Annotated in this window: 54 protein-coding genes, 1 tRNA gene and 1 pseudogene (2 of these 56 cut by a window edge); 32 read left to right on the top strand and 24 right to left on the bottom strand. The window is 62.1% G+C overall.

What is annotated here, in order from left to right:
• Positions 1-307, bottom strand: the beginning of a protein-coding gene (locus ACSSV3_RS11590) for a dihydroorotase (protein ID WP_354325579.1). Its footprint begins 929 nt before the window's first position; only the first 307 of its 1,236 coding nucleotides appear in the window; it begins with the start codon at positions 305-307; the stop codon falls past the left edge of the window.
• Positions 304-1,323, bottom strand: a complete 1,020-nt coding sequence (locus ACSSV3_RS11585; RefSeq protein WP_354325578.1) for an aspartate carbamoyltransferase catalytic subunit — start codon at positions 1,321-1,323, stop codon at positions 304-306. The genes ACSSV3_RS11590 and ACSSV3_RS11585 overlap by 4 nt, the downstream gene beginning before the upstream one ends.
• A gap of 122 nt (positions 1,324-1,445) precedes the next feature.
• On the opposite strand from ACSSV3_RS11585, the gene sppA reads away from it, so the two are divergent.
• The 4 genes from sppA (at position 1,446) to ACSSV3_RS11565 (ending at position 5,741) form a co-directional block, all read left to right on the top strand.
• Positions 1,446-3,350, top strand: coding sequence for a signal peptide peptidase SppA (gene sppA, locus ACSSV3_RS11580; protein WP_354325576.1), 1,905 nt, complete (start codon positions 1,446-1,448; stop codon positions 3,348-3,350).
• A 101-nt stretch (positions 3,351-3,451) separates the two neighbouring features.
• A tRNA-Val gene (locus ACSSV3_RS11575) sits at positions 3,452-3,526 on the top strand.
• Positions 3,527-3,732: 206 nt separating this feature from the next.
• Complete coding sequence (locus ACSSV3_RS11570) at positions 3,733-4,905, top strand: acyltransferase family protein (RefSeq protein WP_354325575.1); 1,173 nt, start codon at positions 3,733-3,735, stop codon at positions 4,903-4,905.
• The gene (locus ACSSV3_RS11565; RefSeq protein ID WP_354325573.1) at positions 4,902-5,741 is read left to right on the top strand and encodes a sterol desaturase family protein; all 840 of its coding nucleotides are present in this window, start codon (positions 4,902-4,904) and stop codon (positions 5,739-5,741) included. The genes ACSSV3_RS11570 and ACSSV3_RS11565 overlap by 4 nt, the downstream gene beginning before the upstream one ends.
• 487 nt (positions 5,742-6,228) lie before the next feature.
• On the opposite strand, the gene ACSSV3_RS11560 is transcribed toward ACSSV3_RS11565, so the two are convergent.
• Together ACSSV3_RS11560 and ACSSV3_RS11555 are read right to left on the bottom strand one after the other, a co-directional pair.
• Complete coding sequence (locus ACSSV3_RS11560) at positions 6,229-6,906, bottom strand: Fe2+-dependent dioxygenase (RefSeq protein ID WP_354325572.1); 678 nt, start codon at positions 6,904-6,906, stop codon at positions 6,229-6,231.
• A gap of 62 nt (positions 6,907-6,968) precedes the next feature.
• Entirely contained in the window at positions 6,969-7,583 is a 615-nt protein-coding gene (locus ACSSV3_RS11555; protein ID WP_354325571.1) for a TetR/AcrR family transcriptional regulator, read from the bottom strand.
• Between the two features lie 177 nt (positions 7,584-7,760).
• Between ACSSV3_RS11555 and ACSSV3_RS11550 the strand changes: the two genes are divergently transcribed.
• Positions 7,761-10,082: a TonB-dependent receptor gene (locus ACSSV3_RS11550; RefSeq protein WP_354325569.1), complete on the top strand. Its 2,322-nt coding sequence runs from the start codon at positions 7,761-7,763 to the stop codon at positions 10,080-10,082.
• Positions 10,083-10,130: 48 nt separating this feature from the next.
• Here ACSSV3_RS11550 and ACSSV3_RS11545 read toward each other — a convergent pair whose 3' ends face one another.
• Entirely contained in the window at positions 10,131-10,352 is a 222-nt protein-coding gene (locus tag ACSSV3_RS11545) for a hypothetical protein (RefSeq protein ID WP_354325568.1), read from the bottom strand.
• Between the two features lie 99 nt (positions 10,353-10,451).
• Between ACSSV3_RS11545 and serS the strand changes: the two genes are divergently transcribed.
• The 3 genes from serS to ACSSV3_RS11530 all read left to right on the top strand — a co-directional run bounded on the left by serS (position 10,452) and on the right by ACSSV3_RS11530 (position 13,866).
• Entirely contained in the window at positions 10,452-11,888 is a 1,437-nt protein-coding gene (serS, locus tag ACSSV3_RS11540) for a serine--tRNA ligase (RefSeq protein WP_354325567.1), read from the top strand.
• A 114-nt stretch (positions 11,889-12,002) separates the two neighbouring features.
• Entirely contained in the window at positions 12,003-12,767 is a 765-nt protein-coding gene (gene surE, locus ACSSV3_RS11535; RefSeq protein WP_354325566.1) for a 5'/3'-nucleotidase SurE, read from the top strand.
• Between the two features lie 16 nt (positions 12,768-12,783).
• Entirely contained in the window at positions 12,784-13,866 is a 1,083-nt protein-coding gene (locus tag ACSSV3_RS11530; protein WP_354325564.1) for a potassium channel family protein, read from the top strand.
• Between the two features lie 63 nt (positions 13,867-13,929).
• On the opposite strand, the gene ACSSV3_RS11525 is transcribed toward ACSSV3_RS11530, so the two are convergent.
• Positions 13,930-14,169 carry a DUF6356 family protein gene (locus ACSSV3_RS11525; RefSeq protein WP_354325562.1) on the bottom strand — a complete coding sequence of 80 codons (240 nt, stop codon included), beginning with the start codon at positions 14,167-14,169 and terminating at the stop codon, positions 13,930-13,932.
• Between the two features lie 127 nt (positions 14,170-14,296).
• On the opposite strand from ACSSV3_RS11525, the gene rimO reads away from it, so the two are divergent.
• From rimO to ACSSV3_RS11510, 3 genes are all read left to right on the top strand, one after another.
• Complete coding sequence (gene rimO / locus ACSSV3_RS11520; RefSeq protein WP_354325561.1) at positions 14,297-15,688, top strand: 30S ribosomal protein S12 methylthiotransferase RimO; 1,392 nt, start codon at positions 14,297-14,299, stop codon at positions 15,686-15,688.
• Between the two features lie 187 nt (positions 15,689-15,875).
• Positions 15,876-16,232 (top strand): hypothetical protein, encoded by a 357-nt coding sequence (locus tag ACSSV3_RS11515; protein ID WP_354325560.1) that lies wholly within the window; start codon positions 15,876-15,878, stop codon positions 16,230-16,232.
• A 170-nt stretch (positions 16,233-16,402) separates the two neighbouring features.
• Entirely contained in the window at positions 16,403-17,137 is a 735-nt protein-coding gene (locus ACSSV3_RS11510) for a L,D-transpeptidase family protein (protein WP_354325558.1), read from the top strand.
• Between the two features lie 31 nt (positions 17,138-17,168).
• Here ACSSV3_RS11510 and tilS read toward each other — a convergent pair whose 3' ends face one another.
• The 5 genes from tilS to ACSSV3_RS11485 all read right to left on the bottom strand — a co-directional run bounded on the left by tilS (position 17,169) and on the right by ACSSV3_RS11485 (position 22,971).
• The gene (tilS, locus tag ACSSV3_RS11505; RefSeq protein ID WP_354325557.1) at positions 17,169-18,185 is read right to left on the bottom strand and encodes a tRNA lysidine(34) synthetase TilS; all 1,017 of its coding nucleotides are present in this window, start codon (positions 18,183-18,185) and stop codon (positions 17,169-17,171) included.
• Positions 18,176-19,168: a tetratricopeptide repeat protein gene (locus ACSSV3_RS11500; protein ID WP_354325555.1), complete on the bottom strand. Its 993-nt coding sequence runs from the start codon at positions 19,166-19,168 to the stop codon at positions 18,176-18,178. The genes tilS and ACSSV3_RS11500 overlap by 10 nt, the downstream gene beginning before the upstream one ends.
• Before the next feature lie 142 nt (positions 19,169-19,310).
• Positions 19,311-20,306, bottom strand: coding sequence for a helix-turn-helix domain-containing protein (locus ACSSV3_RS11495; protein WP_354325554.1), 996 nt, complete (start codon positions 20,304-20,306; stop codon positions 19,311-19,313).
• A gap of 145 nt (positions 20,307-20,451) precedes the next feature.
• Positions 20,452-22,722 (bottom strand): phosphoenolpyruvate--protein phosphotransferase, encoded by a 2,271-nt coding sequence (ptsP, locus tag ACSSV3_RS11490; RefSeq protein WP_354325552.1) that lies wholly within the window; start codon positions 22,720-22,722, stop codon positions 20,452-20,454.
• A gap of 81 nt (positions 22,723-22,803) precedes the next feature.
• Positions 22,804-22,971, bottom strand: coding sequence for a YdcH family protein (locus ACSSV3_RS11485; protein ID WP_354325550.1), 168 nt, complete (start codon positions 22,969-22,971; stop codon positions 22,804-22,806).
• A gap of 294 nt (positions 22,972-23,265) precedes the next feature.
• On the opposite strand from ACSSV3_RS11485, the gene ACSSV3_RS11480 reads away from it, so the two are divergent.
• Both ACSSV3_RS11480 and ACSSV3_RS11475 read left to right on the top strand, forming a co-directional pair.
• Positions 23,266-23,475, top strand: a complete 210-nt coding sequence (locus ACSSV3_RS11480; RefSeq protein WP_354325548.1) for a DUF465 domain-containing protein — start codon at positions 23,266-23,268, stop codon at positions 23,473-23,475.
• 131 nt (positions 23,476-23,606) lie between these two features.
• Complete coding sequence (locus tag ACSSV3_RS11475; protein WP_354325546.1) at positions 23,607-24,071, top strand: DUF1465 family protein; 465 nt, start codon at positions 23,607-23,609, stop codon at positions 24,069-24,071.
• A 5-nt stretch (positions 24,072-24,076) separates the two neighbouring features.
• On the opposite strand, the gene glpK is transcribed toward ACSSV3_RS11475, so the two are convergent.
• A complete protein-coding gene (gene glpK / locus ACSSV3_RS11470; protein ID WP_354325544.1) occupies positions 24,077-25,549 on the bottom strand; it encodes a glycerol kinase GlpK in 1,473 nt (490 codons plus the stop codon).
• Between the two features lie 55 nt (positions 25,550-25,604).
• Here glpK and ACSSV3_RS11465 point away from each other — a divergent pair, with 55 nt between their 5' ends.
• From ACSSV3_RS11465 to ACSSV3_RS11455, 3 genes are read left to right on the top strand one after another with little or no spacing between them, the layout of a single operon-like run.
• Positions 25,605-26,483, top strand: a complete 879-nt coding sequence (locus tag ACSSV3_RS11465; protein WP_354325542.1) for an MBL fold metallo-hydrolase — start codon at positions 25,605-25,607, stop codon at positions 26,481-26,483.
• Positions 26,484-26,536: 53 nt separating this feature from the next.
• Entirely contained in the window at positions 26,537-27,538 is a 1,002-nt protein-coding gene (nadA, locus tag ACSSV3_RS11460) for a quinolinate synthase NadA (protein ID WP_354325541.1), read from the top strand.
• 1 nt (position 27,539) lies between these two features.
• The gene (locus ACSSV3_RS11455) at positions 27,540-27,800 is read left to right on the top strand and encodes a hypothetical protein (RefSeq protein WP_354325539.1); all 261 of its coding nucleotides are present in this window, start codon (positions 27,540-27,542) and stop codon (positions 27,798-27,800) included.
• Between the two features lie 193 nt (positions 27,801-27,993).
• On the opposite strand, the gene ACSSV3_RS11450 is transcribed toward ACSSV3_RS11455, so the two are convergent.
• Both ACSSV3_RS11450 and ACSSV3_RS11445 read right to left on the bottom strand, forming a co-directional pair.
• A complete protein-coding gene (locus tag ACSSV3_RS11450; protein WP_354325538.1) occupies positions 27,994-28,287 on the bottom strand; it encodes a GIY-YIG nuclease family protein in 294 nt (97 codons plus the stop codon).
• 55 nt (positions 28,288-28,342) lie between these two features.
• On the bottom strand, positions 28,343-29,254 hold the full coding sequence (locus ACSSV3_RS11445) for a DMT family transporter (RefSeq protein WP_354325536.1): 912 nt from the start codon (positions 29,252-29,254) through the stop codon (positions 28,343-28,345).
• 70 nt (positions 29,255-29,324) lie between these two features.
• Here ACSSV3_RS11445 and ACSSV3_RS11440 point away from each other — a divergent pair, with 70 nt between their 5' ends.
• The gene (locus ACSSV3_RS11440) at positions 29,325-30,437 is read left to right on the top strand and encodes an alkene reductase (protein WP_354325534.1); all 1,113 of its coding nucleotides are present in this window, start codon (positions 29,325-29,327) and stop codon (positions 30,435-30,437) included.
• A gap of 166 nt (positions 30,438-30,603) precedes the next feature.
• Here ACSSV3_RS11440 and ACSSV3_RS11435 read toward each other — a convergent pair whose 3' ends face one another.
• The 4 genes from ACSSV3_RS11435 to lipB form a co-directional block, all read right to left on the bottom strand.
• Positions 30,604-31,968, bottom strand: a complete 1,365-nt coding sequence (locus tag ACSSV3_RS11435; protein WP_354325533.1) for a pyridoxal phosphate-dependent decarboxylase family protein — start codon at positions 31,966-31,968, stop codon at positions 30,604-30,606.
• Positions 31,968-32,267, bottom strand: coding sequence for an ArsR/SmtB family transcription factor (locus ACSSV3_RS11430; RefSeq protein WP_354325531.1), 300 nt, complete (start codon positions 32,265-32,267; stop codon positions 31,968-31,970). Before ACSSV3_RS11430 ends, ACSSV3_RS11435 begins: the two co-directional genes overlap by 1 nt.
• Before the next feature lie 168 nt (positions 32,268-32,435).
• Positions 32,436-32,729 carry a hypothetical protein gene (locus tag ACSSV3_RS11425; RefSeq protein WP_354325529.1) on the bottom strand — a complete coding sequence of 98 codons (294 nt, stop codon included), beginning with the start codon at positions 32,727-32,729 and terminating at the stop codon, positions 32,436-32,438.
• A complete protein-coding gene (lipB, locus tag ACSSV3_RS11420) occupies positions 32,726-33,415 on the bottom strand; it encodes a lipoyl(octanoyl) transferase LipB (protein WP_454184810.1) in 690 nt (229 codons plus the stop codon). The genes ACSSV3_RS11425 and lipB overlap by 4 nt, the downstream gene beginning before the upstream one ends.
• An 82-nt stretch (positions 33,416-33,497) precedes the next feature.
• Between lipB and ACSSV3_RS11415 the strand changes: the two genes are divergently transcribed.
• Genes ACSSV3_RS11415 through ACSSV3_RS11405 form a run of 3 tightly spaced genes read left to right on the top strand, consistent with a single transcriptional unit; the run spans position 33,498 to position 35,803 of the window.
• A complete protein-coding gene (locus tag ACSSV3_RS11415; RefSeq protein WP_354325527.1) occupies positions 33,498-33,713 on the top strand; it encodes a hypothetical protein in 216 nt (71 codons plus the stop codon).
• The gene (locus ACSSV3_RS11410; protein WP_454184809.1) at positions 33,689-34,408 is read left to right on the top strand and encodes a lipoyltransferase; all 720 of its coding nucleotides are present in this window, start codon (positions 33,689-33,691) and stop codon (positions 34,406-34,408) included. Before ACSSV3_RS11415 ends, ACSSV3_RS11410 begins: the two co-directional genes overlap by 25 nt.
• An 18-nt stretch (positions 34,409-34,426) precedes the next feature.
• Positions 34,427-35,803, top strand: a complete 1,377-nt coding sequence (locus tag ACSSV3_RS11405) for an MFS transporter (protein WP_354325524.1) — start codon at positions 34,427-34,429, stop codon at positions 35,801-35,803.
• Positions 35,804-35,821: 18 nt separating this feature from the next.
• Here ACSSV3_RS11405 and ACSSV3_RS11400 read toward each other — a convergent pair whose 3' ends face one another.
• Positions 35,822-36,166 carry an arsenate reductase family protein gene (locus ACSSV3_RS11400; protein ID WP_354325522.1) on the bottom strand — a complete coding sequence of 115 codons (345 nt, stop codon included), beginning with the start codon at positions 36,164-36,166 and terminating at the stop codon, positions 35,822-35,824.
• A gap of 152 nt (positions 36,167-36,318) precedes the next feature.
• Here ACSSV3_RS11400 and ACSSV3_RS11395 point away from each other — a divergent pair, with 152 nt between their 5' ends.
• A complete protein-coding gene (locus tag ACSSV3_RS11395; protein ID WP_354325520.1) occupies positions 36,319-38,469 on the top strand; it encodes a TonB-dependent receptor in 2,151 nt (716 codons plus the stop codon).
• A gap of 3 nt (positions 38,470-38,472) precedes the next feature.
• Here the strand turns inward: ACSSV3_RS11395 and ACSSV3_RS11390 are convergent, their stop codons facing one another.
• Entirely contained in the window at positions 38,473-39,030 is a 558-nt protein-coding gene (locus ACSSV3_RS11390; RefSeq protein ID WP_354325519.1) for a (2Fe-2S)-binding protein, read from the bottom strand.
• Positions 39,031-39,051: 21 nt separating this feature from the next.
• Positions 39,052-39,816 carry a class II aldolase/adducin family protein gene (locus tag ACSSV3_RS11385; RefSeq protein ID WP_354325517.1) on the bottom strand — a complete coding sequence of 255 codons (765 nt, stop codon included), beginning with the start codon at positions 39,814-39,816 and terminating at the stop codon, positions 39,052-39,054.
• Positions 39,817-39,908: 92 nt separating this feature from the next.
• Here ACSSV3_RS11385 and ACSSV3_RS11380 point away from each other — a divergent pair, with 92 nt between their 5' ends.
• The 10 genes from ACSSV3_RS11380 to asd all read left to right on the top strand — a co-directional run bounded on the left by ACSSV3_RS11380 (position 39,909) and on the right by asd (position 53,118).
• Complete coding sequence (locus tag ACSSV3_RS11380) at positions 39,909-41,276, top strand: MATE family efflux transporter (RefSeq protein ID WP_354325515.1); 1,368 nt, start codon at positions 39,909-39,911, stop codon at positions 41,274-41,276.
• Positions 41,277-41,335: 59 nt separating this feature from the next.
• Entirely contained in the window at positions 41,336-43,801 is a 2,466-nt protein-coding gene (locus tag ACSSV3_RS11375; protein WP_354325513.1) for a chemotaxis protein CheA, read from the top strand.
• On the top strand, positions 43,798-44,250 hold the full coding sequence (locus tag ACSSV3_RS11370) for a chemotaxis protein CheW (protein ID WP_354325511.1): 453 nt from the start codon (positions 43,798-43,800) through the stop codon (positions 44,248-44,250). Before ACSSV3_RS11375 ends, ACSSV3_RS11370 begins: the two co-directional genes overlap by 4 nt.
• 101 nt (positions 44,251-44,351) lie before the next feature.
• Positions 44,352-44,717 (top strand): response regulator, encoded by a 366-nt coding sequence (locus tag ACSSV3_RS11365; protein ID WP_354325509.1) that lies wholly within the window; start codon positions 44,352-44,354, stop codon positions 44,715-44,717.
• Entirely contained in the window at positions 44,714-45,868 is a 1,155-nt protein-coding gene (gene cheB / locus ACSSV3_RS11360) for a chemotaxis-specific protein-glutamate methyltransferase CheB (protein WP_354325507.1), read from the top strand. The genes ACSSV3_RS11365 and cheB overlap by 4 nt, the downstream gene beginning before the upstream one ends.
• Before the next feature lie 9 nt (positions 45,869-45,877).
• Positions 45,878-46,747 carry a CheR family methyltransferase gene (locus ACSSV3_RS11355; protein ID WP_354325506.1) on the top strand — a complete coding sequence of 290 codons (870 nt, stop codon included), beginning with the start codon at positions 45,878-45,880 and terminating at the stop codon, positions 46,745-46,747.
• Positions 46,748-46,859: 112 nt separating this feature from the next.
• Positions 46,860-48,362, top strand: coding sequence for a putative bifunctional diguanylate cyclase/phosphodiesterase (locus ACSSV3_RS11350; protein ID WP_354325504.1), 1,503 nt, complete (start codon positions 46,860-46,862; stop codon positions 48,360-48,362).
• Complete coding sequence (locus tag ACSSV3_RS11345; RefSeq protein WP_354325502.1) at positions 48,359-50,185, top strand: methyl-accepting chemotaxis protein; 1,827 nt, start codon at positions 48,359-48,361, stop codon at positions 50,183-50,185. The genes ACSSV3_RS11350 and ACSSV3_RS11345 overlap by 4 nt, the downstream gene beginning before the upstream one ends.
• Before the next feature lie 120 nt (positions 50,186-50,305).
• On the top strand, positions 50,306-52,168 hold the full coding sequence (locus tag ACSSV3_RS11340) for a methyl-accepting chemotaxis protein (protein WP_354325500.1): 1,863 nt from the start codon (positions 50,306-50,308) through the stop codon (positions 52,166-52,168).
• An 83-nt stretch (positions 52,169-52,251) separates the two neighbouring features.
• Positions 52,252-53,118: an archaetidylserine decarboxylase gene (gene asd, locus ACSSV3_RS11335; RefSeq protein ID WP_354325498.1), complete on the top strand. Its 867-nt coding sequence runs from the start codon at positions 52,252-52,254 to the stop codon at positions 53,116-53,118.
• A gap of 72 nt (positions 53,119-53,190) precedes the next feature.
• Here the strand turns inward: asd and ACSSV3_RS11330 are convergent.
• From ACSSV3_RS11330 to ACSSV3_RS11320, 3 genes and pseudogenes are all read right to left on the bottom strand, one after another.
• Positions 53,191-53,361: pseudogene (locus ACSSV3_RS11330) on the bottom strand (IS256 family transposase); the annotation flags it as partial.
• Positions 53,354-54,220 (bottom strand): S-methyl-5'-thioadenosine phosphorylase, encoded by an 867-nt coding sequence (gene mtnP, locus ACSSV3_RS11325; protein ID WP_354325496.1) that lies wholly within the window; start codon positions 54,218-54,220, stop codon positions 53,354-53,356. The pseudogene ACSSV3_RS11330 and the gene mtnP, both read right to left, overlap by 8 nt.
• A gap of 36 nt (positions 54,221-54,256) precedes the next feature.
• On the bottom strand, positions 54,257-54,961 hold the full coding sequence (locus ACSSV3_RS11320; protein WP_354325494.1) for a glutathione S-transferase family protein: 705 nt from the start codon (positions 54,959-54,961) through the stop codon (positions 54,257-54,259).
• 187 nt (positions 54,962-55,148) lie between these two features.
• On the opposite strand from ACSSV3_RS11320, the gene ACSSV3_RS11315 reads away from it, so the two are divergent.
• On the top strand, positions 55,149-56,367 hold the 5' portion of the coding sequence (locus ACSSV3_RS11315; RefSeq protein ID WP_354325492.1) for an aldehyde dehydrogenase family protein. It continues 209 nt past the right edge of the window; only the first 1,219 of its 1,428 coding nucleotides appear in the window; its start codon is at positions 55,149-55,151; its stop codon lies off the right edge, out of view.

The following is a 56,367-nucleotide window of genomic DNA, read 5'->3' as shown; positions in this document are numbered from 1 at the left end:
CGCTTTTGGCGATGAAGTTGACCCGGCTCGGCAGATCGAGCGGCGGGGATTGATCGGGCATCAACGCCGCGCGGGTGATCCCGCCAAAATGAAACGCGGGCTTGTCGACCGCGAACACGCCCAGATCAACCAGACCGGGGGTGACAAGCCGTCCGCGCGCATCGATCACCTCGTCGCTATCTTGCGCACTCACATCCGCATCGACCGCCATAATCACGCCATCAGCGCAGCGGATCGCGCCGTGCACCAAACCGTCGGGGGTGACCATCTGCGCGTTGGTGATCGTGAAAGGCCGCGCCTGCTTCATGCCCTCCAGCCCTCCAGCCCGCGCGCTTCCCGCGTGAGGATGTCGAGGCACGCCATGCGGATCGCGACGCCCATTTCCACCTGCCGGGTGATCAGCGACCGCCCTGCCATGTCGGCGACTTCGCTATCGATCTCCACCCCGCGGTTCATCGGGCCGGGGTGCATCACCAGCGTACCGGGCGCAGCGCGCTCCAGCCGCTCGGCTGTCAGCCCGTAGAGATGGCGATATTCGCGCGCCGAGGGGACGAATTGCCCGCTCATCCGTTCGGATTGCAGGCGCAGCATCATCACCACCTCTGCGCCTTCAAGCGCGGCGTCGAAGTGGTGGAATACTTCCACCCCCATCGCTTCAATCCCGGCGGGCATCAGCGCAGGCGGCGCACACACCCGGACATTGGCACCAAGAGCGGTCAGGCACAGGATGTTCGATCGCGCCACCCGGCTATGCAGGATGTCGCCGCAGATGACGATTGTCAGCCCGGTGAAGTCCTCCGCCCCATCGCCCCGTTCGCGCAGGGCATGGCGCAATGTCAGCGCATCGAGCAGCGCCTGCGTGGGGTGTTCGTGGCTGCCATCGCCCGCGTTCAGAACCGGGCAATCGACCTTGTCAGCAATCAGCCCGGTTGCGCCCGACGATCCGTGGCGAATGACAATCGCATCGGCGCGCATCGCATTAAGCGTGATCGCGGTATCGATCAGCGTCTCACCCTTCTTCACGCTTGATGTGGCGGCGTGCATATTGACCACGTCCGCCCCCAGCCGCTTTCCCGCGATCTCGAACGACAACAGCGTGCGGGTGGAGTTTTCAAAGAAGGCGTTGATGATGGTCAGGCCGCTCAGCAGATCGGTGTGCTTGGCGCTCTGCCGGTTCAGCGCGACCCATTGATCGGCCTCATGCAGCAGATAGAGAATTTCGTGGCGCTGCAATTGGCCGATGGCGGTCAGATCACGATGCGGAAACGCCAGCCTCCCCGCTGGAAAGCGGCCCGTGGCGGGGGAATGATCGCGCGCATCCATCGTGAACCAAGCCCCTAGTCGAGCGTCGTGCGCTGCTCAACCCATTCCTGCGGCGCTTTCCCGTGGAAGTTGCCAGCATCAGCGCCTAGATAGCAGCCTAGCGTGAAAAAAGGGACGATTGAATGAGCTTTGTCGGCAAAGTGTGGAAGGTTCTCGTCGGGATCAAGGACGCTCTCGTTCTCATGTTCATGCTGCTGTTCTTTGTCGCGCTGTTTGGCATCCTCTCGGCCCGTCCCAGCCCCGGCCAGGTTCGCGATGGCGCGCTGTTGATCGAGCTTAGCGGGGTGGTGGTTGAGGAAAAATCGGCAATTGACCCCATCGCCGCGCTGCTTTCCGGCAGTGCCCCGATCGAAGAATACCGCGCCCGTGATCTCGTCCGCGCGCTCGACGCGGCGGCGAGCGACGATCGGATCAAGGCGGTAGTGTTTGATCTCACTACGTTTCTAGGCGGCGGTCAGGTGCACCTCACCGAAATCGGTGAAGCGATGGACCGGGTGCGCAAGACGAAAAAGCCGGTGCTGACCTACGCGCTTGGCTATGCCGATGATCACCTGCTGCTGGCCGCCCATGCCAGCGAGGTGTGGCTCGATCCGCAGGGGCTGGCGGTAATTTCCGGGCCGGGCGGCAGCAATCTCTATTACGCCGGACTGCTCGAAAAACTCAGCGTCAACGCCCGGGTTTACCGTGCGGGCGATTTCAAATCGGCGGTGGAGCCCTATTCGCGCAGCTCGATGTCGGATGAAGCGCGCGCGAATGTTGGCGGCGTTTACAGCGCGTTGTGGGAAGAATGGCAGGCCAATGTGAAAAAGGCCCGCCCCAAGCTGGCGCTGGCCCGCGTGACCAGCGACCCGGTCGGCTGGATCGACAGTGCAGGCGGCGATCTGGCCAAGGCGGCGCTGTCCGCCGGGCTGGTCGACAAGCTGGGCGACCGCGCCGCATTCGGCGCACGGGTTGCCGAAATCGCGGGCAAGGACACCTGGAGCAAAAAGCCGGGCAGCTTCGCCGCAAGCGACCTTGGTGCATTCCTCGCCGCTGTCGGCGCTGACACTGCGGGCAAAGCGATCGGCGTCGTCACGATCGCAGGCGATATCGTCGATGGTGAGGCCGGGCCGGGCGTTGCCGGGGGTACCCGCATCGCTGACATTCTTGACGAAGCGCTCGACGATGATCTGGCCGCGCTGGTGGTGCGGGTCGATTCGCCGGGCGGATCGGTGACCGCTTCGGAAGAAATCCGCCGAGCAATTCAGCGCCACCGCGACCGCAAGATCCCGGTCGCCGTCTCTTTCGCCAACATCGCGGCAAGCGGCGGTTACTGGGTATCGATGTCGAGCGACCGCATCTTTGCCCAGCCGGAAACCATCACCGGTTCAATCGGGGTGTTCGCGGTTGTGCCGACCTTTGAACAAAGCGCCGCACGCCTTGGGGTCACGGCGGACGGTGTCCGCACCACGCCGCTGTCCGGCCAACCCGATTTCATCGCGGGTTTCTCGCCAGAAATGGATGCGATCCTGCAAGCCTCGATCGGAGGAAGCTACACGGATTTCCTCAATCTGGTGTCAAAGGCGCGCAAGATGCCAGTCGACAAGGTCGATGCCATCGCGGGCGGGCGCGTATGGGATGGCGGCACCGCGCGCCAGCTTGGCTTGGTCGATGAGTTTGGCGGGCTACAAGATGCGCTGGCATGGGCCGCTGCCAAGGCAGGGGCGAAAGAGGGCGAATGGCACCCGGTTTTCCTTGGCGACAAGGCCGAGAATTACGATTCGCTGATCCGCCAGTTGGTGACAAGCAACGCGGCAAAAGCACCGGTGACACAGGGCGGTGATATGTTCGCCCTTACCGCACGGCGAAATGGCGACCTCGCCGCCCGTCTGACGCGCGATGCACAGCGGTTGCTCGGCACAGGCGGCATTCAGGCCTATTGCCTTGAATGCCCAGAGAGCGTCAGCGCGCCATCCCGGCGTGAGAAAACCAGCCGCGAGTATCAAAGCACGTTGTTCAATTTGCTGGCATGGATGGCAGCGCCATAAGGTCCATTAGAAATTCCAAGCGAAGCCAGCGGCAACGCTTGCCAAGCGCGTGGGCGCTCAGTAAAGGCGCTCCCCTGTCCGGGCTGTTCGGCCCCGAGGACGGGCGCGTAGCTCAGCGGTAGAGCACACCCTTCACACGGGTGGGGTCACAGGTTCAATCCCTGTCGCGCCCACCATCTTTTCAGACACCTATATGGAAAGATGATGCCACTAACCCCGCGAGGTGTAGCGGCAGGGGTATTTAACGCCTCGGCCCCGATCAGAAAATGTTCAACGGAGAATCTAAGAAGCGACTTAGAGCGGGACACAGCGCCTCTGCGACAATTACCTACGTTGACAAAATTCGATTCCCTCGGGATTAGGGAGCCTAGGGAAAATCCCTTTGCGGGGAATCATGCGATATACGGGGGCCAAATATTTCTCTTTCGCGAAGCAAGATCGTCACAATCCGTGGCTCGATCTGCTGCGATCACTTGCGATATTTCTGGTCTTGCTTAGGCATGGCTCGCGCATTGAAGGCCAGGCCCCATCGGGTGACTTTCTTTCCAATGTTTTTGCCAATGGCTGGATTGGCGTCGACCTGTTCTTTGTCCTTTCGGGATATCTGATCGCCAGCGCACTGATCCGGCGATTTGAAGTGCGGAAAACCCTTTGGCCCACGGCGTATTTCAGAGACCGCATTTTACGCATTGTGCCGGCCTACTACGTCGTGCTGCTGCTCTGCATGCTGGGCTTCTTCCCGGGCTTCTCGATTAGCAGCTCCGCCCCCGGCGAAAGCTTTATCGCGCACCTTCTGTTCCTACAGGATTACACCGGGTCCGACATCAACGTCGTCTTCTGGTCGCTTGGTGTCGAGGAGAAGTTCTACATTCTCGCGCCGTTTGTGATTCTACTCATGGTTAGGGCAAGGACGATCACCCAATGCGCATTATTGGGTTCGTCGCTGCTGCTGATCTCTCCCATTTGTCGGGGATTGGCTTTGGCCGCCGTCGATCAGCCGATTAGCTATGAGGAGTTCTTCTACCTTTTACGAAGCCCTTTCCACATGTCGCTAGAAGGGTTTGTCGTGGGCATCATGGCGGCGCTCATCCTTTCAAAGGGCTGGTCGATCTCGAAGGCGAACGCCGGCATCGGACTGGCCGCAAGCGGCGGCGCCCTACTGCTCGTCCTCGGCTCGCATGATTTCTATGCCAGCATCACCGGATACGATGCATGGTTGCAACCAACGATATTCGCGTTGCTGTTCGGCATCATGCTGCTTTGCGCCGCATCGCTGGACGGCGAGAAACTAAAGTTAGAACCTTTCTTTAGAACGAACGCGCGTCTGAGCTATGCGCTCTATCTCGTCCATTTTCCGCTAATCCCGATGGCAACCTATTTGAGCCAGCAGCAGCATCCGCTCGTGTTTTGGGCGATTTATCTGCTGCTGGCCTATACCGCAGCAATTCTTCTACATTTCGGCATAGAAAAGCCGTTCCTGATCATTAAGAACCGCGCGAACAAAAGGGTTCGGACCTCCGGCGGTTTCGAAGCAAAGGAAGCGGTTGCACCATGACCTTCCTCGACAATTATGCAGACCATATCCTGTTTCTGCTCAGTGCGGCGATGATTTTCTTGCCGCTTGAGCACATCCTACCGCGCGTGAAGCGTGAGAAGTTCATTCGCGAAAACCTCAGCCTTGATCTGCTTTATATGCTTCTGGGCGCGCTGATGATCATGCTCCTAGCAGGTCTGTACATCAGCCTCGTGGTGGGCCTCTTAGGGAACCTCATTCCCGAATCAGCGCAGGCTTTCGTTCGGTCGCAACCTCTCTGGGCGCGCGTGATACTGCTGATCATCGCAGCGGATTTTTATTATTACTGGGCGCACCGCCTGTTCCATACATTCCCGGTTCTCTGGAAATTCCACTCCATCCATCATTCGATCCGGCAGATGGACTGGATCGCTGCGCATAGGACGCATCCTATCGATACCGCCATCACCAATTCCGGAGCCATTATCCTAGCTATCCTATTTGATTTCGGCGCTGCTGCGGTGCTCCTCTTCAGCGCGCAATTCTCATGGCATTCGCTGCTAAAGCACTCGAACATCAAGGTTAGCTGGGGACCGTTTCGCTGGCTATATCTGACTCCCACCTTCCATCATTGGCATCACGCGAATGTGGCGGAGGCCTATGACAAGAACTTCACCGGCCAATTGCCAGTTTGGGACCTACTTTTCGGCACCGCAATAATGGAAGAGAAAACAAGTCCACCAAAATATGGAGTGGACGATCCAGTGCCGACCACATTCCTAGCTTCACTTGCCTATCCGTTCATACCATTAAAAGCGTCAAAAACCGTCAATGCTGGCACTTTGAAGCCTTCGGCTGAACAACCCGCGCAAGATTGACTGCTGAAGAGAAAAGCGGACTATCGCCATCATACCGCATAGGGGCTCACGTCGCTATTCGCGCACCCGTAGCACAAGCGATGGTGCGGCCCCTCGCTCTCGATGGGCCTACGGTAGCGGAGACACGGCCGCGTCACCGTCTCCACCGAATCGTCGAATACATCCCGGCGCTTGCGGTAGTTTCGCGGCCGCTCGCTCAATCGGTCGCCAGCAACATAAAGCCGAAGGCACCGTGCTGCTCTTTCGTCATTAGGTGCTTGGCGTCGTGGGTCCCCGGCGCGTTGCGGAACACGTCCACCCAGAGCTCCTTCCCTCGTTCGATGCGGCACATCTGCCCAAACCGAACCCAGTGCTCGGCAATCGGCACCTCGAAGAGGAGCAGCGAACCTGCGGATCATCGGCACGGGCATGCCGAGCGCGCTTTGTGATTATGCCGTTGCGATCCGCATCGCCAGCGACTGCCTCGCACACCTCTTCGCCCAAACGCTCAGGCGCGCGCCCACATTCGCAACAGGTTGGCGATCGTCTTGTCGAGCGTCAGCAGTTCGGCCGATTGCAGGGGCAGCGTCTGGCGCAGCACAGTGCGCAGGTTTTCAAGATCGAACAGCATGTCGCGTTGCGCCTGATCGGCGATCACGCTTTCGATCCACCCGACGCACACGGTCCTTGTGCCGCGTGTGACAGGCTTTACCTCGTGAATGCTGGCCGACGGATACAGCACCAGATGGCCGGCCTCACCCTTCACTTCCTGGGTCATGCCCGCCGCATGGATCACCAGCTCGCCGCCATCATATTCGCTGGGCGGGGTGAGAAACAATGTAAACGACAGGTCTGTGCGCAGGCGCGCGGAGCCTTTGCCCATCAGCGCATTATCGACATGCGCGCCATATTGCCCGCCAACCTCGGTCTTGCTGATAATCAGCGGGGAGAACCGCCGGGGCTGGGCTGCGGCTTTGATCACAGTGTTTTCGGCGATGATCGGCAGCAATTCATCCTGCACCCGGCGCCCGGCGGTGGTGCCCATCGCGGCTTGCAGGTTGCGCTTCACCTGACGCGCAACCCCGCCCGCCGTCTCACGCCCGTCGCGCCATTCGAGCAGGTCGATGCGCGCGCGCAAGGCGGCAAGGTGTTCAACATTGCTGAGCGCATTGATGACAAGGATCATGAGAAGCAGGCCTAGCGCCAGACGCGCGGCATGAAAAGCGCACGGTGAGTGCTGCCATGGCTTCAGCGGCGCCGAATGCCCTCAGCGAGCAAGCGATTGATCCCCGCCGCGACGTCTTCTGGCGGCAGTTCGGACTCACCCCATACGACATAGCGCAGGCCCGCAAACACGTTCATTCCCATCACCGCCCAAGCCTCAAGCTCTCCCAGCCCCTCGCGCAATTCACCGCTGGCCGTTCCGGCGCGCAAGCGATCGGCGATGCGATCGGCGATGGTTTCGTAGTGCTGACGGTAGCTGGCGGGATCGACGAATTCCGCTTCGTCGATGATGCGGTAGATTTCCTTGTGTTCCGCTGCGAACCGCAAGAATGCGGCGAGCGCCGCCCGCTCAATCTCCAGCGCGCCCATGTCGTCAGAAAGTGCTGAACGCGCGCTGGTGCGCACTTTCTCGCTCATGTCGGCGACCAGCGCGCGGAACAATGCGTCCTTGCTGTCAAAATAGGTGTAGAAGCTGCCCAGCGCGACGCCTGCACGGCGGGTGATCGAACTGACCGAGGCTTCGTGAAAGCCTTTCTCGCCAAACTCCTCCGCCGCCGCATCAAGCAGCTTGCGTAGCGTCCGTCGTCCGCGATCGGTGCGCGGGGTTTTGGCATCGGGCACAGCGCCTTTGGTCAGCATTCGGTCGCTCTCCTTGTATCTGCAACCTGTGTCCTGCTCGCATGACTGTTGCCCATTGGCACCTCCCTCGAACCATTCGCTACGCTTGCATCACATGGCACACAAGTCCTAACTTGAAACATGGTTCAACTTTCAATATCAAGTTGGCGATTGAGGGTGAGGAGAGGAACAAAACCCATGACCAATATGCTTTGCCACCGTGCGCTGCTGCTTGCCGGATGCGCCGGAATTGCCACTTTTGCCGCCCCTGCTCATGCTCAGGAGGTCGCCGACACTGCCACCAGCGTCAGCGAACGGGCCGAAGACGGCGTGATCATCGTCACCGCGCGCCGGCGCGAGGAACGCATGATTGACGTGCCGCTGTCGATCACCGCGCTGACCGGGGAAGCGCTGGAAAAGCAGGGCATTCAGGATATCACCCAGATCGGCCAGCAGGTGCCCAACATCACTCTGGAGGTCAGCCGCGGCACCAACACCACGCTTTCTGCCTTTATCCGCGGCGTGGGTCAGCAGGATCCTGTCGCCGGGTTCGAAGCGGGCGTCGGCCTGTATGTCGATGACGTATATCTTAACCGTCCGCAGGCTGCCGTGCTTGATGTCTATGATGTGGACCGCATCGAAGTGCTGCGCGGGCCGCAGGGCACGCTCTATGGCCGCAACACCATAGGCGGCGCGATCAAATACGTTACCGCCAAATTGCCCGATGACACCAGCGTGAAGATTCGCGGCACCTATGGATCGTATGATCAGGCCGATCTGATCGTCACTGCGTCCACGCCGATCACCGACAGCCTCAAGATCGGCGCGAGCGGGGCGCGGCTGTCGCGCGGCGGGTTTGGCGACAACCTCACGCTGGGCACCGAGAATTACAACAAGGACGTTTGGGCCGCGCGCGGCACGCTTGAATTCAACAACGGGCCGGTGTTCATCCGCCTGTCGGGCGATTACGTGAAGGACAACAGCGAAGCCCGACAGGGCCACCGCCTGATCCCCGGCCAGCTGAGCGGCGCACCCGTGCTTGACGATGTGTTTGATACCCGCGCGGGTCTCAATATCGTCGATCAGGAAGTCGAAGCTTACGGCGGCGCGCTCAACATCGCGGTCGAAGTCAGTGACACGATCACGCTGAAATCAATCACTGGCTACCGCGAGGATTCGTCAACCACACCGATCGATTTCGACAGCCTGCCCGCAGTCGATCTTGATGTGCCTGCGCTCTACGACAACGAACAGTTCAGCCAGGAATTGCAGCTTTTGTATGAAAGCGACAATCTGTCGGGCGTAGTGGGTTTCTACTACCTTGATGCCAGCGCCTTCACCGCGTTTGACGTGGCGCTGTTCACCACCCTGCCCGGCCTGACCGCGCAGACGTTGGGCGATGTCGATACCGAAACCTGGTCAGTCTTTGGCGATTTTACTTATGACCTGACCGATACGGTCAGCGTGTCAGTGGGCGGGCGCTATACTAATGACCAGCGCACCAGCCGGGTGCTGCGCACCACCTTCCTCGGCGGGTTTTCCGATCTGTTTGGCGGGGCAGGCTTCCCGATTGCGGTGACCAGCGATTTTAATGGCAGCCGGACGTTTGAAGATTTCAACCCGCGCGCGTCGATCAGCTGGCAGCCCAATGCCAATCACAACCTCTATTTCACCTATTCGCAGGGATTCAAAGGCGGCGGGTTTGATCCGCGCGGCCAGACCACGGCCTGCCGGAACAGCGCAGGCGGGGCCTGCACCGAGCAGGAAGTGTTCGATTTCATGAGTTTCGATCCTGAAAAGGTCGACAGCTTCGAACTCGGCTGGAAAGCATCATTGTTCGATAACCGGGTGAACATCAGCATCGCCGGGTTCCTCGGCCAGTATGATAATGTCCAGATCCCCGGATCGGTCGGGTTCGACGGCGATAATGATGGCACCAATGAAAGCTTTATCGGCATCACCTCCAACGCCGCCAGCGCCGATGTCAACGGGATCGAATTTGAAGGCAATGCACTGATCGGAAAGGATTTTGCCGGTGAAGGCAGCCGGTTCAGCATCAACTGGTCGCTGGGCTATCTCGATGCCAAGTTCAACACCTTCATCGACGCATTCGGCGTGGACGTTGCCGACCAGCGCGTGTTCCAGAACACCCCCGACGTCACAGCGCATATGGGGTTCAACATGGGCGTGCCGGTGGCCAGCGGGGTGGTGGACCTGATCGGGCTTGCCTCGCTGCGGTCGGATGCCAGCCAGTTTGAAACACGCAACGCGTTCCTCGATCAGGATGGGTTCGTGCTGGTCGATGCCAGTGTGGTTTACACCGCGGATAGCGGATTGTTCTCCATCGGCGTTCACGGCAAAAACCTGTTCGACAAGGAATATATCGTTTCCGGTTTTAACTTCGTGGCGGGCGGGGTTGGCGGTGCGCCGTTCATCCCGACGCTGGGCCGCGAAGGCACGCTGACCGGGTTCTTCGGCGATCCGCGCCGGGTGTTCGTAACCGCGCAGGTCAATTTCTGAACTCTGTCCGGCGGGCGGATGGGCGATATGCCGATCCGCCCGCTGGCTTTATTCCGTATCCGATGTGCTCTCTTCAGCCTGCTGGCGTTGGTCGAGAAAACGTTTGGCGACATAACCGCCGACACCCAGCGCCACCATTGCCGGAAAGCTGAAGCGCGAAACCACGAACGGCACCGCCGTCGCCACAAACGCGCCGGTTGCGCCGCCAAGCGCAGGATGCCCCTTGGCCACGCGAGCGCCAATCGCAGCGCCAATCATTTTGCGGATCATATCCATTTCCTCCTGTTATCTGAACGGTGGGCGAGGCTGCCCGGTTCCCCGGCTTTTGCACCTTCCCTTGATCGGCCTGAACAGGCATAGCGCCGCGTCATGCATGATATCAAATGGATCAGAGATAATCCGACAGCCTTTGATGCCGCCCTGGCGCGGCGCGGGGCCGATCCGCAGGCCAATGCGCTGATCGCGCTCGACGAAGAACGCCGCGCGGTGATGACGCAGGTGCAGGTCGCGCAAAGCCGCCGCAACGAAGCGTCAAAACTGATCGGTGCGGCAATGGCCAAGGGTGACAAGGACGCAGCCGAGGCGCTGAAGGCCGAAGTTGCTTCGATCAAGGACGCAATGCCCGCTTTGGAGGCGCGCGCTGATGAATTAGCCGCAAAGCTGAAAGAAGCGCTGGAGATCATCCCCAACCTGCCCGCCGACGATGTGCCCGATGGCGCAGGCGAGGAGGATAATGTCGAGGTTGCCCGCTGGGGCACCCCGCGAGAGTTCGACTTCACGCCGCGCGAACACGCCGATATTGCCCCTGCCCTCGGCATGGATTTTGAAACCGGGGCGCGGCTTTCGGGCGCGCGCTTCACCTTCCTGCGCGGCGACGTGGCCCGCCTGCACCGCGCGCTTGGGCAATTCATGCTCGACGTCCAGACCCGCGAGCACGGCTACGAAGAATGCAACCCGCCGGTGCTGGTCAAGGACGAGGCGATGTATGGCACCGACAAGCTGCCGAAGTTCGCGGGGGATAGCTTTAACACCCATCTGAACTACTTAGAGTTCTTCGCTGGGCAAATTGGCAAAGCATATGAGGCTCTGGAGCAAGCTGAAGGACCAGCTTTGCTTTGGACTGAAAGCGGAGCCCTTGATCGTCAGAAATTCATCACGCGATGGTTGGAGCAAGCTGACGTTGGTGGAATGACCCAGCGCTGGCTCATCCCCACCAGCGAAGTCCCCCTCACCGCCAGCGTGATGGGCGAATTGCTCGACGAGGCCGCCCTGCCCATGCGCCTCACCGCACTTACGCTGTGCTTCCGCTCCGAAGCGGGTGCGGCGGGGCGCGATACGCGGGGTTTCATTCGCCAGCACCAGTTCGAAAAGTGCGAACTCGTCAGCATCGTGCGGCCCGAAAACTCCGAGGCTGAGCACCAGCGCATGGTGCGCGCCGCTGAAACGATCCTCGAACGCCTGAACCTGCCCTATCGCAAGCTGCTACTCTGCACCGGCGACATGGGCTTTGGCGCGCGCAAGACCTATGATCTGGAAGTCTGGCTGCCCGGACAGGGCGCTTATCGCGAAATCAGCTCCTGTTCGAACACCGGTGATTTTCAGGCGCGGCGGATGAACACCCGTTATCGCGTTGCAGGGGAGCAGAAAAAGACCGAATTCGTCCACACCCTCAACGGCTCGGGCCTCGCGGTCGGGCGCACGCTGGTGGCGGTGATCGAAAATTGCCAAAACGCGGATGGCAGCGTGACCGTGCCTGACGCATTGCTACCCTATATGGGCGGGGTGAGCGTTATCTCGCCCAATTGACCTTAATTCGTCACCCTGAACTTGTTTCAGGGTCCATCTTGCCCCACCAAACCGCGCGCGAAAGGACAAATGGATGCTGAAACAAGTTCAGCATGACGAAGTTGGAGGTGAGGCATGAGAATCCTCCTCACCAATGACGACGGCGTGCACGCCCCCGGCCTCAAGGTGCTGGAGGAAATCGCGCGCCAGTTTTCCGATGACATCTGGATCTGCGCCCCGTCAGAAGAACAATCGGGCGCGGGCCATTCGCTTACGCTGACGCGCCCGGTTCGGCTCAACACGCTGGGCGAACGGCGTTTTGCTGTTACCGGCACGCCGACCGACAGCGTGATGATGGGGCTGCGCACGGTGATGCCATCGCCCCCCGATCTGATCCTGTCCGGCGTCAACCGCGGGGCGAACCTGGGCGATGACATTACTTATTCCGGTACCGTCTCCGCCGCGATTGAGGGCGCGCTGGCGGGTATCCGATCGGTTGCCTTCAGCCAGGTCTATGCCCGCGAAGGCATGGGTTATGACGTGCCGTTCGGCGCGGCGCGCGAATGGGGGACGAAGGTGCTGGCTCCGCTGATCGATGCGCCGCTGGCCGAACGCACGCTGATCAACGTCAATTTCCCCGCGCTCCCGCCAGAACAGGTCAAGGGCATCCGCGTGGTGCGCCAGGGCTTCCACGATTATTCGCGCGGCAGCATCGTCGAAGGGCGCGACCCGCGCGGCTATCGCTATTTCTGGTTCGGGCTGGATCCGATCGAACACACGATGGATCACGGCACCGATCTGGAAGCAATTGATGATGGCTATGTCGCGGTGACGCCGTTGCAGCTTGATCTGACCCATTATTCGACCATCGGCATCCTTGCCGAACGGTTCGCGGATTAAAGGCAGAGGCGAGCCGATGGCTACGGACAAACCGACGCGCAACCCGTTCAAGCGCAAGGCAAAGCTGGCTGATCAGTTTCAGCCGCTGCGACGCGCGGTCAGGATCCCCGTTTGGGGCGATGTCGGCCTGAGACTTGGCCTGGCGTTCGGGCTGCTGGGGATGGTCATCCTGATCCACTGGCTGGACCGCGATGGGCTTGTCGACCATGTCGATGGCCACATCAGCTTTCTCGATGTGGTCTATTTCACCATGATATCGGTCACTACCACAGGCTTTGGTGACATTGCCCCGGTCAGCAATTCGGCGCGGCTGGTCGAAGCGGTGATCGTCACCCCGGTGCGGATCGCGGTGCTCTTTATCTTCGTGGGCGCGGCCTACGATTTCGTTATCAAACGCAGCTGGGAGAAATGGCGTATGGCCCGCATACAGGAACAGCTGAGCGATCACGTGGTGGTGCTGGGCTACGGCGTATCCGGATCGCAGAGCGTGGGTGAGCTGATCGAACGCGGCATTGATCCGCGCCGGATCGTTGTGGTCGAACCGAGCGAGGATCGGCTGGCCGAGGCTGAGAAGCTGGGCGTGAACGTGATGGCCGCCGATGCGACACGCGACGAAACGCTGAAAGCGGTGCGCATCGCCGAGGCGCAAAGCGTGCTGGTATCAGCCGGGCGCGATGATACCTCGATCCTGATCGTGCTGACCGTGCGCCACCTCGCGCCCGATGTGCCGATCAGCGTAGTGGTGCGCGCCGATGACAATGAATTGCTGGCCCGGCAGGCGGGGGCAAACAATGTCATCAACCCGGTGCGATTCACCGGGCTATTGCTAGCGGGCAGCGTCAAAGGCGCACACATTGCCGATTACCTTGCCGATCTCGCCAGTGTTAGCGGGCGGGTACAACTGGTCGAACGGGTGGTGAGCGAGGCCGAGTGCGGCTTGCCGATCACCGATCTGAAAACCGGCGGTCAGGGTCTGCGCATCTACCGCAATGGCCGCGCCATCGGCTTCTGGGAGGACGAATGCCAAACGCTCCAGCCGGGCGATGTGGTGGTGGAAATCGTCCCGACCATTGGCAACGAAGGCGATGAACCGATCTGATCCAAGATCAGCGAAACATCCGAACCGCTCCGCCCATCGCTGCCATGCCTGCCAGCCGGGCGCTCAGATGACGTAGTTGAATTCCTCGGCGTCGGGCGAAGGCTTGCGGCCACGCATTTCCGCATCGAGCTGCACAACGGTGCGGCTGGCCGTCTTAACGAACAGGCCCGGAACCACGGCATGGGCCATGCAGGCAAACCCGCCGATTACCATTCGCCAGCCAAAGCTCATCGCGGTGCGGGCGTGCTGGCCATAGGTTTCGCCAATGGAACGCGGATGTTCGGTAAAGAGCTTGGTGATCATCCCGCTTTAATGCCCGTTGAACCCGATCCCCGTCAAGCCTGCGAGGATGCGGAACACTGGCCTTTGGGCCGCAAGAGCGAGGATATTCTGGCGCGATGTGCGCACAAGGTGTAGGGGCGCGCCGATTATGACCACAGCTCCCACCACAAAGCCCACCGTTCTGGCCGAACAGAAGCGCATCGGTATGGTCAGCCTTGGCTGTCCCAAAGCGCTCGTCGATTCCGAACGTATCCTCACCCGGCTGCGCGCCGATGGCTATGCGATGAGCGCCGATTATGCCGGTGCCGACGTGGTGCTGGTCAACACCTGCGGGTTCCTCGATTCGGCCAAGGAAGAAAGCCTCGCCGCGATTGGCGAGGCTATCGCTGAAAATGGACGCGTGATTGTGACCGGCTGCATGGGCGAAGAAGCCGACGCGATCCGTGCCGCGCATCCGAGCGTGTTGGCGATCACCGGCGCGCACCAATACGAAGCCGTGGTCGAAGCCGTGCACACCCACGCCCCGCCCAGCCAAGGCCCGTTTGTCGACCTGATACCACAGCCGGATATCAAGCTGACCCCGCGCCATTATAGTTATCTCAAGATTTCCGAGGGCTGCAACCATTCCTGCGCGTTCTGCATTATCCCGCAATTGCGCGGAAAACTCGCCAGCCGCCGGATCGATGCGTGCTTGCGTGAAGCGGAAAAGCTGGTCGCGGCGGGTACCCGCGAGCTGTTGGTGATCAGTCAGGATACCAGCGCCTATGGCGTCGATATCCGCCACGAACCGCGCCTGTGGAAGGGCCGCGAAGTGCGCGCTCACATGACCGATCTGGCGCGCGAATTGGGCGGGCTGCGCACGCCCGAAGGCACCGCGCCGTGGGTGCGGCTGCACTATGTCTATCCCTATCCCCACGTCGATCAGGTCATCCCGTTAATGGCCGAAGGGCTGCTGACGCCCTATCTCGATATCCCGTTTCAGCACGCCGCGCCCAAGGTGTTGAAGGCGATGAAGCGCCCCGCGAACGAGGCAAAGGTGCTCGAACGGCTGAAATCGTGGCGCGCCATCTGCCCCGATATCGCGATCCGCAGCTCTTTCGTGGTTGGCTTTCCCGGAGAGACCGAGGACGATTTCCGCTACCTGCTCGATTGGTTGGAGGAAGCCCAGCTTGATCGGGTCGGCGCGTTCCGGTTTGAACCGGTCGCAGGCGCGGCGGCCAATGACCTGCCCGATCCGGTGCCCGAAAGCATCAAGGAAGAACGCTACGCCCGGATCATGGAGGTGAGCGAACGGATCAGCGCCGCCAAGCTTGCCGCCAAGGTCGGTCGCAGCTTGCCTGTCATCATCGACGATGTTGGCGAACCGGACGAGGATGGCGACATAGGCGCGACCGGCCGCAGTCGGGCGGATGCGCCTGAGATCGACGGCGCGGTGTATTTGCGCAACGTGCCCGAAACCCTTGCCCCCGGCGATATCGTCACCGCCATGATCGAGGACGCCGACGCGCATGATCTGTTCGGGGTTATACGGGCGAAATAATCGACAATATTTGACGTCGGATACTTTCTCCAGCTTATTATATCATTAGTGCAGGTTGTATTTTCGCCAGTCATCACCATTTAGAGACCAAGCTTAGGCTCTCTCAATATTCATCGGTATTCCCCTTTGTCGATTGAACGCCAGCCCGACATGCCTTTGCGGTCGGTCGGCAAGAAAGGATTATACGATGAAAAAGTTCACCGAAATTGCGACTTTTGCTCTTCTGACGATGGGCTTGGCCGCTTGTGCGGGGTCAGCGAGTTCATCGATGAACGCGGGCGAACGCATCTCCGAGCGCGGCGGTGAAATTACGCAATATGGCAACGCTTGGTCTTCCGGAGACAAATCGGTTCGCGATGGCGAAAAGCTGAGCGCGAAAAGCAGCGACAGAATCGCCGACGCCCGCAAGAAACTGGCCAAGGCCGAGGCCGACCAGTCCAAGGCGCAACAGATGATCGCCGACGGCAAGATTGCGATGCGACAATCCGAAGCCGATTATGCTGCGGCCCGCGCTGGCCCGGCTGCGACGACCATTCCGCAGTAAGGCGGAACGCATTTTCGCGGCGCGGCGGGCGCGGGTCGGGCAAACACGGGCATTAACCCCCGCCCTCGCGCCGTCCCCGCAAGGGACGCGGGATGGTTAACGTCTGGTAACGTTGCGGATAAGGCGGCATAATTGCGGGCATGAGGACGATTCTTGCACTCCCGCTCGCTTTGGCTGCAGTTGCCGCGCTACCGATGCTCGCCGCCGCGCAGACCAGCGCAGGCCACACCGCCGAATCCGCACAACTGATCGCAGCGCGCGCTTCGGATGCGTTTGAACGGATTGATCCCGACGCCGAAATGCCGCTTGGCGATGACAGCGTGACGGCTGGCCTGGCCGGAGCCTCGCGCAACCCGGCGGTGCGGATGATCGCAAACGAGATGGTGCAACCGCTTCCCAAACCAGCGGCCACCCCCACCCCTTCTGCTGTCAGCAAAAACGATCCTTTCGTGATCAAGTCGATCCTGCCGATCGAAGGTTCGATCCGTTATGGCGACTGGTTCTGGGATGAAAGCGCTGCGCCCAAGGCAGGCAAGTTGGTCGTGACCGTCGATCTGGAAGCGCGCGTAATCAGCGCGTTCCGCGATGGGCACGAAATCGGCACGGCGGTCGCCCTGCTCGGCACGCAGTCACACCCCACGCCGCTCGGCACTTTCCCGATCCTGACCAAGGAGAAGGACAATATCTCGGAAAAATACAACAACGCCCCGATGCCACACACCTTGCGGTTGACGTGGGATGGAATTGCGATCCACGGTTCGCCGGTGATGAATGGCTATGCCAGCCACGGCTGCGTCGCTGTGCCCGATGAATTCGCTGCCAAGCTGTTCGCTGCGGCCAAACGCGGGGACAAGGTCATCATCACCCGCGGCAAGATGGTGAGCGTGGGCGACAAGGTGCTGTAACCCAAACGGAGCGGTAACCCCGCACCTGTTTTCAGTGCGCAGCGTTCCTCGGTGGTTCACGGCGGAAGCGCCAAACGCGCATCATCACCCCCACTTTCTCGACCCGCTCAACGCCAGCCTGAGCCAGCACCCCGCCGATTGAGGCGTTGTTGCCCTGCCATAGCCGATCCCACGCCCGCGCTGCCTCCGCCCGTGTGGCATGGCCGCCCAGCGCGGCGATAATACGCACCAGCGTTTCAATCCCCACCACCCGCGGCGCATTGGCGCAATAGGAATAGACCGGCGCACCGGGCGCAGTGTCATCACGCATCACCATCTCATGCCAATCGCATTCGGCATACCAATCAATCGCCTGCCAGCTTTCGGCCAAATGTGCTGCGCTTGCTGCCAGTTGCACCGGATCAAGCCAGCCTGCCGCCTCGGCCAGTCGTGCACGCATCTGCACCCGGTCAAAATCGGGATTGGCGTTGGAGGGATCGCTGGCCGGGGTGATACCGCAGGCAGCAACCATCTGCGCCAACTCCGCCTTGCGCCAGCCCAGCAGCGGGCGCAGCAGCGCAACCTCGCTGCCGACAATTGTGTTGCGGGCGCGCACGCCCGCGAGCCCTGCCAAACCGCTGCCCCGGTTGAGCCGCATCAGCAGGGTTTCGGCCTGATCATCGGCGTGGTGCGCGGTGGCGACTGCGCCCAGCCCGATATCCCGCGCCCAGCCTGCCAGCGCGGCATAACGCGCCTCACGCGCACGGGCCTGCACATTGCCGGGGGCAAGATCGACCCGCAGCGCGGTGAAAGGAATGGCGCGTTCGCTCGCGATCCGTTCGACCAGCGCCACCTCGCCAGCCGCTTCGGGCCGCAATCCGTGGTCAATGCTGGCTACCGCGATCTGACCAGGCAAGGCCGCATGGGCGAGCAGCAGCAGCGCCAGACTGTCCGGCCCGCCCGACACCGCCAAACCCAGCGGGCCATCACGCTCTGCCTCAGGCCACAGCGCCGCCAGATCAGCGGCGAAGCGCGCGGTCAGCGCTGGCGCGGGTTCGCTTAGCTGCACGTCACCTTGGCGCGGTTGGCCTGATACTCATCGGCCAGCCGCCCGGAAGCGATCAGCGGATAGGTTTCGGCGAATTCGGCCAGCGCGATGCAGGCCCGCTTGGTATCCTTCATCGCGATCATCGACGCGCCAAGATAAAGCAGGCTGTCAGCCGCGCGGTCACCGTTCTTGTTCGCCTGATAGTTGCGCAGGAACCAGCGCGCGGCATCCTCCGGCAGGTTGTCATCAAGGAACGCGCGGCCCAGCAAGTTGCGGCCAAAACTGATGCGCGAATGGGTGGGGTATTGCTCGACGAACTTGGTCAGTTGCTGGCGCGCTTCGGGATAGAAGCCCGCGTTCCACAGACGAAAGCCATAGGAATATTCGTCATCACCGGCATCGGCGGTCTGCGGTTTGGCAATTTCCTGCACGGCGGCAAGGCGGCTTGCGCTGGGCGCGGCAACCGGGGGCGACGCCGCTGGAGCCGAACCTGTTGGTGTCGAAACTCTGGGGGCCGAAGCCGCCGGGGTCGGAACCGGCGGGACCAAAACGGTGGTGCCAGCCGCCGAAGCCGGAGCCGGAGCCGGAGCCGGAAGGTTCATTGGAGCACCCGCCGCCGTCTCAAGCATCGCAAGCCGTGTTTCCATCTGTGACAACGCATTGGCCTGCTCTTCCGAGCGCGCGGTGAGTGTCCGCAACTGCCCTTCCAGCGCATCGAGCCGCACCAGAATATCGGTCACTGCAGTGGTCGCAGGGGCGCCAATGTTCGACGCAGTGACAGCGCCCCCCTCGGTTCCCGGCGCAATCTGCGGTTCAAAAAACCGGCCATCGGCACCGGGGAACATTTTGCGCTGCAAGGCGCGCACTTCGGACTCGATCTTGCGGATGCGCGCCTCTGCCGCATTATCCTGCGCCGCTGCGGGCACGGGCGCGGTCACAATCGTCGCCGCAGCAAGTGCCACGCCGGCAAGCCGCAATGGGAATATCCGGAACGCGGTGGTCATGGCTCGTCAGGCTCCCTGGTAATAGCCGCGCGGGTTTGCAGCGCCGCGCATGAACAGATACGGAATCCTTGCCGCGTCCCGACCGCCAAGTCGAGGGCGCGTCACACCCTAATCAACGATAAATTGCGACGCATTGCGATGATCAGTCGGGGGTGCCCTCGCCATTACCGTTATCCGAAGGCTCCGGCGACGGGGCAGGCGTATTATCGGGCGCAGGCGCTGTCGGAACTGCTGGAACCTGCGAACTGCGCGATGCGGTGACAGGGGCAGGCCGCGACGGTGCGTTCCGTATCGCAGCAGGCGCGCTGCCTGCGGCAGTCACATCCGGGGCAACCGCTTGTGCTGATGGCCCGCGCGCTAAGAGCGCTGCGGCTGAAACTTGCGCGTTTGATAGGGTCGTCGCCCGGTCTGCCAGCTTGGCAGTCGGCTTCCCGCCCACAGTGATACCCAACGCATCGGGACGTCCGGTGTTGATCCGGGGGTCGGTGGCGGTGGCCGGAACAGTCACAGTCTCACCCCGTTGCAACGTGCGTTCGAGCAGCCGTTCGCCGCCTTCCTCGTAGAGCCGCAGCCACACGCCGTCTTCGAGCGCGGTCAGCACCACGACCGCGCCCGGATCAGGCGAAGTCATCGCCGTGATCGGTTGGGCGACGGGTGCCGGCGCAGGATCAGGGGCCGGAGTGAGAAGCGAGCCAGGCTCGGTTCCCGCGCCGAAATAGGAATTGTAGAATGCAAACGCTCCGACCGCGAGCACGAGCGCCGCGATCGCCCCCGCCCACGCCAGCCCTGCCGAAGGCAGCCGCGCCGGGTCGCCCGGTTCCATCCCCGATCCAGGCACCGCGCGGCGCATCGTGCCATCGGCAAGTTCCGATCGCACCGCATCGGTGATCTTGACTGGGTCGAGGCCTACAGCTTTAGCAAAGGTGCGTGAAAAGCCGATCGCATAGGCGCGCGAAGGCAATGCCTCGAATTGCCCGGACTCGATAGCCTGAAGGTGACGCACGGGAATCCGGGTTTCAGCCGCGACTTGCGCCAGATCGACCTGCAGCGCTTCACGCGCGGCGCGCAATTGCGCCCCCGCCCCGACGCTGGGGGTTTCGCCAGCGCCATCTGCGCTTTCGTCGTGCTCGCTATCCATGACCCGGGTCCGCGCCTTCTGCCGAGGCTGTGAGTGTGAATTTACCTGAATTGCCCTTTGGTGGGACTCGCCTGTTGCAGGGGGGTCTGTCAAGCATTGCACGTGCGGGGCGGCGCGTGCAGCACTCGCTCAGCCGCATTAGCAATCAATCATATTCGATTTCGCGCGCATCGGCCCATGCTGACAGTTCGGTGCGCAGGTTGCAGCCGGGGTCAGCCAGCCAGCCGGTCATTGCTGCTGACAGTTCGGCAAGATCGATCTTGCGCACCAATTCCTTGATCGGGCCAACCGCCGCCGGGGTAATTGATAGGCGGCGATAACCGATCGCCATCAACGCCAGCGCCTCCAGCCTGCGCCCGCCCATTTCGCCGCACACCCCGATATCGACGCCGCTGCCGATGCTCGATTGCATAACCCGCCGCAGGAAGCGGATGATCGAGGTGCTGAGCCAATCATAGCGTTCGGCCAGCTTGGGATTGGCGCGGTCAGCGGCAAACAGGAACTGGGTAAGATCATTGGTGCCTATCGAGAGGAAACTGAGGCGCGGCAGCAGCAGGTCGAGCACTTCAGCCAGCGCCGGAACTTCCAGCATCGCGCCAAAGTGAATGCGTTCGGGCAACAGCTTCTTTTTCGCGCGCAGGTAAGCGAGCTGTTCGTCAAACACCGCCTTGGCGGCGTCAAACTCCCACGGTTCGGACACCATCGGGAACATCACGTACAGCGACCGTCCAGCCGATGCCTCAATCAGCGAACGCGCCTGAACCTTCATCAACCCTTCGCGTTCCAGCGCAAGCCGCAGGGCGCGCCAGCCCATCGCCGGGTTTTCATCCTGCTCGGCGATTTCCGAGGCGAGATAGGGCACCGACTTGTCACCCCCGATATCAACCGTGCGGAAGATCACCGGCTTGTCGCCAGCCGCCTCCAACACGTCACGATAAAGCCGGGTCTGGCGGTCGCGCTGCGGCAGCGTGGCGGAGACGAGGAACTGGAATTCGGTGCGGAACAGGCCGACCCCATCCGCGCCCGTCATCGCGAGCGAGCTCATATCATCGCGCAGGCCAGCGTTGATCATCACCTGAATGCGGGTGCCGCAGCGTGTGAACGGTTCGACATCGCGCAGCGACGCATAGGCCGCCTGTTTTTCGCGCGATTTGGCAAACCGCGCCTGAAACGCATCGGCAATCTGCGGCAGCGGGCGCACGATGGCAGTGCCTGCACCTGCATCAAGCAGGATCTCGTCGCCTTCGCGGATGGTGGCACGCACGCCTTTCGTGCGGCCAATCACCGGCACGTTCATGGCGCGGGCGACGATCACCACGTGCGCGGTAAGCGAGCCTTCTTCAAGGATCACGCCCTTCAATCGCCGCTTGTCGTATTCGAGCAATTCCGCCGGGCCAAGATTGCGCGCGATCAGGATGGTATCACGGCGCAGCCCTTGCGAGGCTGCGGTGCCGACCTGACCTGAAACCGTGCGCAACAGGCGGTTCGCGAGATCCTCGAGATCGTGCATCCGGTCTGCCAGCAACGGATCGTCGATCTCGCGCATCCGCATCCGTGTGTGTTGCTGCACGCGTTCAATGGCCGCTTCGGCGGTCAGGCCGCTATCGATCGCCTCGTTTATGCGCCGCGACCAGCCTTCGTCATAGGCGAACATCTTGTAGGTTTCGAGCACCTCTTCGTGTTCGCCGCCGACGCCGAATTCGGCCTGACTGGCCAGCGTGTCGATCTGTTCGCGCATCCGGTCAAACGCGCGGTAAACCCGCTGACGTTCTGCCTCGACATCCTCGGCCATGACCTGAGTGATCTCGACACGCGGTTGATGATAGACGGCAAACCCGGCCCCCAGCCCTTTCACCAAAGTCAGGCCAGTCAGGGTCTGCGGCCCGGTCTGTTCCTGCGTCAGCCCGCGCGCTTCTTCTTCGTCGACCAGTTCGGCATTGGTGATCAGTTCGGACAGCACCATTGCAGTGGTCTGGAGCGCCTCGATTTCGATGTCTTCGTAACGGCGCGGCTCGACATGCTGGACACACAAGACGCCCACCGCACGTTCGCGGTAAACAATCGGTACGCCAGCAAAGGAGTGGAACTTGTCTTCCCCGGTTTCAGGGCGGTAGAGAAAGTCAGGGTGCGCCTTGGCTTCAGCCAGGTTGAGCGTATCAACCTTCTGCGCGATCACGCCGGTCAGCCCCTCTCCAACGGCCATGCGGGTTACGTGTACCGCGCCCTGATTGAGGCCGCGGGTGGCGAAGAGTTCGAGCATGCCTTCGCGCAGCAGGTAAATTGAGCAAACCTCGCTCGACAGGCATTCGCCGATGATTTCGACCACCTGATCCAGCTTGGCCTGCGCGTGCAGGCGCGATGCCATGACTTCGGTCAGGCGGGTGAGTATCTGGCGGGCGGCAGCGGCAGCAGTCATGGAAATATTGGCTTAGGCACTCCGTTGGGTAAATGCAAAAGCGCAGATCACGTCTGCCACCGCCTAGCTGATGCGCAGCGATCAGTGGCTGGCAATTTCTTCCTTCAATCGCAATTTCTGCTTCTTGATCGCCTGGATCATCGCGGTGTCGGGCACAGGCCTTGCCATTTCATCGCGCAGGCGAGCTTCGAGGCCGGCGTGCTTGCTGTGAAGGGCGTGGAGGTGGGAAGACACTGCGGTCGATGCCATATTGCGTTCTCCTTGCATGCGGGGGGATGCCCCCGGAACAGGCGACTCGGCACAAACACGGCCGGGCCGCAGGTTCCATTGAAACCATATTGAGCCTGCCTTGCAAAGCCCTGATGGACTGCAAATCGATGCAACCGCGCTTTGCTGAGATGAACCGACATTCGGCCACCACCCCCGCGCCAAGGTGGAAAATGTGCGAGGCACCTTATCGAATCGCACGCGAACGCGTAGCGGGGCCAATGATTACGCGAATGTCAGGCCAGCAGGCCGACGCAGCGCAGAAGGGGATTAAGGATGACTGAGCAGGAACTCAGGAAAAATCTTGAGCTGCTCAAGACCGAGCATCGCGACCTTGACGCCGCGATTGCCGCCTTGACCGAGGCTGCGCTTGGCAGTTCATCTGCCGATCAATTGCAGATTGCCCGCCTGAAGAAGCGCAAACTGCGGCTGAGAGATCAGATCGCGATCATCGAAGACACGCTGCTGCCCGACATTATTGCGTGATTGCCGCCGCCGGCGGCATGGTTATCAAGTGGTGAAAATTGTTCCGTGCCGGGACGTTTGCAAAAATTGCTTGGAAAGTAACCATACCATAGTGGCGGGCCGCCCTCACCCGGCGTAATCTGGCGCACACCATGACCCGAACCACCAGTCTGTCCCGCCCGATCATTGAGGCGCTCTATACCGAAGCACTTGTGCTTGCTGATGAAGTCCGCGCGGTGTTCGCCTGCGGCACGCGCCCTGCGGCAATTGGCGAGGATACCTATATCCGCCTCGCGCTCTCCACCGAAGGGCTGAAAACCACTACCCGCATGATGCATCTGCTGGCATGGCTGCTGAATCAACGCGCGCTGATTTCAGGCGAACTCAGCGAAAATCAGGTGCGTCTGCACGGCGCATTGCCGCCTGATCGCGGTTCGGACGAAAACCAGCTCGCGTTGCTCGAACCCGAAACCCGCGAACTGATCGCCGACACCCAAAAGCTGCATCAACGCATCGCCCGGCTGGACGAGGCGTGGCGGCAACATTTTGAACTGGCCTCACCCGCGCGCGCATTTCAGGAACGGATCGGGCGCGAATTCGGGCGCAATATCGGGTAGGTTAATCAAGCAGCGGCCATCGCTTTTCGCCACCTCTTCAACCGTTCTTCGCGCACCCCGGCTGCCAGCTGCGGGGTAAACCGGGCAAGCTCGCCGCGCATCGCCTCTGCCGCTGCATCAAGGCTGGGATATAGCCCCGCCCCGGTCGCCGCCAGCATTGCTGCGCCGAGCGCGGTCGTCTCGACAAAACCGGGCCGTTCAACCGTGATCCCCAGCATATCGGCCAAATCCTGCGCCATCCAACTATTGGCCGCCATGCCGCCATCGATCCGCAAGGCCTGCCACGCCGCTCCATCGGCAGCGAAGGCAGTGGCAAGATCATGCGTCTGATGCGCCATCGCCTCCAATGCCGCGCGGGCCAGATGCGCCTTTCCGCTGGAAAAGCTCAGCCCCGCAATCACCCCGCGCGCATCGGCCCGCCAATGCGGCGCGCCAAGGCCCGACAGCGCGGGCACAATCACCACGCCGCCGCTATCGGGAATCGACCGGGCGAGCGCCTCGGTCTCTGCGGCCACATCAACAATGCCGAGCGAATCGCGCAGCCATTGCACCAGACTGCCCGCGACAAATACCGATCCTTCGATGGCATAGGTGCGCTTGCCGCCCAGCTGCGTCAGCACCGTACCCAGCAGGCGATTGGACGATCGCGGGATGGCTTCGCCCTGACAGGTCAGCACAAACGCACCGGTGCCATAGGTCGCCTTGGTCTGGCCGGGTGCGAGGCAGGCCTGACCGATAGTCGCCGCCTGCTGATCGCCAGCAAAGCCGGTGATCGGGATTGCTCTGCCGAACAACGCCGGGTCGGTAGCGATATCATTGCTGGCGCAGTCGATAACCTGCGGCAACGCGGCGCGCGGCACGCCGATAAGATCGCACAGTCCCGCATCGAACTGCGCGCCCTCCAGCTCCATAAGCAGCGTGCGGCTGGCGTTGGTGGCATCCGATACGTGGTGTGCACCGCCGGTGAGCTTGTAGGTCAGCCAGCTTTCCACCGTCCCGAAGGCCAGCGTCCCACGCTCTGCTGCGCCGCGCACCTCCGCCACATTATCGAGCATCCAGCGCATCTTGGTGCCGGAAAAATAGGGATCGAGCAGCAGCCCGGTGCGGCGCTGCACCTCGCCCTCGTGCCCCGCATCGCGCAGGGCGGCGCAGAACGGTTCAGTGCGGCGATCCTGCCAGACAATGGCGTTGGTCAGCGGTTCGCCCGTCGCCTTGTCCCACGCCACCACGGTTTCGCGCTGGTTGGTTATCCCGATGCAGGCAATACTGGCCGCGCCGCCTGCCTTGCTGATCACCGCCCGCGCGCAAGCAAAGCTCTTGTCCCAGATTTCGCGCGGGTCATGTTCGACCCAGCCCGATTGCGGATAATGTTGGGTCAGTGGCTCCTGCGCGCTCGTCACCAGCGCGCCGTCGGCTGCGAACAGCATCGCGCGGGTGGAGGTGGTGCCTTCATCCAGCACCAAGATGTAATCAGACATGGCCATTCCTCTCTCTCGCGTGACTTCTGCCACGTGAGACTTCATATGCAAGGGCATGGTCACGATCCCTCCCCAACCCTGGCCCACCGGCATGGCCGAAGCGGTCGAACCGCTGGTGCGCCGCGTGCTGGCGCCTAATCCTTCGCCCTATACCTTCACCGGAACCCAGACCTATGTGGTGGGCGAGGCCGACGGGCCGGATTGCGCGGTGATCGATCCCGGACCGAATGAGCCTGCGCATATGGAAGCCATCATCGCCGCTATCGCCGGTCGCCGGATGCTAGCGATCATGTGCACCCACACCCACCGCGATCATTCGCCCGCCGCAGCGCCGTTGGCCGCGCAGACCGGCGCGCCGATTGTTGGCTGCGCGCCGCTGGTGCTCGCGTCCGAACTGCCGCGCGCGGATGAAGCCTTCGATCCCACCTACGCGCCTGACCGCGTACTGGTGGATGGCGAGGGGATGCGCGGCACCGGCTGGACGCTGACCGCGGTTGCCACGCCCGGACACACCTCGAACCACCTGTGCTTCGCGCTCGAAGAAAGCGGCGCTTTGTTCACCGGCGATCACGTGATGGGCTGGTCAACCAGCGTGGTGATCCCGCCCGATGGCGACATGGGCGATTACATGGCGAGCCTCGACAAGCTGATGGCGCGCGATGATGTGCGTTACCATTCAGCCCACGGCGCGGCGATTGAAAAGCCGCGCCAGCTGGTGCGCGGCATGATCGCCCACCGCCGCCAGCGCGAGGCGCAGATTCTGCGGTTGCTGGGTGAGGCCGCGCGGCCCGTCAGCGACTTCATCCCCGCGATGTACAAAGGCCTCGACCCGCGCCTGATCCCAGCCGCCGAGATGAGCGTCACCGCGCACCTGATCGATCTGGAAAAGCGCGGGCTGGCGCGCCGCGATGACGCTGTGTGGCGGGTGGCATAACCACGCCCGCGTCCCTATATCCCCAGCAACTCTCCACGACCGGGATTTGACCGATGAGCATTGTCACCAAGAACCCCACCGGCACCGATCTGCTGGCCGAGATCGACCGTTTGCGCAAAGAGCGTAACGCGGTGATCCTCGCGCATTATTACCAGACCCCGGATATTCAGGACATTGCCGATTTCGTGGGCGACTCCCTTGAACTGTCGCGCAAGGCGGCGGCGACCGATGCCGATGTGATCGCGTTTTGCGGGGTCAAGTTCATGGCCGACACCGCCAAGATCCTCAGCCCACAAAAGATCGTGATCCTGCCCGATATGGACGCCGGGTGCAGCCTTGAAGATTCCTGCCCGCCAGAAAAATTCCGCGCTTTTCGCGAAGCCCACCCTGATCATATCGCGCTGACCTACATCAATTGTTCGACCGAGGTGAAAGCCCTGTCCGATGTGATCGTGACGTCTTCCAGCGCCGAAACCATCCTCGCCCAGATCCCGCCCGAACAGAAGATCATCTTCGGCCCGGATCGGCACTTGGGCGGCTACCTCAGCCGCAAGTTCAACCGCGAAATGCTGCTGTGGCCGGGCGTGTGCATCGTGCATGAGGCGTTCAGCGAGACCGAGCTGCTCAAGCTGAAAGAACAGCACCCCGGCGCGCCCGTCGCCGCGCACCCCGAATGCCCGCCCGCGATCATCGACCACGCCGATTACGTCGGATCGACCAGCGGCATCCTGAAATTCGCGCAGGAGTTCGAAGGCGACACCCTGATCGTCGCGACCGAGCCGCACATCATCCACCAGATGGAAAAGGCGCTGCCGAACAAGAACTTCATCGGCGCGCCGGGGGCGGACGGCAACTGTTCGTGCAACATCTGCCCCTACATGGCGCTCAACACGATGGAGAAGCTGTATGTCGCGCTACGCGATCTGGAACCGCGCATCGAGATCGAGGAAGGCATCCGCCTGAAAGCCAAACGCAGCCTCGACCGGATGCTCGAAATGGCGAGCGGGACTGTGGGGCTGGGCGATTTGGGTGAGGTGGCGTTTAGTGGGGATTGAGATGGAAAGGACGTTTCAAGAGTTGGCCTCTGCAAATGTATTTGACCTCAGCGACAAGGAAATAAAATCACTCATTGTTGAGTGTCACGAAGCACGGAAAGGCTACCTTCAGACCGTCAACCCGAACGTGACCTCGCTTACGCAACAGCTGGAGTTGGCGCAGCATGAGCTGTCGACTCGGCAATCGACAAGACTTGCAAGGCTTTCTTTGTTCATTTCGACAATCGCAATCGTCGCATCGGCTGTCGGTCTTCTTGTTTGACGCGACAAAGCAAGGCCGCCCGAGATGCCATCTTTTGCTGGCATGACGTTTTCTCTCTTTGTCACCCCAGCGAAAGCTGGGGCCTAGGGCCGCATACGGAGCTGTTTGAGGGAGGCACTTCCCATGCAACCGTCCCGCCCTAGCCGCCCTAGGTGCCAGCTTTCGCTGGCATGACGTAGTTTTCCCTCAGGCGTCAGGCGAGCAGTTTCAGATAGAGATCATCCCACGCCGGATTCTGTTTCTCAATCGCTTCAATCTTCCACATCCGCCGCCACGCCTTCATCGCCTTTTCGCGAGCGATGGCTTCTTCGATGGTGGGATATTGCTCGACATAGACGAGCCGCTTGCAGTTGAACCGCGCGGTGAAGCCGCCGCCCTTGCCTTCGCGGTGTTGAGTGGCGCGGGCCGCGATGTCGCTGGTCACGCCGATGTAAAGCACGCCGTAGCGTTTGTTGGTCATGATGTAGACGGTGCCGCCGCGTTCCATCTTGCGACGATATTGCTTAACTGCCCGAGACGCCAGCCTTCGCTGGCATGACGGATTATGCTTTGGCCCTACTCACCGCCAACGCCGCGCCCACCAGCACCATGCCAACAATATCAGCCACGCTCAGCACCTCGCCGAACGCCAGCCAGCCATAAAGCGAGGCGACAGCGGGTTGGGTCAGCAGGGCCAGCCCGATCACCAGCGGCGGGAAGTATCGCAGGGCGTAGACCATCAGCCCCTGCCCCAGCAATTGGCTGACGATGAACAGCCCCACCACCGGCGTCCAATCGGTCGGCCACACCGGCTCCCCCAGCAGCAACGCAATGGCGAGCAGCACCGGGCTGCCAAAAATGCAGACCCACACCAGCAGGCTCCACGAACCGAACACCCCGCGCGCGCGTTGCAAGGTCAGCAGGTAGACCGCGTAAAGCAGCCCGGCGGCGAGGCAGAACAGATCGCCCACCAGCGTCGCAGTCGAAATTTCAAGGCTGCGCCCCATCAGGATCGCCGCGCCTGCCAGCGCGAACACAATCGCCAGCCACTCCAGCCCCTTGGGAAGCATCCGCGCGGCGATGAAGCCCCAGAACAATAGCACGATCGACCCGGCATTGCCGAACAGCGTCGCATTGCCCAGCCGGGTCATGCCGATGCCGATATGCCAGCTCGCCAGATCGAGCGCGAATGTCACCGCGCCCAACGCCACCAGCGCCAGCGTCTTGGCCCCCATGCCGCCCAGCCGCTGCCCGTTCGCCCGCGCCAGCACCACCAGAAACGGCAGCGCGAGGAACAGCCGCCAGAACCCGGCGGAAACCGGCCCGGTATCGGCCTCCCGCACGAACCACGGCCCCAGCGCCAGCGCGATATTGCCGCCCAGCAGCGCGGCCAGCAGCAGCCAGCCCGCCGGACGCGCCAGCGTGGTCGCAAGGTCGGCGCTGACGTCTTCTTCTGGGGCCGCAACATTTTCCATCCTTGCGCACTAGCGCTGGCGGGGCCAAGTGAATAGCCAATCGAAACTGGTTTGAAAGGATTACCCACACATGCACGAAGCCTTGTTCCACCCGCTCCAGATGGGCGCGCTGACCGCGAAGAACCGCATTTTCATGGCTCCGCTCACCCGCGGGCGCGCGGCAGAGCCGATGTTCACGCCCAACGAACTGATGGCGACCTATTACCGCCAGCGCGCAGGCGCGGGCATGATCCTGACCGAAGCGACCGGAATCAGCCGCGAAGGGTTGGGCTGGCCGAGCGCGCCGGGCATATGGAGCGATGAACAGACCGAAGCGTGGAAGCCAATTGTCAAAGGCGTGCACGACGAAGGCGGCATGATCGTGATGCAGCTGTGGCACATGGGGCGGATCGTCCACCCGGTGTTCCTCGATGGCAATCCCCCGGTCTCGGCCAGCGCCACCACCGCTCCGGGCGAAGCGCACACGCCCACGGGCAAGCAGCCCTATGCCGAGGCGCGGGCGATGACGCATGAAGACATCCAGCGCACCATCGCCGATTATCGCCGCGCTGCCGAAAACGCCAAGAAGGCCGGGTTTGACGGGGTGCAACTGCACGGCGCGAACGGCTACCTTGTCGACCAGTTCCTGCGCGACGGCACCAATCTGCGCACCGATGAATATGGTGGCTCACCCGAAAACCGCACCCGCTTCATGCGCGAAGTGCTGGAAGCGTTGATCGACGTGTGGGGCGCCGACCGCGTCGGCATCCGCCTGTCGCCCAACGGCGATTCGCAAGGGACGGATGACAGCAACCCTGCGGCAACCTTCGGCGCGGCAGCCAAGGTGTGCGAGGAACTGGGCCTCGCCTTCGTCGAACTGCGCGAACCCGGCCCCGATGGCACTTTCGGCCAGACCGATGTGCCCAAGCAAAGCCCGCTGATCCGCCAAATCTACACCGGCGCGCTGATCCTCAATTCGGATTATACCGCCGAGGAAGCCGTTGCCGATGTCGAATCCGGCAGGTGCGACGCGGTGAGCTTTGGCCGCCCCTACATCTCCAACCCCGATCTCGAACAGCGGATCGCGGCGGGCGCGCACTGGAACCCGAACAAGGATGTGCCCAAGAGCTGGTATTTCCCGATCCCCGAAGGCTATGTCGATTACCCGACACTGGCCGAGGAGCGGGCCGAAGCCGCCGAGTAAGGCCTACGCCCCCGGCAGCGTCCGCTTAGGGCGCTGCCGGGGCAAAAGTTGCCGTTCTGGTAGCGACCCCGAAGTGGTCGTTTCCGCTTTTCCGTGACAGCTCCAATAGCGGATATGGCAAGGCGCATCGGCACGAGAGTGCTCGCGATTCCCATAGGATTTGGATTTAATCGCCGACGTCTCGCTTCAACTTAGTCAATTCATCAATGGCAATCTGAATATCCGCCTCATTCGTTCGCCATGAAGAGACGCTCAAACGAAAAGCTGGGCGATCTTGCCAAACTGTAGGACCAAACCATATGACGCCGCGGGACTGTGCCATTTCCCGAATAGCAACCGTCTGTGCGTCACTATCGGCGCGGACCAGCACCTGATTGATGACCACACGATTGCAAACCTCATAGCCAGCTTCGCGCAATCCTGCGGCGAGCTGTTTGGCATAGGCACAGTGGCGATCAATCATTTCCTCTACACCCGCCCGTCCCAAACTGCGGAGTGCCGCCCAGATAGGCAGGCCCCGAGGGCGACGAGAAAATTCTAGCGTCAAGTTTTTCTGCGCATCTTGGGAAGCAGTCGCATAGCTGGCATCGGAATTCATCGCGGCGGCGAGAGCATCTGAATTGCGACAAATAGCCATTGCACCATCATAAGGCGTGTTCAGCCATTTATGTCCGTCGGTCGTCCAACTGTGTGCGCCGTCCACGCCATCGGTCAAGTGACGATGGGTCCGTGAGGCCCTTGCCCAAATCCCGAAGGCGCCATCGACATGAACCCAAGCTTTGGCGGCCTTGGCGCGCTCAATCAGCGGCCGGAATTGATCGAATTCTCCGGTATTCACCTCGCCCGCCTGCAAGCACAAAATGGTGCGTTCATCCAGTGCAGGGAGGCTATCGACCAGCATGCGGCCTTGCGCATCTACGGGTACAAATTCAACATTGTTGAGCCCGAATCCGAGCAGGCGAAGTGCCTTTTTTACCGTAACGTGCGTGCTCGCTGGAACGACAACGCGGATAGTTGGCGCACCTGCCAGCCCATCAACGTCCACATCCCAACCGACGCGCAACAACAAAGACCGCCGTGCCGCCGCCAAGCAGGCAATTCCACAAGCAGTTGCGCTTGTGCCAAAGCCAACTGCGCAATCGCGTGGCAAATCCAAAATATCAAGCACCCAACGCGCTGCGATTTTTTCGACAGTTGCTGCAACCGGAGCGTTGTCAAAAGAGGAGGCGCATTGATCCCATGCAAGCGCCAGTCTTTCCGCAGCAGAGGCAACTGGCAGCGCTGCTCCGATTACGAACCCAAAATAGCGCGGGCCATTCGAAACGGCCGTCGCAGGAGAACCGACATCATCAAGCAGGGCTATGGTCTCGACGGGATCGGCTCCCGCCTCAGGCAAGCTCTCTTCAAAGCGTGCTAGTTGAGCCAAAGCGGCGGCATCGGGAAATACCCGCATTGTGCCAACCCCCGCCAAATAGCGGGCCGCACGCGCATCTGCGTCTGCCAACAGCGCCAGTTCCTGCTCAATTCGCATCACAGCCCACCGATTTCAGCGCCGAGCGCGACAATCGCGTCGTCAACGCGGTGATAGTAAGTGTACTTCCCCATCCGCTTGGGACGGATAAGACCAGCATCGGTCAACAACTTCAAATGAGCTGACGCAGTTGCCGGTGTTACGCCCAGCCTTTCAGCGATATAGACAGAACAGATGCCATCTCGATCTTTATCGCCATGGACTTGCGGTGGAAATTCACCATGCGGGTCACGCAGCCATTGAAGGATCAATAGGCGCTTTTCGTTACCGAGAACCGAGGCTTTGGTTGCTAGCATCATTGGATGACGATTAGCTAATTCTCTAATTGAGTCAATGGTCGGCTCAATATTTTTTCAAGAGCCGCCTTTCGCCTTTCCACCCAGTTTCGGTCATCCAACTCCTGCTGCCCGGCCCCTGAAAGCAGCCATTTTGCTGCGCGCTTCCCGGGGTGCGTTTGCGGGGGCAGGCTATTCGGCTGGAGCGGGGGGCGGAGCAGCGGGGGCGGCTTCGGCCTCTTCGCTTTGCGGTGCCGCCTCGCCTGCGGCTTCGGGCTGTTCGTCATCCACATCCTTTGCGCTGGGCGCTTGACGCGGGGCGAGCGGGGCTTGCGATTCGAGCTGTTCGAGCGGGATCATCGCGTCGCTGATCTCTCCGCCCAGCACCTCGCCCGTCGCCTCACCACCTTTTTCGGCAGGAGCGGCAACGTCATCCTTGCAACCGGCAAGGGCGAGGGCAACGGCAAGGATGACGGCGCGTTTCACCCACACGCCTTTCGCGCAGGCCCGCCCAGCGCGTCAAGGAAATCATCGCTGGTGGCGATCAGCGCGGCGTCCCACTCCTGCGCCGAAACACTCAGCCCTAGCCGCGCCAGACTGGTCACGCCATATTCGGCGATCCCGCAAGGCACAATCCCGCCGAAGTGGCTGAGATCAGGATCAAGGTTCACCGAAAAACCATGCATCGACACCCAGCGCCGCACCCGCACCCCGATCGCGCCGATCTTGGCCTCGCGCCCGTCAATGTCGCGCGTCCAGATGCCGACCCGGCCTTGCGCCCGCCAGCTTTCAACCCCGAAGCTGGCAAGCGCCGCAATCACCCAGCCTTCGATGGCGTGGACGAAACAGCGCACGTCTCGCCCGCGCTTGCCCAGGTCTAGAACCAGATAGCCCACCCGTTGCCCCGGCCCGTGATAGGTGTAGCGCCCACCGCGCCCGGCAGCGACGACCTCAAACCGGGGATCGACCAGTTCAGCGGGATCGGCGCTGGTGCCTGCGGTATAGACCGGCGGGTGTTCGAGCAGCCAGATCAGCTCCGCCGCCGTGCCCGCCGCCACCGCCGCGTTGCGCGCCTCCATATCGGCCAGCGCCTGCGTGTAAGGCACGGGCGCGGCACCTTGCCGCCATTCGATTGGCATTTGCGATAATGGTGCAGGAGCAGTGCTTGCCATGGCGCAGCGGTGGGGGCATTGAGCGGCGAGATCAAGAGGCGATTGCGCGTTGCCTCTTCAGCCACGGAAGGGGACGCAGCATATGGCACATCACAAACTTGATATGGGCAAGGCATGGACGCAGGCAACCGGCCTGATCGGCGCCAATCGCGACACCATTGGCGCGATTGCCGGGCTGTTTTTCTTGCTGCCCGCGCTGGGGTTGGCGTTGTTCGCGCCCGAGCTCGCCAATCCTGAGGCCACCCCCCGCCGAGCGCCGATCCGCAAGTCGCCATGCAAGCGGTTGTGGGTCAGATGACCCAGGCCTATGCCAATAACTGGCCACTAATTGTTGCGGTATCAGTGTTGCAATTCATCGGATCGCTTAGCTTGCTGGCACTGCTGACTGATCGCGGGCGGCCCACCGTGCGTGAGGCACTGATGACCGGGGTAGGCAGCCTGCCGTCGTATTTTGGTGCACAAGTACTGAGCGGAATTGCTCTGGTTCTGGCAATTACCCTGCCTCTAGCACTGTTCTTTGCAATGACAGCGCTGATCGGCTTCGTAACATTGCCACTTCCCGAGGTACTATCGCAGATCGCGGCGGTAGTAGGGATAATCACTTCAGTGCTGTTTGTAATCGTGCTGGCGATGATCGGTCTGTATGTGTTCATCAAATTTGCATTGATCGCGCCGGTAATCGCGATTGACGGGATCCGTAATCCGATCACGGCATTGGGTCGTTCTTGGCGACTTACCAAGGGTAACAGCTTGCGGATTGCGGCGTTTCTGGTGCTGCTGTTTGTTACCATCGGAATTATCGCGGCGCTGGTGACGGGCATTCTTGGGCTGGTGCTGTCCGCCCTTGGATCGCAGCTAGCAAGCATCGGCAATGGTGTGGTCAGCGCGGCGGTCAATTCTGGCCTTAGTGTGATTTTTCTGGTCGTGATCGCCGCTATCCATCGTCAACTTGCCGGACAATCGCCCGAAGGCCTCGCGGCGACCTTCGAATAGGGGCCATGCAAGCTCACCATGGCTGATACCGACCCCGAAATAGCCCGCATCGCGCAAGGCACCAAGGCAGCAGGCGCGATTCCGTCGGGGCGGATGGCGTTGCTGTTTACGGTAATGCTGGTGACGGCGGCGGGCAATACCGCGATGCAATCGGTGATGCCATCGATCGGCACCGCCTTGCAGGTGGACGACGTGTGGATCAGCCTGGCCTATAGCTGGTCGGCGCTGCTCTGGGTGGTGTGCGCCCCGTTGTGGGCGCGGCGATCGGATCGGCGCGGGCGCAAGGCGATGATGGCGCTGGGGCTGGTCGGGTTCATCGTGTCGATGCTGCTATGCGGGCTGGCGCTTTATGCCGGGCTGTCCGGCTGGCTGTCGGCGGTGTGGGCGCTGATCGCCTTCGCCGCTGCACGCAGCCTGTATGGCGGGTTCGGCAGCGCCGCGCCGCCAGCGGTGCAGGCCTATGTCGCATCGCGCACGCCGCGTGCCGAACGCACGCAGGCGCTGTCGTTGATCGCATCAAGCTTCGGGCTGGGCACGGTGATTGGCCCGGCGCTGGCTCCGTTAATGGTGATGCCGTTGCTGGGGTTCGGGCTGACCGGCCCGTTCATCTGGTTTGCGGTGATCGGGGTGGCGGCGCTGGTGCTGCTGCGCTGGCGGCTGCCCGATGATGAGCCGCAATTTGCAGCGCGCGGGCTGGCCGCCACCTATTCGAGCGGATCGGGCGCGCCGAGCGACCCGCAGGCCGCCATTGACCCGGAGGAGGAAGCCGCGACGGGCGGAGAGCCACCGCGCCTGAGCTGGTTCGATGCGCGGCTACGTCCGTGGGTGATCGCGGGCTTGTTTGGCGGCCACGCACAGGCGATGGTGCTGGGGATTTCGGGCTTTCTGGTGCTCGACCGGCTGGGCCTGCGCGAAACGCCGGCCGAAGGCGCAGGGCCGGTGGGGCTGGTGTTGATGAGCGGGGCGATTGCCACGCTGCTGGCGCAATGGGGGCTGATCCCGCGCTTCAACCTCGGCCCGCGCGCGGCGACGCTGTGGGGAATTGTCACGGCGGCGCTAGGCACGGTGATCCTGGGCGTGGCGGGCGATCTGCACACGATTGCGCTGGGCTATGCGATTGCATCGCTAGGCTTCGGGCTGTTCCGGCCCGGCACCACGGCAGGCACATCGCTGGCGGTGACGCGCGCCGAACAGGGGCAGGCGTCGGGCATTGTCGCATCGCTGGCGGGGGCGAGTTACATTTACGCCCCGGCGCTGGGCGTGTGGCTTTATGGCCATTCGGACTGGCTGGGGTTTGGCCTGATCGTGGCGCTGTGCGCTGCGGTGCTGCTTCATGGTTGGTTCGCCTTGCAGGCCGATGCTTCCCTGACTGCCGAACGCGAGACGTTTGAATAAGCGCCTTCCGCTGGCGGTCTACAATATCTCCAGAACCGTGTCCTGCGGCCTGCACAGCCTTACACCCTTTTCGGTTTCAACCAGCGGACGTTCGATCAGGATTGGATCGGCCACCATCGCGGCCAGCACGGTCGCATCATCGGCTTCGGGCAACCCGCGCTCCGCCGCGTCGGTGCCGCGCAGACGCAGGCCTTGCTGCGGAGTGATCCCGGCATCGCGATAAAGCTGGGCGAGCTTTTCGGCGGTTGGCGGTTGGCTGAGATACTCCACCACCGTCACGTCTACCCGGCTGAGGTTTTCAAGGATCGCCAGGGTCTTGCGCGATGTGCCGCAAGCCGGATTGTGCCAGATTGTCGCCTTCATTTCGGTATGCCTCCTGCTGCACGCACTGTGAGAACTTAGGTTCAAAGCGGCACAAATGCTACAGTTTGATGATTATCAATCGCAGTTCTGTTTTCCGGTTGTAATTGCGAATAAGTTGCAATAGCTAGCCTGCGACAACGGAAAGGCACTCAATGATTCACTCCTTCGCTCGCGCTGGTCTGCTGCTGAGCTGCGCCACTATTGCATTCCCCGCGCTGGCCGAAACCGCACCGACTGCTGCCGCCTCAACCGAGAGCGCCGCCGCAGAAGGTGGGCCGCAGATCATCGTTACAGGCGATGTGCTCTATTCCAATCAGATCAACGCGCTCAAATCCCCCACCCCGATCATCGATGTGCCGCAATCGCTGTCGATCACCACTGCCGATCAGATCGTGCGGCAGGGCTTCGACAGCATCGGCGACATCGTACTCTACACCCCCGGCGTCACCAATTCGCAGGGTGAAGGCCACCGCGATTCGGTGGTGTTTCGCGGGGTGCGCTCCACCGCCGATTTCTTCGTCGACGGGGTGCGCGATGATGTTCAGTATTTCCGCGGTCTGTATAACCTTGAACAGGTCGAAATCCTGCGCGGGCCCAATGCGCTGTTGTTCGGGCGCGGCGGCACCGGGGGCATCCTCAACCGCGTGACAAAGAAAGGCGTGGTGGGCGAAAACTTCGTCGGTTATCGCGGCTCGGTCGATACTTTTGGCGCGTTTGACATCTGGGCTGATGTGAACCTTGCAACGAGCGAGAATTCGGCGCTGCGCATCAATGCCGCCTACGAAGACCTCAACAACCACCGCGACTTTTTTGATGGCGAGCAGATCGGCATCAACCCAACCTTCCGCGCCGAATTGGGTACGGCGACCACCATCGATTTGTCCTACGAATATGTCGATCACGAACGCTTCGTCGATCGCGGCATTCCCACCGGCGCGGATGGCAGTCCGGTGCGCGCGTTCAAGCGGATAACCTTTGGCGATCCTGACAACAACTTCTCCACCTTCACCGCGCATGTGTTGCGCGCCACGGTGCAGCACGCCTTTTCCGATAGCCTCAAAGGCAACCTCACCGCGTCGTGGGGCGATTACGACAAGGCCTATGCAAACTTCTTCCCGGTCGGCTTTGATCCGGCCACCAATGTCGTCGCGATTGATGGCTATGTCGACACCACCCAGCGCAAAAATCTGGTGCTGTCGGGCAATCTGATCGGCGAATTTGCCACGGGCGAAATCGGCCACACCCTGATCGTGGGCGGCGAGTTTATCGACACCAGCAACAATAATGACCGCTTCAACGCGGTGTTCGATACCGCCGTGGCCGATGGGCGCCGCGCCGATGTGGAGTTCTTTGCCGCGATGCGCCCGCTGGCCCTGCGTGGCGGGGTTGGCACGCTGGCCGATGGACGCACAACCAATGTCGCCTTCAGCGCGCTGAATGATGATACCGAAGCCGATCTCACCGTCTTCTCGGCCTATGTTCAGGACGAGATCAAGCTGGCCGAATGGCTACGGGTGGTGGTTGGCGCGCGGTTTGACTCTTTTGACATCACCGTGCTCGACAACCGCAACGGCGCGGTGCGCACCCGCACTGACGACAAGGTCAGCCCGCGTTTCGGCCTGATCCTCAAACCGCAGCCGAACCTGTCGATCTACACCAGCTATTCCGAGAGCTTCCTGCCGCGTTCAGGCGAACAGTTTTCCGACATCAACCCGCCCAATGATGCGCTTGATCCGGACACCTTCTCCAACCTCGAAGCGGGGGTGAAGTGGGACATCTACCCCGGCCTTGCCCTGACCGGCGCAGTGTTCGAGATTGAGCAAAGCTCGCCGCAGGTATCGGATACCAATCCCGATACGCTCGACGTGATCAACTCCAAAATCCGCGGGTTCGAAGCGCAATTACAGGGGCAAGTCACTGACTGGTGGTTCCTTTCGGCCGGCTATTCCTATCTCGATGGCAAGCAGCAAAGCCGCACTGGCCCCACCGGTCTGCGTGTGCGCGAATTGCCTGAACACATGTTTTCGATCTGGAACAATTTTCAGGCGACCGACCGGCTTGGTCTTGGGCTCGGGCTGACCGCGCAGGATGATAGCTTTGCCGATAACAGCAACACAGCAACCCTGCCGTCCTACGCCCGCGTCGATCTGGCCGCGTTCTATGACGTGTCAGACAATGTGCGGGTGCAGGTGAACGTCGAAAACCTGTTTGATGAACTTTATTTCCCCAATGCCCACACCGCCAATGAAGTGACCGTGGGCGCGCCGCTGAATGCGCGGTTCACCATCACGGGGCGGTTCTGATGCCTATTCGGTTTCCACCACGCGCAGCGCGGGGACGGCCTTCGCCGCATCTTCGGCGCTGATGCCGGGGGCGGGCGCGGCGCTGATGCTTTCGCGGCGCTGCGCCACCCGCCCGGCCTGTTCCACCGCCTTGATCAATCGCGGATAGACCCCGCAGCGGCAGATATTGGGGATTGCGGCCTCGATATCCTCGCGCGTGGGCGCGGGGTTGCGTTGCAACAATGCGGCGGCAGAAATGACGATCCCCGGCGTGCAATATCCGCACTGGATCGCGGCCTGCGCCACCATCGCCTGTTGCACCGGATGCGACCGGTCAGCCGACAGCCCTTCGATCGTGGTGATGATCCGCCCTTCGGCCTCCGCCAGCGTGATCCGGCATGATCTGAGCGCCACCCCGTCGACCAGCACCATGCACGCTCCGCCGCAGTCCCCGCCGCCGCCAGAGCCGCCACACGCCTTGGTGCCGGTAAGGTTCATCGCCTCGCGCAGCGCATAGAGCAGCGGCATCCGGGGATCGAGGTCGAACTCAACGGGCCGTTCGTTGACGGTCATGCGCGGCATGGGCGGTTCCTGTAAGCGGGCTTACTGGCGCCAGCTGTCGTCGATTTTATCGACCCGGCGCTTCCACGCTTCGAAATCGAACATCCCGGCCCCGCCCTGCCCGCTCATCACGGCAAGGTCACGCTGGTGCACGTCAACCACGGCTTGCGGGACAAGATTGGGGTTGCCCATGCTCAGCGTCGCCACCTGAATCTCACACGCGCGTTGCAACGCCCACATTTTGACGAACATTCCCTGGATGGTCTTGTCCATCACCACCGGGCCATGATTGCGCAGCATCAGGATGGTGTGATTGCCCAGATTCCGCACCAACCGCTCGCCTTCTTCGGCGCGGACGGTCACGCCTTCAAAGTCGTGATAGCCGATCTGCCCTTCGAAATTGCAGGCGTAGAAATTGGTCGGCACCAGCCCGTCCTTATGGCTGGCGACCGCCATGGTCGCGGTGGTGTGGACGTGGCAGATCGCGTCAGCGCGGCTGCCCAGATGCTTGTGGAAATAGGCGTGCTGGGTGAACCCCGCCTTGTTCACCATATAAGGCGACCCGCCGACATTGTTGCCCTCGACATCGATCTTGACCAGATTGCTGGCGGTCACTTCGCTATAGAGCAGGCCGAACGGGTTGATCAGGAAGGTATCTTCCTCCCCCGGCACCTTTAACGAAATGTGATTGTAGATCGATTCCGACCAACCAAGGTGATCGAAGATGCGGTAACACGCGGCCAGATCCAGCCGTGCCTGCCATTCTTCCTTGCTGCATTCGATACCGGGTTTCAACTGGGTCGCCATCGGTCATTCCTCTCCGTCTGCCCTTGGGTTTGCTATCGCACGCACAGGGAATGCTTTGCAAGCCGCCTGCGGCAAGGCTACGCCGCAATGGCATGAACGCGCCCGGATCATCACCCGCCAAACTGGTCAGCGGCAGCATCCCCGGACATCTTGTCAGCCAGACCATGCCGATGGTGATCGGGGTGGCGGCGATCATGTCGATCGGGATTGTGGACGCGTTTTTCATCGGCCAGCTGGGCCGCGATGCTTTGGCGGCGATTTCGTTCATCTTTCCGGTGTCTGTGGCGATCACCTCGCTCGGCGTCGGGATCATGGTCGGGATCAATTCGGTGGTCGCCCGCGCCTTGGGCGAAGGCGATCATGAACGGGCCGCGCGGCGTGCCAATTTCGGGATCGTGTTTGCGGCTGGCTGCGGCGCATTGATGGGGGCCGCGCTGTGGCTGCTGATCGACCCGATCTTCGCCGCGATGAATGCGCCTGCACATCTGATGCCGCTGATCCGCGCCTATATGCAGCCCTATGCGGTGGGCTTTCCGCTGATCCTGATCATCATGGGTTTCAACGGCGTGCTGCGCGGACAGGGCGAGGCGCGGCGGACGAGCACGATCAGCATCACCTATGCCGCCGCCAACTGGGTGCTCGATCCGCTGCTGATTACCGGCGTCTTCGGCTTCGACGGATTCGGTATGGCAGGCGCGGCCTATGCTTCGGTGATCGGCTGGGGGATCGGGGTGGTGGTTGCCCTGTGGTTGATCCGCGACACCGCGCTGCCGTTCAGCATCGCGCTGGTGCGGGAATGCAGACTGATTGAATCGGCCAAGGCGATCACCAAGGTCGCACTGCCCGCAGCATTCTCGAACGCGATCAACCCGCTTGGCCTGTCGATCCTGACCGCACTGGCGGCGCTGGAGGGCGAGGCGGCGGTTGCCGGGTTCGGCGCGGCAGGGCGGCTGCAAAGCTTCGTGATCGTCCCGCTGCTCGGATTGTCGGGCGCGATTGGCGGGATTGTCGGGCAGAATTGGGGCGCGGGCCGGATTGACCGGGCGCGCGAGGCGGCGCTGTGGGCGGCGGGATTCTGTGTGCTGTGGGGGCTGGTGGTGGCAATTGCCATGGTCTTCGCGGGCGAACAATTTGCGCGTTTGTTCACCGATGATCCGGCGGTGATCGCCGAATTCGCGCTCTATCTGGAAATCGCGGCATGGGGCTATGCCGGGTTCGGGCTGCTGATCGTTGGCAATGGCATCATGAACGCGGTCGACAAGGCGGCTTTCGCGCTGGTGCAATCGGTGGCGCGGGTGTTTCTGGTGATGCTGCCGGTGGCGCTGATCATGCAGCCGGGGATGGGCAGCGCGGCGATCTACACCGCTGAACTCGCCGCCAATCTGTTCGGCGCGGTGTCTGCGGTGCTGATCGTGCGTTACATCTTCGCACAACGCGCGCCGGCATGGGCGGCGCGCTAGGCCATTATTAACCAACTCTGCGCATAACGTGTCCTGAAAGACAAAAGGGCGCGAAATACATGGATGATCTGCTGGCGGAATTCATCGCCGAGACCCGTGAAATGCTGGAGGCTTCAAGCGGCGAAATCGTCGCCTGGGAGGCTGATCCGGCCGATCGCGCGCGGCTGGATACGATCTTCCGCTTCGTCCATACGGTAAAGGGCAATTGCGGGTTTTTCGACTTTCCCCGGCTTGCTGCCCTCAGTCACGCGGCCGAGGACGCATTGGCCGATTGCCGTGCCGGAAGGCGCGATCCTGACCCGCAGATGGTCTCCGCCGTGCTCGCCATTATTGATCGGATCGCCCAGATGGTTGACGCCATCGAAGCGGGTGAGGACATCAGCAATGCAGACCCCGACGGCGGCGATCAGGCGCTGATCGACGCGGTCAATGTTTCACGTGAAACATCGGGCGAGGACGGGGCAAGCGCGGTCAAGCAGGGGTCAAGCCCACGTCTGCACGCTCCGGCCAGCGCGTTGATCGAGAGTGTGGAAGAAGCCGCAACCCCTGCTCGCCGCGCTGATCCTGCCTCGCAACGCACCATCCGCCTGCCGGTCGAACTGCTCGACCGGGTGATGAGCGGCGTGTCCGATATGGTGCTGGCGCGCAATGATCTGGCCCACCGGCTGCGGCAGGCTGGCAATCAGCCGACCATTGATGGCCCGTTCGAACGCCTCACCACGATCCTGTCCGATGTCCGCGATGCGATCACCCGGATGCGGATGCAGCGGATCGAAACCCTGTTCAGCGCGATGCCCCGGCTGGTGCGCGATCTTTCGGCGGAACTCGGCAAGCAGGTGATGGTCGATCTCGACGGCGGCGACGTTGAACTCGACCGCGAGATGATCGAGACGATCCGCGACCCGCTGACCCACATCATCCGCAATGCCATCGACCACGGGATCGAACCACCCTCCGCCCGCCTTGCCAATGGCAAGCGCGAGATTGGCCTGCTCGCCATCGCGGCGCGGCAATCGGGCAACACCATCGCCATCGTGATCAGCGATGACGGGCACGGGCTGGATGAAGACCGCATCGCCGCCAAGGCCATCGCCACCGGATTGATCACCGCCGCAGAACGCAGCGCGATGAGCCGCGACAAGATCCTCAACCTGATTTTCGAACCCGGCTTTTCCACCGCCGAGGTCGTCAGCAATGTCTCCGGGCGCGGGGTCGGGCTGGATGTGGTGCGCCAGAACCTGGAAAAGGTCGGCGGCAGCATAAAGGTATCAAGCCAGCCGGGCCACGGCACCCTGTTCACGCTGCAAATCCCGCTCACCTTAAGCATTATCGCCGGGCTGACGGTGGAGGTCAGCGGGCAGCGGTTTGCCATCCCGCAGAGCTATGTCGAAGAAATCGTGCAGGCTTCGACCACGGCGCTTGATCTGAGCCACATGGGCGAAACCGCGCTGATCACCTTTCGCGGCAACCGCGTGCCGAGCCTGATGCTGGCCGATGTGCTGGGCCTTGATACCAGCGCCGACGCCGCGCGCGATCCCACGCTGGTAATGCTGCGGCTAGCGAGCGGTGATCTGTTCGCGCTGGCGGTGGACGGCATTCACAATCACGGCGATCTGGTGGTCAAGCCGCTGGCGCCCGCAGTGATGAAATCGGGCCTCTATGCCGGATCGACGCTGCTGGATGATGGCCAGCCGGTGCTGTTGCTGGATGTTGCCAACATCGCTGCTGCGCATGATCTGGTGTCCGATGGGCGCGCCCGCGTGCTGCAACCGGTGGCCGATGAAGCCGCCAAACCGGCGCACGCACTGCCACGCGCGATGCTGTTCACCGATTGCAATGGCCGCCGTTCCGCCGTGCGACTTGAACTGGTGCAGCGGATCGAAACCGCGCCAGTCAGCGCGATTGATTGTTCTGGCCCGCGCCCAAGGGTGGTGATCGACGGATTGATCCTGCCGTTGATCGACCTGCCTGACACAGCCGTTCCCGCACCAGGAAATACCGGACGTGTGCGGCTGCTGCGCCTGAGCGACGGCGCGTGCGAACTGCTGGTCGCGGTGCAGCAGGTGGAAGACGCGGTTGAACTTGCCGGGCCGCTGATCCCCGTGCCCGATGATCCGCTCGCCGAAGCGGTCACGCTGGTCGATGGCCAGCCGGTGACGCTGATCGATGCGCACGAACTGTTCGCGCGTTTCGGCGAGCCGCCGGTTGCCGCAGGACGTCCGCAGTGCAGCCTGCCTGCCGATGACTGGGCGCGCACTATACTTGCCCCGCTGGTGACATCGGCGGGTTACGAGATCGTGCCGCCCGAATCCGCCGATCCGCACACCATCGCGATCGTGTTCGACGAAGTGTTCGAAGCTGCCGAGGCGCTGGGCCGTGGGTTGACCGGCCCGGTGATCCGCCTGCGTGATCGCCCCGAAGCAACCGCAGGAAGTGACACCATCTATCGTTACGACCGCGACGCCCTGCTATCCGCGCTGACATCCGCAGCCCGATTTGCCCATCGCCCGGGAGGCCGCGCATGACCAACCAACTGCTTGTTATCGTGCAGATCGCAGGTCGCCGCTGTGCTTTGAGCGCGCTCGATGTGAAATCGGTGATCGAAATCGGCACCGTCACCCCGATCCCGCGCGCGCCTGCGCACATCGCCGGAATCACCGCGCTACGTTCGCAGGCGCTGACGGTGATTGATTGCCGGCTTGCGCTGGGTCTGGTGCAGCACGCATGGCCCACCGATGTCCGCGCCGCGGTCGTTGCCGAAGGCGGCCATGCCTATGCCCTAAAGGTTGATCAGATTGAGGACATCACCACGGCAATCGGTGAACCGGGTCAGGTGCCCGGCGGGTTCGGCGCGCAATGGTCGCGGGTCGCCACCGGCATGATCGAAACGCTGACCGGCCCGGCCCTGCTGATCGACCTGTCGGCCCTGATCGCCGGGCCGGACGCCCTGCGGCACGAGGCCGAGGCGGCGTAATGCGTTTTTCACAGGTGATCGGACGCGTGCGTTCGTAGCGTGCTTTAATCCTATGCTTACCAACTGACCTTAGAATTATGATTTCAACCGCAGGAATCGCCATGAAAACATGCCTCATCGTCGATGATTCCCGGGTGATCCGGAAGGTTTCGCGACATATTCTCGAAACCCTCGGATTTGCCGTGGAAGAAGCCGAAAACGGCAGAATCGCGCTTGATGCGTGCGAAGCTGGCATGCCCGATGTCGTCCTGCTTGATTGGAATATGCCGGTAATGACCGGGATTGAATTCCTCTCCCACTTGCGCACACGCCCCGGCGGCGATGCGCCCAAGGTGGTGTTCTGCACCACCGAAAATGATGTGGCACATATCCGCGAAGCAATTCAGGCGGGCGCGGACGAATATGTGATGAAGCCGTTCGATCACGAAACGCTCCAGATCAAACTGCAGCTTGTCGGGTTTGCGTGACTCGCCTGTCCGCCAGTCCGCGGCCCATCAAGACCGGTAGCGCGCAATCAGACCCGGAACGCCTGCTCGTCCGCCCCGGATCGGCGTCTGCGATCCGGGTGATGATCGTCGATGATTCGCTGACCGTCCGCACGGTCTTCAAACGGATGGTCGAAAGTGATCCGGCGATGGTGATTGTCGGCACCGCCAGCAGCGGCGAAAGCGCGCTGGTGCAGCTCAAAACCCAACCGGCCGATTTGGTGCTGCTTGATCTGGAAATGCCCGGAATGGGCGGCTTGCGCGCTTTGCCCGCGATCCTCGCCACGCCTGCCGCGCCGCAGGTGCTGGTGGTATCATCGCTGACGGTCGACGGGGCCGAACACACGCTCGCCGCGCTGTCGATGGGCGCGGCTGACACCCTGCTCAAACCCCGGCCCGGCGGCTTTACCGAAGATTACCGCGCGCAATTGCTGGGCAAGATCCGGGCACTGGGGTCGCGGGCAGCCGACCGGGCCAGCACGCCCGCTCCGCACCGTGAGCCGTCATTCGCGCGTCCCGGACTTGCGCAGCGCAGCAGGCGGGCCAAGGTGATCGCCATTGGCGCATCAACCGGCGGCATCCACGCGCTTGGCCTGATGCTGCGGCAACTGACCCCGGAGTTTGACCTGCCGATCCTGATCACTCAGCACCTGCCATCCTCGTTCATCCCGGTGTTTGTCCGCCAGGTCGAAACCGCTTGCGGACGCCCGGCTGACATTGCCGAGGACGGGCTGGATATCCGCCCCGGCCGTATCATCATCGCGCCGGGGCATGGCCATATGCTGGTGCGTCGCGGCGGAGAGCGGTTGACCACCCGGCTGTGTTCGAAACCGGTGGCGAGCGGGTGTATGCCCTCGGTCGATCCGATGCTCTCCAGTCTTGCAGAGGCCTGCGATGCTCAGGCGCTTGGCGTAATCCTGTCGGGCATGGGCCGCGATGGGGTGATCGGCGCGCAGGCGCTGGTCGATGCGGGCGGCACTATCTACGCGCAGGATGCCGAAAGCAGCGCGGTATGGGGGATGCCCGGCGCGGTTGCGCGTGCGGGGCTGGCCAGCCTGATCGCTGCGCCCGAACGGCTTGGCGAAGCGGTGATGGCCCATGCAACCGCGCCCAGCGCTGCAGTGCTGCGGTAGAGCCAGCCGATGGAAGTCAGCGAAGCCTCGCACCAGATCATTGCCGATCTGCTTGCCGCACGCACCGGCCAGCACCTCACCGAAAGCCGCCGCTGGCGGGTCAATTCGGCGCTCGCCGGGATTTTCCGCGAACACGGCATCAGCAATGTCGATCAGTTGGTATGCCTGCTCGCCGCGCCGCGGACGGGGCCGGGGCCGGAAAGCCCCGATCTGTCGCAGGATGTGGTCGAGGCGCTGCTCAACAACGAAACCTATTTCTTCCGCGACAAGCCGACCTTTGACCAGCTGCCAGCGGAAATCCTGCCCGAACTGGCCGAGCGGCGGCGCGATTGCCGCCGTCTGTCGATCTGGTCGGCGGGCTGTTCGACCGGGCAGGAAGCCTATTCGATGGCGATGCTGTTCGTGGATCAGAAAGACCGCTGGGACGGGTGGAACATCGACATCTTCGGCACCGATGTCTCCCACCGCGCGGTCAGCGCCGCGCGCAGCGGGCTTTACAGCCAGTTCGAAGTGCAGCGCGGGCTGGGCGTCACCCAGATGCTGCGCCATTTCGACGAAACACCGCGCGGCTGGCAGATTGGCGAAGAGGCGCGGCGGATGGTGCGTTTCCGTCAGCACAACGTGCTTGGCCTCCACCCCGGCCGGATGCCGTTTGATCTGGTGCTGTGCCGCAATGTGCTGCTCTATTTCGATCGGGATACCCGCGGCGAAGCCTTTGCCCGTCTGGCCGATGCGGTGGCTCCCGACGGTTTCCTGATGCTGGGCGCGGGTGAAACCGTTATCGGCCAGACCGACAGGTTCGTGCCATACGCACGCCGCGCGAGCTTTTTCGAGCCGCTTTCGCACCAGCAGGCATCGGCCTTGCGCAAAACAGCCTGAGCCGCAGCTTTACCCTTCGTTAGCCGATGTCGTTTAGCACGATTTTCCAAATGGCGGCGTTCAGACCGCGATCTTCGGGAAAGCAGCTATCGTGTTCGCAGCATCACCCTCATTGCGATTAACGCCCACCGCGCTGGTGGTGATCCCGCTCGGCGTGATCAGCGTCGTGACCGGGCTGATCATGCTGGCGATCAGTTTCAACGAACGGATCGTGATCGTGTCGCACGGCGCGCTGATCATCTCCGCAATCCTCGTCTATGCGGCGACCATCGTCGTTCTGGGGTGCAGCGGCATCGCCAATATCCGCGCGCTTGAAACGCGGGCGATCACCGATCCGCTGACCGGCCTGCCCAATCGCCATGCGCTGCATGAAGACATTCAGGCCGCCTCGCAAGGCAGCGAGGAAGTGGCGCTGGCGATGATCGATCTCGACAGCTTCAAGCAGGTCAACGACCATTACGGCCATGCCGTTGGCGATCAGTTGATCGAACGATGCGCGCAAATGGTCTGCACGGTGTGCAGTGACGAGGCGCGCTGTTACCGGCTGGGCGGCGATGAATTTGCGGTTGTGATGTCGGGCAAGGTCGCAGGCACGATCCTTGAAGGCATTTGCCGCACCTTACTGGAACAGATGGGCACGCCGGTTGAGGTCGGGCACCTCCATATTGCGGTGGGGGCCAGCATCGGCCTGACCCGCAGCACCGCCGCGCAGCGCCTGCCTTCATCGGAAATGCTCCGCCGGGCCGATGTGGCGATGTATATGTCCAAACGCAGCGGCAAGATGCGCACCACATGGTTCAATGAAGGCTTCGACCGCTGCCGCGAACGCATGCGCGAGATCGAGGACGAGATTCGCATCGGGATTGCGAACGGCGAATTCCACGTCGCCTACCAGCCGCTGGTCAATGCCGAGACTGGCCGGATCGTCGCGGTGGAGGCGTTGCTGCGCTGGGATCGCGGGGATCGATCACCCCTTGGCCCGAATATATTCATTCCGGTGGCCGAAGAATCCGGGCTGATCAATCCGCTTGGCCAATGGGTGCTGCGTCAGGCGGTGTGCGACGCGATGCGCTGGGGCGAAATATCGCTATCAGTCAATGTTTCCGCAGAGCAGCTGCGCAATCCCGAATTTCCGATCAAGCTGGGCGAAGTGCTGGAAGAAACCGGTTTTCCGCCGCCGCAGCTTGAACTGGAAGTCACCGAAACCTGCCTCGTGCTTGATCCGGTGGTGGCCGAACGCACGCTTGATGTGATCCGGTCGTTCGGGGTGCAGATCGCGCTCGATGATTTCGGCACCGGCTATGCCTCGATCGGGTTCCTGCGGCGGTTCCGGTTTGAAAAACTGAAACTTGACCGCAGCCTGGTCGAACTCGCCGGGGTGGATGATGCCAGCCGGGCGATGATGCTGTCATCAATCGCACTCGCCCGCGCACTCAACATGGGCGTAACCGCCGAAGGCGTGGAAACCGAGGAACAGGCCAATCTCGTGCGGCTGGCCGGGTGCGACCAGATCCAAGGCTGGCTGTATTATCGCGCCATGCCCGCGACGGAAATCGACCTCCTGATCGCGGCTCAGAACGCCGAAAACGCCAACGATGACGAGCAGGCGGCATGACCGCGCTGCAGGACATGGCCATGAACATCGCAGCCGAACGGGCTGGCAGAGCGCCGGAGGGCACGGACACGCCCAATGCCCCCACGGGCCGCCTCCAGCGCTGGTTCAACGCGCTCAACCTCGGCGGCAAGATCACGCTGTTTTTCAGCGCCAACCTTGGCCTTGCGCTGATTGCCGGACTGTTCGTGATTGTTGGCTATGTCGAACTGGGCGAGCGCGCCGAAATCATCCGCAGCACCCATGATCAGGCGCTCAAGGCCGAACGGACGCTGGTGCAACTGAGCCAGGCGCAGCGCCATGCCGAAATGCTCACGATCCGCCCCAGCGATGCCCGAGCCCGCGCGGCGGGCGCTGCGCTGAACGAGGCGAAAGCGTGCATTGATATGCTGTCGCAAGCGTTGGCGGCTGATAATGCCGATGGTCATGAACGGCTGGCTGTATTGCGCAGCGGCGTGGCTGACCTTGATGGTCAGATCACCGCCTTCGATCCTGACACCGCCAGCGCGCAGCAACGCCAGCGCCAGACAGCCGCCATCGCCGCCAGCGGCGCGGCAGTGGTGGCGGCGGGCACTGACCTTGCACAGATGCTGGGCGATGATGCGGCGGCGATGTCCGATTCCGGCGCCGCGCTGATCACCACCCTGCTGTCCATGTGGATCGCATTGGCAATCGTGCTCACCCTGCTGACACTGATCGCGCAGCGTTATTTCAAGCGCAACGTGGGCGGGATGCTGAAGTCGATGGCGTCGCAAATGACAATCCTTGCCTCTGGCGGCAAGAACATCGCCATCAGCGGCCAGCATCGGCAGGACGAAATCGGTGAAATGGCGCGGGCGATGGAAGTGTTCCACAGCGCGGCGTTGCAGCTCGAACGGCTCAGCCGCGAACAGGCCGTGCGTGCGCGCGCCGAACGCGATGAACAGACCCGGCTGCAGGTGCAGCAACACGAAGCCCAGCTGGAGCGCGAACGGGTGGTGAACGGGCTGGCTGACCAGTTCGAACGCACCGTCGGAGAGGTTGTGACCAGCGTGGTTGCGGCCTCCAGTCAGTTGCAATCGACCGCCACGATGATGGCAACAACCGCCGAAGACACCAGCCAGCGCACCGGCGAAGTTGCCGCTTCAATCGAGGACGCCAATATTGGCGCGACCGCCGCCGCCGCCGCGAGCGATGAATTCGCCATGTCGATCGGCGAAATCAGCCGTCAGGCCGCCTCCTCAGCCGAACTCGCGCGGGCAGCCGGCGTTTCGGCGCTTCAGGCAGACAGCACCATTGGCGCACTTTCAGCCTCGGCGCAGGAAGTCGGCCAGATCGTCGAATTGATCCAGTCGATTGCCCAGCGCACCAATCTGCTCGCGCTCAACGCCTCGATCGAGGCCGCGCGCGGAGGCGAGGCCGGACGCGGATTTGCGGTGGTGGCAAGCGAGGTCAAGGAACTCGCGATGCAGACCAGCCGAGCCACTGACAAGGTCGCGGAACAGATCCGCGCAATGCAATCGACCACCGGCGCCAGCGTCAACGCACTGCGCGATATTGCCCGCCAGATCCAGCAATTGGAAACCACCTCGGTATCGATCGCCAGCGCGGTCGATCAGCAGTCGGTCGCCGGGCATGACCTTGCCCGCAGCATCGACCTTGCGGCGCGCGGAACCGAGAAGGTCGCCGCCCATATTGATGGTGTGCGCAACATGGCGCTTTCGACTGGATCGGCAGCGCAGCAGGTGCTGTCCAGCGCCACCAGTCTTGATGCTCAGGCAGCAACCCTGCGCCTGCAGGTGCAGGAATTCCTCAACGCATTATCCGACCATTCCAGATCATCGTGACGTGGCAGGCCCCGGCGCAGCGCAAAGCGCGTTAACGGCAGGCGCGCGCTGGCTGGATCAAGCATTTGGAAAGGATTTTCCTTCACAATTGTTTGGTCAAGAACCCCGGGGAATTACGCAATGAACATGATGAGCCTGCAGGAGCGCAGCGAGGAACAGGCCGTTCCCGACTTTGTGCGCGAACTCAGGGCCGATTTCGGTATCGAAGATGCGGGCAACCCTGACGTAAGCGAAGCACCAACGGGCAGCGAAACCTTGCTGGAGCGTTTCTCATGGTTCCGCAATCTGTCGCTGTCGAACAAGGTCAACGCGATCTTCGGAAGCTTCCTTGCTGTCGGCGTGATCATGTCGCTGGTGATCGGCATCGGCCTTGGCGAATTGTGGAACCGCTATCAAAGCGCGGCGCAGGTGCAGGACACGGTAATCGCAGCGGGCGCTTTGCAATCGGCAACGCAGGACATGCGCTACCAATCGCTGCGCGCGCTCTACGACCGCAGCGCTCCCCTGCTCGAACAGCAACGCGAAAGCGAAATCGCGGTCGCAGCGCAGGTCGCTGCAATCGAAGCAATGGTTGCGGGCGATGACACCGAATTGCAGCCACGCATCATCGCCCTGCGCAGCGGTCTCGACGATTTCCGCGCTGGTTATACGCGCGCGCATGATGCGGTACGCGGCGGCACGAGCGCCAATGCAGCCGCCGCGCAGGTCGCCGCGCAAGGCGATGCTCTGGCCGCAGTCAGCGCGCAACTAACCGCCGACCTGACCGCGCGCGCGCAAGCGCAGGAAGCGGCCGGGATCACCTACTTCTTCAACATGGTGATGATTGCGGGTGTGCTGGCGTTGCTGGGCTGCGTAGTGCTGCTGATGGGCTTGGCCTATCTGTCGCGTGATTTCTCGCGCAAGATCGTTGAAATTACCGAAGCGATGACCCGGCTTGCCAATGGCGACCGGGACTTCGCCATCAAGGGCGAGGATCGCACCGACGAAATCGGCGCAATGATCCGCGCGCTCGATCTGTTCAAACGGGCGAGCAAGCGGCTGGAGACATGGGCGCGTGAACGGTCGGAAAAGGCCGAACTGGAACTGCAATTGCAACAGGATCGCGAACGCGAACGGGTTGAGGCCGAAGCGCGCAAAGCCGCGTTGCTGGATGATGTCGCGCGCCAGTTCGAACGCACCGTGGGCGATGTCGTAAGCGGTGTAGCCGCCGCCTCCAGCCAGCTCCACACCACCGCCACCCGCATGGCCAGCAGCGCCGAAGAAGCCAGCCGCCGCACCAATGACGTTGCCGTGTCGATGGACGAAGCCAACGCCGGCGCCACTGCCGCCGCCGCCGCCAGCGATGAATTTGCCCTCTCGATCAGCGAAATCAGCCGTCAGGCAGCTTCGTCAAGCGAACTTGCCCGGCTGGCGAACGAAGCGACCGGGGAGGCCGATGAAACCATCTCGGCGCTGGCCGCATCGGCAGAGGAAGTCGGCCAGATCGTCGAACTGATCCAGACCATCGCACAGCGCACCAACCTGCTCGCGCTCAACGCATCGATCGAAGCGGCGCGCGGGGGAGAGGCGGGCCGCGGCTTCGCGGTGGTCGCCAGCGAGGTCAAGGAACTCGCGATGCAGACCAGCCGCGCCACCGACAAGGTCGCCGAACAGATCCGCGCAATGCAATCGACCACCGGCGCCAGCGTCAAGGCGCTGCGTTCGATCGCGGGGCAGGTCAAGGAACTCGAATCCACCGCCGTATCAATCGCCAGTGCGGTCGATCAGCAATCGGTCGCGGGCCGCGATCTGGCGCAAAGCATTGATCTGGCCGCGCGCGGCACCGAAAAGGTCGCGGGCCATATCGAAGACGTGCGGCAATTGTCGCTCTCAACCGGCGCAGCGGCGAGCCAGGTGTTGCTCAGCGCCAACGAACTGGAAGCGCAAGCTGTGCATCTCAGCGATCAGGTGCGCGGCTTCCTTGGCCGGGTGCGGGCGGGCTGACGCCAACACCTAGCGCCGTTCTGCACACCCCATCGGCGCGGCGGGTCTTGAACCGCGCGCCGGGATGATTAGGGCGGGACACTATGCCCTCACCCTTCATCCTGCTCCAGCACGCCCTCCCGCAACACGCGCTGTCGCGATTGGCAGGCGCGCTGGCGTCAAGCGAGCGGGCGTGGATCAAGAATCGGCTGATCCGCCGCTTTGTCGCCGCCTATGATGTCGACATGGCCGAGGCCGCGCGCGCGATTGGCGAATTTGCCAGCTTCAACGATTTCTTCACCCGCGAATTGAAGCCCGGCACGCGGGAGCTGGCCGACGCAGAGGCGTTCATCCTCAGCCCTGCGGACGGCGCGGTGAGCCAGCTGGGCACGATCACCGATGGGCGGATCTTTCAGGCCAAGGAACGCGATTTCACAACCGCAGAAATCCTCGGCCACGGTGCCGATGCCGCGCGCCGGTTCGACGGCGGGCAATTCATCACCATCTATCTTTCCCCCCGCGATTACCACCGCGTGCACATGCCCGCCGCGGGCGCGCTGCAATCGAGCTCCTACATTCCCGGCGATCTGTTCTCGGTGAACCAGCAGACTGCCGAGGGCGTTGACCGGCTGTTCGCGCGCAATGAACGGCTCGCCTGCCTGTTTAACGGGCCGGGCGGCGCGTTTGCAAGCATCATGGTCGGCGCGCTGATCGTCGCCGGGATCGACACCGTATGGCCGCACCGCTTCGCAGGCCACGGGCGCGACGTGGTGCGCGAGGATTTTGCAAGCGGCGCGGTCGATCTGGCAGCGGGCGACGAGATGGGGCGGTTCTACCTCGGCTCAACCGTAGTGCTATTGTTCGAACCCGGTCGTGTCGCTTGGCTGGAAGGGCTGAAGGCAGGCGATCCAGTGCGGATGGGGCAGGCGATCGGGAACTGTCAGGAATTTATACCAAAGTTCGGCGCCTGAGCATGTTCAGCGCGTGATGCGTCGGCCTCTTAGCGCGCTGGTATTAGCGTGCGGGAGGGCGGTTGAACTTTTCGCCGTCATGGCCTTGATAAAGCGTTCAGCGAACAGCCCGGCGAACTGGGCCTTGGCCATCGGCCACTCACGTGGCGGCATTCCCCACTCCATCTTGGATCGGTGCAAGATCAGATAGAGCAGCATGCTTGCAGCATCGTCACTGAGAAAGTGGCCTCCTGCGCTAACGGAACAGCCGACCGGCCACCGCGTCAAGCTTCACCATGACTGCGGGATCGTGTTCGTCAGGCGCGGTAATGATCGCGTCGTCCAAAGCGGTGTCGATTGGGGAGGCCGCACGCTTTTTCGGCAGGGCTGCGATGAAATTCTTCACCATCGCATGGGCGAGCGCGCCGTTCGCCTGCATTTGCGCAACAACTTGCGCAACATCAACAGCCTCTCCGTCTCGCCAGCAATCATAATCGGTAATCATGCCGACCAGAGCATAGGGCAGTTCAGCCTCCCGCGCGAGTTTGGCTTCGGGCATCGCGGTCATGCCGATCACGTCGGCACCCCATTGGCGGTACATCCGGCTTTCGGCGCGGGTGGAAAACTGCGGGCCTTCGATGGCGAGATAGGTCGCGCCGACCGCGACCTTGCCTTTGGCCTTGGCAACGGCCTTCGCCGCCATTTCTGACAGGCGCGGGCAGACCGGATCGGCCATCGACACGTGGGTGACGAACCCGCTGGTGTAAAAGGTGCTGGGGCGGTGCACCGTCCGGTCGATAAATTGTTCAACCACGGCGAAGCGCCCCGGCTCCAGTTCTTCACGCAGGCTGCCAACTGCGGACACCGCCAGAATATCAGTGCAGCCCGCCCGCTTCAGCGCATCGATATTGGCGCGTGAATTGAGTTCGGTCGGCGAAATCGGGTGCCCACGACCGTGGCGGGGGAGAAAGCGCACCTTCACCTCGCCAATCCGCCCGCACAGAATCTCGTCCGATGGTTCCCCCCACGGCGTATCAATCGCAATCCACTGCGCGTCCTCGATGCCGTCCATGGCATAGAGGCCCGATCCGCCGATGATCCCGATGCACCATTCGCTGGCCATGCCTGCTGCCTGTCCTTTGCTAGACCTAGGGTGGGCTTAGGTCAGGTCGAAGCGGGTCGGCAAGGCCTTGCGGATCATCTTTTCCGCTGCGGCGTAAGGCCCGGCAATCGAAGGACGGGCCTGCATCGCGGCAAAATGCGCGGCGAGCGCGGGCCACTTGTTCAGCGGCGTTTCCGCAACCAGTGAAACCTGCATCAGCACGGTCGCCACGGTAATGTCGGCAATCGACAGCGCGTTGCCCGCGAAAAATTCGCGCCCGTCCAGCCGGGCTTCGAGCACGTCGAAAATCGGCGGCAGTTGATTGGCCCAGGTATCGCGCGCCTTTTCGAGATCGGGCTCCTGCCCTTTGCTCACCGCGAAGAAGATCGGTCGAAAAATGCCCATTCCGCCCGCCATTGCCAACGAGGTGTCGGCATATTCTTCGATGAACAATGCCTCGCCCAAAGCCATCGGCGCGTCCGGATAAAGCGCGGGATCAGGATGCTTGCGTTCGATCATCGCGCAGATCGCGCTTGAATCCGCGATCGTGCCCGCGACCCCTTCTTCGGCCACAGAACGATCGCGCAGCACCGGAATGCGCTTCATCGGCGAGATATCCATGAACCACTGCGGCGGGTCGAACACGTTGACCGCTTCAACCTCGTAATCCACGCCCTTTTCAATGCAAACAGCCGCAACCTTGCGCACAAACGGCGAAACCGGGCTGCCATAGACGACCAGATCGGGACGGGAATCACTCATGAGGCTCTCCTTGAAGGCATGTTTGCGGCCTTCCATAAGCCCCGCCCGCAATAGCGCAATCGCCAAGCGCCCGGCTTGGCCCAGCCGCCTAGGCCAATTGGCAAAGCAGCGATTGCATTTTGCAACGCAACGCACCACCTTGAGCCTGCGAAAAACGACTCCCTGATAGGACGAGAGAGGAACAATCATGGTCACCCAGTATAAGAACCTTATCGGCGGCAAGATGGTCGCAACCGACCGGATGCTCGATGTGGTCAACCCGGCTACCGAACAGGTGATCGGGCAGGTGCCCGCCTGCGGCCAGGCCGAGCTTGACCAAGCGGTTGCCGCCGCGCGCGCCGCGTTCAAGACGTGGAAGAATACCCCGATCGAAGAACGCCGCGCCGCGATCATGGCGATTTCCGGCGCGATCAAGGAAAATGCCGAGGAACTCTATCGCCTGCTGACAGCTGAGCAGGGCAAGCCGCACGATCAGGCCAAGGGCGAAATCTACGGCGCTGCGGGGATGAGCGCGGCGCAATCGACGCTGTCGCTTGACGACGAGATCAACGAAGACAGCGAGGCACGCCTCAGCCGCACCCGCCGCGTGCCGGTGGGCGTGGTTGCGGGCATTGTGCCGTGGAACTTCCCGGTGATGATGGCGATCCAGAAAATCGCGCCCGCAATGCTGTCGGGCTGCACGATTGTGCTCAAGCCTTCGCCCTTCACCCCGCTCACCACCCTGCGCATCGCTGAACTGATCGCGGACAAGGTGCCTGCGGGCGTGGTCAACATCATCACGGGTGAAGATTCGCTCGGCCCGTTGATGACCTCGCACCCCGATATCGACAAGATCACCTTCACCGGATCAACCGCGACCGGCAAGAAGATCATGGAAGGCGCGAGCGCCGACCTCAAACGCATCACGCTGGAACTCGGCGGCAATGACGCGTCAATCGTGCTGCCCGATGCCGATCCCAAGAAGGTGGCCGAGCAGCTGTTCTGGTCGAGCTTTTCCAACGCCGGCCAGATCTGCGTCGCGGCCAAGCGCGTCTATATCCACGAGGATATCTATGACGAGCTTTCGGCGGCGATTGTCGAATATGCCAAGACCGTGACCGTGGGTGATGGCGCGCAGCAGGGCACGGGCGTCGGCCCGATCCAGAACAAGAAGCAGTTTGATCGCGTGGTTGAGCTGATCGAGGATGCCAAGGACAATGGCTACAAGTTCCTGCTCGGCGGGAATGTCGATCCGTCCGGCACTGGCTACTTCGTACCGCTGACCATCATCGACAACCCGCCCGAAGACGCGCGGATCGTGGCCGAGGAACAGTTCGGCCCGGTGATGCCGTTGATGAAGTTCTCGACCGAAGAAGAAGTCATCGCACGCGCCAATGCGTCCGAATACGGACTGGCTGGCGCAGTGT

It is taken from the genome of Porphyrobacter sp. MBR-49, from assembly GCF_053628655.1.
This window is presented reverse-complemented; position numbering and strand designations above follow the sequence as displayed.

Bases quoted from the DNA above. Each gene is read 5' to 3' on its own strand.
- ACSSV3_RS11585 (WP_354325578.1), bottom strand. From the start codon at position 1,323: ATGGATGCGCGCGATCATTCCCCCGCCACGGGCCGCTTTCCAGCGGGG.
- sppA (WP_354325576.1), top strand. From the start codon at position 1,446: ATGAGCTTTGTCGGCAAAGTGTGGAAGGTTCTCGTCGGGATCAAGGAC.
- ACSSV3_RS11565 (WP_354325573.1), top strand. From the start codon at position 4,902: ATGACCTTCCTCGACAATTATGCAGACCATATCCTGTTTCTGCTCAGT.
- ACSSV3_RS11560 (WP_354325572.1), bottom strand. From the start codon at position 6,906: ATGATCCTTGTCATCAATGCGCTCAGCAATGTTGAACACCTTGCCGCC.
- ACSSV3_RS11555 (WP_354325571.1), bottom strand. From the start codon at position 7,583: ATGCTGACCAAAGGCGCTGTGCCCGATGCCAAAACCCCGCGCACCGAT.
- ACSSV3_RS11550 (WP_354325569.1), top strand. From the start codon at position 7,761: ATGACCAATATGCTTTGCCACCGTGCGCTGCTGCTTGCCGGATGCGCC.
- ACSSV3_RS11545 (WP_354325568.1), bottom strand. From the start codon at position 10,352: ATGATCCGCAAAATGATTGGCGCTGCGATTGGCGCTCGCGTGGCCAAG.
- serS (WP_354325567.1), top strand. From the start codon at position 10,452: ATGCATGATATCAAATGGATCAGAGATAATCCGACAGCCTTTGATGCC.
- surE (WP_354325566.1), top strand. From the start codon at position 12,003: ATGAGAATCCTCCTCACCAATGACGACGGCGTGCACGCCCCCGGCCTC.
- ACSSV3_RS11530 (WP_354325564.1), top strand. From the start codon at position 12,784: ATGGCTACGGACAAACCGACGCGCAACCCGTTCAAGCGCAAGGCAAAG.
- ACSSV3_RS11525 (WP_354325562.1), bottom strand. From the start codon at position 14,169: ATGATCACCAAGCTCTTTACCGAACATCCGCGTTCCATTGGCGAAACC.
- rimO (WP_354325561.1), top strand. From the start codon at position 14,297: ATGACCACAGCTCCCACCACAAAGCCCACCGTTCTGGCCGAACAGAAG.
- ACSSV3_RS11515 (WP_354325560.1), top strand. From the start codon at position 15,876: ATGAAAAAGTTCACCGAAATTGCGACTTTTGCTCTTCTGACGATGGGC.
- ACSSV3_RS11500 (WP_354325555.1), bottom strand. From the start codon at position 19,168: ATGACCACCGCGTTCCGGATATTCCCATTGCGGCTTGCCGGCGTGGCA.
- ACSSV3_RS11495 (WP_354325554.1), bottom strand. From the start codon at position 20,306: ATGGATAGCGAGCACGACGAAAGCGCAGATGGCGCTGGCGAAACCCCC.
- ptsP (WP_354325552.1), bottom strand. From the start codon at position 22,722: ATGACTGCTGCCGCTGCCGCCCGCCAGATACTCACCCGCCTGACCGAA.
- ACSSV3_RS11485 (WP_354325550.1), bottom strand. From the start codon at position 22,971: ATGGCATCGACCGCAGTGTCTTCCCACCTCCACGCCCTTCACAGCAAG.
- ACSSV3_RS11480 (WP_354325548.1), top strand. From the start codon at position 23,266: ATGACTGAGCAGGAACTCAGGAAAAATCTTGAGCTGCTCAAGACCGAG.
- ACSSV3_RS11475 (WP_354325546.1), top strand. From the start codon at position 23,607: ATGACCCGAACCACCAGTCTGTCCCGCCCGATCATTGAGGCGCTCTAT.
- glpK (WP_354325544.1), bottom strand. From the start codon at position 25,549: ATGTCTGATTACATCTTGGTGCTGGATGAAGGCACCACCTCCACCCGC.
- ACSSV3_RS11465 (WP_354325542.1), top strand. From the start codon at position 25,605: ATGGTCACGATCCCTCCCCAACCCTGGCCCACCGGCATGGCCGAAGCG.
- nadA (WP_354325541.1), top strand. From the start codon at position 26,537: ATGAGCATTGTCACCAAGAACCCCACCGGCACCGATCTGCTGGCCGAG.
- ACSSV3_RS11455 (WP_354325539.1), top strand. From the start codon at position 27,540: ATGGAAAGGACGTTTCAAGAGTTGGCCTCTGCAAATGTATTTGACCTC.
- ACSSV3_RS11450 (WP_354325538.1), bottom strand. From the start codon at position 28,287: ATGGAACGCGGCGGCACCGTCTACATCATGACCAACAAACGCTACGGC.
- ACSSV3_RS11445 (WP_354325536.1), bottom strand. From the start codon at position 29,254: ATGGAAAATGTTGCGGCCCCAGAAGAAGACGTCAGCGCCGACCTTGCG.
- ACSSV3_RS11440 (WP_354325534.1), top strand. From the start codon at position 29,325: ATGCACGAAGCCTTGTTCCACCCGCTCCAGATGGGCGCGCTGACCGCG.
- ACSSV3_RS11435 (WP_354325533.1), bottom strand. From the start codon at position 31,968: ATGCGAATTGAGCAGGAACTGGCGCTGTTGGCAGACGCAGATGCGCGT.
- ACSSV3_RS11430 (WP_354325531.1), bottom strand. From the start codon at position 32,267: ATGATGCTAGCAACCAAAGCCTCGGTTCTCGGTAACGAAAAGCGCCTA.
- lipB (WP_454184810.1), bottom strand. From the start codon at position 33,415: ATGGCAAGCACTGCTCCTGCACCATTATCGCAAATGCCAATCGAATGG.
- ACSSV3_RS11415 (WP_354325527.1), top strand. From the start codon at position 33,498: ATGGCACATCACAAACTTGATATGGGCAAGGCATGGACGCAGGCAACC.
- ACSSV3_RS11410 (WP_454184809.1), top strand. From the start codon at position 33,689: ATGCAAGCGGTTGTGGGTCAGATGACCCAGGCCTATGCCAATAACTGG.
- ACSSV3_RS11405 (WP_354325524.1), top strand. From the start codon at position 34,427: ATGGCTGATACCGACCCCGAAATAGCCCGCATCGCGCAAGGCACCAAG.
- ACSSV3_RS11400 (WP_354325522.1), bottom strand. From the start codon at position 36,166: ATGAAGGCGACAATCTGGCACAATCCGGCTTGCGGCACATCGCGCAAG.
- ACSSV3_RS11395 (WP_354325520.1), top strand. From the start codon at position 36,319: ATGATTCACTCCTTCGCTCGCGCTGGTCTGCTGCTGAGCTGCGCCACT.
- ACSSV3_RS11390 (WP_354325519.1), bottom strand. From the start codon at position 39,030: ATGCCGCGCATGACCGTCAACGAACGGCCCGTTGAGTTCGACCTCGAT.
- ACSSV3_RS11385 (WP_354325517.1), bottom strand. From the start codon at position 39,816: ATGGCGACCCAGTTGAAACCCGGTATCGAATGCAGCAAGGAAGAATGG.
- ACSSV3_RS11380 (WP_354325515.1), top strand. From the start codon at position 39,909: ATGAACGCGCCCGGATCATCACCCGCCAAACTGGTCAGCGGCAGCATC.
- ACSSV3_RS11375 (WP_354325513.1), top strand. From the start codon at position 41,336: ATGGATGATCTGCTGGCGGAATTCATCGCCGAGACCCGTGAAATGCTG.
- ACSSV3_RS11370 (WP_354325511.1), top strand. From the start codon at position 43,798: ATGACCAACCAACTGCTTGTTATCGTGCAGATCGCAGGTCGCCGCTGT.
- ACSSV3_RS11365 (WP_354325509.1), top strand. From the start codon at position 44,352: ATGAAAACATGCCTCATCGTCGATGATTCCCGGGTGATCCGGAAGGTT.
- ACSSV3_RS11355 (WP_354325506.1), top strand. From the start codon at position 45,878: ATGGAAGTCAGCGAAGCCTCGCACCAGATCATTGCCGATCTGCTTGCC.
- ACSSV3_RS11345 (WP_354325502.1), top strand. From the start codon at position 48,359: ATGACCGCGCTGCAGGACATGGCCATGAACATCGCAGCCGAACGGGCT.
- ACSSV3_RS11340 (WP_354325500.1), top strand. From the start codon at position 50,306: ATGAACATGATGAGCCTGCAGGAGCGCAGCGAGGAACAGGCCGTTCCC.
- asd (WP_354325498.1), top strand. From the start codon at position 52,252: ATGCCCTCACCCTTCATCCTGCTCCAGCACGCCCTCCCGCAACACGCG.
- mtnP (WP_354325496.1), bottom strand. From the start codon at position 54,220: ATGGCCAGCGAATGGTGCATCGGGATCATCGGCGGATCGGGCCTCTAT.
- ACSSV3_RS11320 (WP_354325494.1), bottom strand. From the start codon at position 54,961: ATGAGTGATTCCCGTCCCGATCTGGTCGTCTATGGCAGCCCGGTTTCG.